Below are 45,991 nucleotides of genomic sequence, written 5' to 3' on the forward strand. Positions count from 1 at the left end.
GCGACAGCTTGACCAGGCCGCAGGCCAACACCGCGGCCAGCGCCAACCCTGCCAGCGCGGCAGACGCGGCATTCATCCAGCGGATGTCTTGCGGCATCTCGCTGGCATGGGGGTTGAGGGCGGCGTTGGCCAACATGGTCAAGTCCTGGTCCTTACTTGGCGGAGTCCAGCGTGGCCGAGGCCAGCAGGGTAAGGCAGAGTTGCTCGTAGCTCAGGCCAGCGGCCTTGGCGGACATCGGGACCAGGGAATGGCTGGTCATGCCGGGCGAGGTGTTGATCTCGAGCAAGAATGGCTGGCGGTCGGTGTGGCGGATCATCACGTCGGCACGCGCCCAGCCCCGGCAACCCAGGGTCTTGAAAGCACGCAGCACTTGATGGCGAATCTCGACCTCTTCGTCCGCGCCAAGCTGGCTGGGGCAGAGGTATTTGACCTCGTCGGTGAAGTACTTGTTCTGGTAGTCGTAGTTTCCACCGGGCGCGACGATGCGGATCACCGGCAGGGCTTGCGCCTCGCCCTGCACCAGCAACACCGGGCAGGTGGTTTCCTCGCCTTCGATGAACTGTTCGCACAGCACTTCAGGGTCGTGCTGGGCGGCAGCGGCGTAGGCGGCGGCGCACTGCGAGGGGTCGGTCACCTTGGTCAGGCCGATGGACGAGCCTTCGCGCGAGGGCTTGACGATCATGGGCGCGCCCAGCACGGCCAGGGCCTGCGAGCATTCTTCGGCGCTGGAGACCATGCGCCAGTCGGGCGTGGGCAAGCCTTCGAAGCGCCAGATGCGCTTGGTCATGATCTTGTCCATGGCGATGCTGGAGGCCATCACGCCGGAGCCGGTGTAGGGGATGCCCAGCAGTTCCAGTACGCCTTGCACCGTGCCGTCTTCACCGCCGCGTCCGTGCAGGGCGATGAAGCAGCGGTCGAAGCCCTCGGCCTTCAGGTCTTGCAAGGGGCGTTCGGCCGGGTCGAACGCGTGCGCGTCCACACCCTGCGATTGCAAGGCCTTGAGCACGCCCGAGCCCGACATGATCGAGATGTCGCGCTCGGCCGAGGTGCCGCCGAACAGCACGGCAACCTTGCCCAGCGACTTGACATCGATGGTGGGCGCAGGCAGTTGTGAGGTACTCATGTCTTCATCAATCCTTCAACAGTTCGACGACCTTGGGCGGCACGCCACCCATGGAGCCGGCGCCCATGCAGATCACCACGTCGCCACCGCGCGTGTTGTGCGCGATGGCGCCTGGCAGGTCGGCCATGTCATCCACAAACAGGGGCTCGACCTTGCCGGCCACGCGCACGGCGCGGGTCAGCGCGCGGCCATCGGCAGCCACGATGGGTTGCTCGCCCGCGGAATAGACCTCGGTCAGCAAGACGGCATCGGCCGTGCCCAGTACCTTGACGAAGTCCTCGAAGCAATCGCGCGTGCGGGTGTAGCGGTGCGGCTGGAAGGCCAGCACCAGGCGTTGGCCCGGGAAAGCACCGCGCGCGGCGCTGATCACGGCGGCCATCTCGACCGGGTGGTGGCCATAGTCGTCAATCAGGGTGAACTGGCCGCCATCGGCCGCGCGCAACTCGCCATAGCGCTGGAAGCGCCGACCCACGCCGGTGAACTCGGACAAGGCCTTGGCAATGGGCGCATCAAGCAGCTCAATTTCGGTGGCCACGGCGATCGCGGCCAAGGCGTTGAGCACGTTGTGCACGCCGGGCAAGTTCAGGGTGACCGGCAAATCAGGCATCACCACACCATTGCGGCGCTGAACCACAAAGCGCATCTGGCCGCCGGGCAAGGCTTCGACATTGACCGCGCGCACCTGGGCGTCTTCACCAAAGCCATAGCTGATGACGGGCCGCGAGATCAGCGGGATGATCGAACGCACGCCCGGGTCATCGGCACACAAGATGGCCGCACCGTAGAAAGGCATCCGGTGCAGGAAATCGACGAAGGCCTGCTTCAGCTTGGCGAAGTCATGGCCGTAGGTGTCCATGTGGTCGGCGTCGATGTTGGTGACGACCGACAGGATGGGCAGCAGGTTCAAGAAGGAGGCGTCCGACTCATCGGCCTCGACCACGATGTAGTCGCCCTTGCCCAAGGCCGAGTTGGCCCCTGCGCTGTTGAGCTTGCCGCCGATCACGAAGGTGGGATCGACCCCGGCCTCGGCCAGGATGCAGGTGACCAGCGAGGTGGTGGTGGTCTTGCCGTGCGTGCCGGCGATGGCGATGCCGCGCTTGAGGCGCATCAGCTCAGCCAGCATGACGGCGCGCGGCACCACGGGGATGCGCTTGGTGCGCGCGGCGATCACCTCGGGGTTGTCGCCCCGCACGGCGGTAGACGTGACCACGGCTTCGGCGCCCACCACATGGTCGGCATCGTGGCCGATGAACACCTTGATGCCCAGCGAGGCCAGGCGGCGCGAGGTGGCGCTGTCGCTCTGGTCCGAGCCGGACACGGTGTAGCCCAGGTTGTGCAGGATCTCGGCGATGCCGCTCATGCCGGCCCCGCCGACACCGACAAAGTGGATGTGTTTGACGGCGTGCTTCATGCTGACGCCCTTTTCTTCGAACTGGTGGTCACTAGTTTCTCGATCTCGTTGGCGACGGCCGCCGCCGCTTTCGGGCGGGCCAGCGCGCGGGCTTGGGTCGCCATGGCCTGCAGTCCATCACGCGTCAGGGCCTGCAGGCGCTGGGCCAGCGAGTCGGCGGTCAATGACGTTTGCGGCAGGTGCACGGCGGCACCATGCTCGGCCATGTAAGCAGCGTTGTCGCGTTGGTGCGAGGTGGTGGACACCACCAGCGGCACCAGGATGCTGGCCACGCCAGCGGCGCACAGCTCGCTGACCGTGATGGCGCCGGCCCGGCACACCAGCACATCGCAGTCGGCCAGGCGCTGCGCCATGTTGTTGATGAAGGGGACGACCTCGACATCGCGCACGGTGTCGAGGCCCAAAGCGGCGTAGTCGGCCTTGACGTCGTCGAAGTTGGCCATGCCGGTCTGGTGGGTGACCTTGGGGCGCTGGTCAGCAGGGATCTTCGCCAGCGCTTGCGGCAAGACCTTGTTGAGCGTGACCGCACCCAGGCTGCCCCCGACCATCAGCACGCGCAGTGGACCGGTGCGGCCCTGAAAGCGATCAGCTGGCACGGCGATGGCCTCAATCTCGGCACGCACCGGGTTGCCGGTGACGCGGGCCAGCTTGGTGCTGTTGGCCGCTGGGCCGTCGAAGCCGAAGGCCACCACATCGGCCACCGGCAGCAAAGCGCGGTTACTCATCAGCATGGCGGCATCGGCATTGACCAGCACCAGGGGCAGGCCACGTGCCGCCGCCATCATGCCGCCCGGGAAGCACACGTAGCCGCCCATGCCCAGCACGGCCGAGGCCTTGCGCTTGCCCAGGATGTTGAAGCATTCGGTGAAGGCTTTGAGCAGGCGCATGCCACCGGTCATGCTGTGCACCAGGCCCTTGCCACGCAGGCCGTTGAAAGCGATGGTGTCCAGCGGGATGCCGGTGGGCGGGACCAGGCGGTTTTCCATGCCAGTGTCGGTGCCCAGCCAGCTGATGGTCCAGCCACGCGCTTGCAACTCCTTGGCCACGGCCAGGCCGGGCATGATGTGCCCGCCCGTGCCTGCCGCCATGATCACGAGGTGACGGCTCATGCCCGACCTCCGCGCATCAACTGCCTGTTTTCAATGTCGACCCGCAGCACGATGGCCAGCGCGATGCAGTTCATCATCACGCCCGAGCCGCCGTAACTCATCAGGGGCAGAGTCAGGCCTTTGGTGGGTAACACGCCCAGGTTCACGCCCATGTTGATGAAGGCCTGGCCACCCATCCACACGCCCACGCCTTGCGCCACCAGGCCCGAGAAAACCCGGTCCAGCGCGATGGCCTGGCGGCCGATGTGGAACAGGCGGCGCACCAGCCAGAAGAAGGCGCCGATGACGATGGCTACGCCCACGAAGCCCAGTTCCTCGCCGATCACGGCCAGCAGGAAATCGGTGTGGGCTTCTGGCAGGTAGTGCAGCTTTTCAAGGCTGGAGCCCAGGCCTTCGCCAAAGACCTCGCCACGGCCGAAGGCGATCAGGGAGTGGGTCAGCTGGTAGGCCTTGCCCAAGGCGTGTTTCTCATCCCACGGATCAAGGTAGGCAAAGATTCGCTCACGCCGCCAGGGGCTGAGCGACACCATCAACGCGAAGGCGCCCACCAGCACGGCCGTGATCAGGAAGAACATGCGCCCGTTGACGCCGCCCAGGAACAGGATGCTCATGGCGATCACGGCGATCACCATGAAGGCACCCATGTCGGGCTCGGCCAGCAACAGCAGGCCCACCACGGCGACGGCCACGGCCATCGGGGCCACGGCGCGGAAGAAGCGCTCCTTCACCTCCATCTTGCGCACCATGTAGTCGGCCGCATACAAGGTGATGGCCAGCTTGGCCAGCTCGGAAGGCTGAAAATTCATCACGCCCAATGGCAGCCAACGGCGCGCGCCATTGACGCCCTTGCCCACGTGCGGGATCAGCACCAGCATCAACAGCAGCAAGGACAGCACGAACAACCAGGGCGCCACGCGCTCCCAGGTGGACAGCGGGATCTGCGTGACCAGGGCCGCCACCATCAGCGACAAAATCAGGAAGAACAAATGGCGATTGAAGAAATAGGTGGGCGTGTACTTGGCAAACTTGGGGCTGTCGGGCAAAGCGATCGAGGCTGAATAGACCATGATCAGGCCCAGGGCCAACAGCGACAGCACCACCCACACCAGCGACTGGTCAAAGCCCATCACCTTGGAGGGCTGGACCAGGATGTTGATGCGGTCGCGCACGGGTAAGGCCCCTTGGCCCTCGCCAGATTGGCCGCGCCAGTTTGACCAGCGGTCGCGCAAGCCACCCAGCCACGACATGGGATTGAGGACGCTGGCGTTCATGCGACCTCTCCCCGCTCGATGGCCAGCTCACGCACGGTGTCGATGAACACCTGGGCTCGGTGACCGTAGTTGCGGAACATGTCCAGGCTGGCGCAAGCGGGGCTGAGCAGCACCGCGTCGCCAGGGTGGGCTTGTTCGAAAGCCCAGCGCGTGGCGGCCTCCAGGCTGTCGTGCCTTTGCAAGATCAAGGCCGCGCCGTTGGCATGCCTCACGCCTGACAGAATCTCTTGCAAGGCCGGGCCATCGCGGCCGATCAAGGCCACAGCGCGTGCATGGCGGCCCACGGGATCGAGCAAAGGCGCGAAGTCCTGGCCCTTGCCATCGCCGCCCAGGATGAGGACGAGCTTGCCCGGCGACAGGTCAGCGCCCAGGCCCAGCAGCGCGGCCACGGTGGCGCCCACATTGGTACCCTTGCTGTCGTCGATGGCGTCAATGCCCGCCACGCTGGCCACGTGCTCCACCCGGTGCGACTCGCCACGGTACTCGCGCAAGCCATGCAGCATGGGCGCCAGCGGGCACCCCACCGCCGTGGCCAGGGCCAGGGCCGCCAATGCATTCGAGGCGTTGTGGCGACCACGGATGCGCAAGGCGTCGGCCGGCATCAGGCGCTGCAGGATGAGCTCATCCACATCGCCCTTCTTGCGCTTGATGGTGGGATCGGCCTCCAGGGCGCGCATCAACCAGGCCATGCCGCTCTCAGTGACCAAGCCGAAGTCGCCAGGGCGCTGGGGCGCATCCAGGCCAAACTTGACCAGGTGGCGGTGCACGACTTTGGCCGCACGCCCCTTGCCCCCCGACTTGATGACTTCGGGCTCGGGCACCATGGCCAGCACGGCCGGGTCATCACGGTTGATGACCATGATGGCGTGCTTGCCGTAGATGCGGGCCTTGGCGGCGGCGTAGGCTTTCATCGTGCCGTGCCAGTCCAGGTGGTCCTGCGTGACGTTCAGCACCACGGCCGCGCTGGGCTCGAAGTTGCTCACGCCATCGAGCTGGAAGCTGGACAACTCCAGCACCCAGACTTCAGGCAGGACTTCAAACACCGGTGCAGACGGAGGGGGCGGGGTCAGGACGATCAGGGGCTCGTCGGCATCGTCGGAGATGGCAGCGGGCGTGGGTTCCGACGCGGCATCAGGCGCCGCATCAACAGGCTGCACCGCAACGTCATCAGAGTCTTCAAACAGCGTCTCGGCGACCAGCGGTTCGTCGATGGCAGTGACCGGCGCGGCTTCGTCAATCAGCTCTTCATCGGCCACGACCACCACTTCAGGCTCCAGGTCCAGCGCAGTACCCAAGGTGTCCAGCAAGGTGGGCCCGATGTTGCCCGCCAAGCCCACGCGTTTGCCGGCCCGTTCGATCAACTGCGCAGTCAAGGACGTGGTGGTGGTCTTGCCATTGGTGCCGGTGATGGCGATCACCTTGGGCGCGTAGCCCCGGTCGGCCTTCAGGTCGTCCAGGGCCGAAGCGAACAACGACAACTCGCCGCGCACCGGGATGCCCAGCTCAGCGGCTTTTTCAAGCAAGGCGGCCACATCGGCCGAGGTCGGTGCCAGGCCTGGGCTCTTGAGCACGAGGTTGACGCCGTCCAGCAACTCCAGGCCCAGCCCCACGTGCAAGATCGCGCCGGGCACATGATGCGCCAACGTGGCAGCCTGCGGTGGCGCCTCGCGCGTGTCGGCCACGCGCACGGTGGCCCCGCAGCGCGCACTCCAGCGCGCCATGGCCAAGCCGGAGTCGCCCAGACCCAGGATCAGCACAGTGAGGTTGCGGAGGTAGTGCATGTGTTCGGCGCTGGGCGGCTCAGCGCAGCTTCAAGGAGGACAAACCCAGCAGGCACAAGAGCATGGTGATGATCCAGAAGCGGACCACGACCTGCGTTTCTTTCCAACCAGATTTTTCAAAGTGGTGGTGCAGGGGCGCCATCAGCAGGATGCGGCGACCCTCGCCAAATTTCTTCTTGGTGTATTTGAAGTAGCCCACCTGCACCATGACCGACAGCGCCTCGAGCACGAAAACGCCGCCCATCAAGGCCAGCACGATTTCCTGGCGCACGATCACGGCGATGGTGCCCAAAGCGCCGCCCAGGGCCAGCGCCCCGACGTCGCCCATGAAGACCTCGGCCGGGTAGGCGTTGAACCACAAAAAGGCCAGCCCCGCCCCCGCCATCGCGGCGCAAAAAATCATCAACTCGCCCGCCCCCGGGATGTGCGGCAGCAGCAGGTACTTGGAGAAAACAGCGTTGCCGGTGACGTAGCAGAAGATGCCCATCACGGACCCCACCATCACCACCGGCATGATGGCCAGGCCATCCAGGCCGTCGGTCAGGTTGACGGCGTTGCTGGTGCCCACGATCACGATGTAGCTCAGCACGATGAAGCCCCACACGCCCAGCGGGTAGCTCACCGTTTTGAAGAAGGGCACGATCAAATCGGCCTTGGGCGGCAGATCGTTTGAAAAGCCAGAACCGATCCAGCGGAAGAACAGCTCCAGCACGCGCAGGTTGTTGGTCTCGGACACGCTGAAGGCCAGGTACAGCGCGGCAATCAAGCCAATGACGGATTGCCAGAAATACTTCTCGCGCGAGGGCATGCCCTCCGGGTCTTTGTGCACCACTTTGCGCCAGTCGTCGGCCCAACCAATGGCACCGAAGCCCGTGGTCACGATCATCACGATCCACACGAATCGGTTGGACCAGTCGAACCACAGCAGGGTTGACACGCCAATGGCCAGCAGGATCAGCGCGCCACCCATGGTGGGCGTGCCGCGTTTGGTCAGGTGGCTTTGCATCGCGTAGTCGCGGATGGGCTGGCCAATCTTCAACTCGGTGAGCTTGCGGATCAGGGTGGGGCCCAGCGCCAAGCCGATCAGCAAGGCGGTCATGGCCGCCATCACTGCGCGGAAGGTCAGGTACTGGAACACGCGCAAGAAGCCCCACTCGGGGTGCAGCACCTGCAGCCATTCGGTCAGGCTAAGCAGCATGGGCACCTCCCAACAGCACGGCAACGACTTGTTCCATTTTCATGAAGCGAGACCCTTTGACCAGGACCGACGCGGCTTCAGGTGCGCCGGTCTTGGCGTTGAGCGCAGCCACGATGTCGGCAGCACTGTCGAAATGTTGGGCGCTGGGGCCAAAGGCTTGGGCCGCATGCGCACACAAGGTGCCAGCGGTCCAGAACTGCTCGATGCCACGCTCGCGGGCGTAACGCCCCGCTTCTTCGTGGAAAGACGGGCCTTGGTTGCCGACCTCACCCATGTCGCCCAGCACCAGCCATTGCGGGCCCGGCAAGCCGGCCAGCATGTCAATGGCGGCAAGCACCGAATCCGGGTTGGCGTTGTAGCTGTCGTCGATCAGGGTGACATCGCGGCCTTGGCGCTGGATGCCATGCAATTGTGAACGGCCCTTGACCGGCTCGAAAGCTTGCAAGCCAGTCACCACCGCCGTCAGCGACGCGCCTGCCGCCAGGGCAGAAGCGGTGGCGGCCAGCGCATTGCGCACATTGTGGGCACCGGCCATGGGCAGCTTGACACTGGCCTGACCCGCTGGCGTGCGCAGCGCGATCACCCAATGTGGCGAAGGCTGGGCTTGCCAGGTGGCCTGGCCGGTGACGGCCGCTGGGCCCTCAGCGGCGAAGTCAATCACGTGGCAACCGTTGGCCAATTCGCGCCAGATCGGCGCATGCTCGTCGTCGGCCGGGAAGACCGCCACGCCACCACGCGACAAGGCCTGCAGCACCGCCCCGTTCTCACGCGCCACGGCCTCGACCGTGTGCATGAACTCCTGGTGTTCGCGCTGGGCGTTGTTGACCAGCGCCACGGTGGGGGCCGCGATGGCCGACAACTGGGCTATCTCGCCGGGGTGGTTCATGCCCAACTCGACCACGGCGCAGCGGTGCTGGCCTTGGCGCAGGCGCAACAAGGTGAGCGGCACGCCGATCTCGTTGTTGTAGTTGCCTTGCGTGGACAAGGCCGCATCGGGCAGGCCTTGCTCGGCCACCCAGGCCTGCAGGATCGAGGCGATCATCTGCGTGACGGTGGTCTTGCCATTGCTGCCGGTGACCGCGATCAGCGGGATGTCAAACCGCGAACGCCAGCCCGAAGCCAACCAGCCCAGGGCCGCCCTCGTGTCACTGACCGTCAGGCCTGGCAGGCCCGAGCTGTCCAGACCACGCTGCACCAGGGCCGCCACCGCACCCGCTTCGCGCGCTTGCGGCAGAAAATCGTGCGCATCGAAACGCTCACCACGCAGTGCCACGAACAGGTCGCCCTGTTGCAGGGTGCGGGTGTCAGTGTGGGCACGCAGCAAAGGAGTGGCCGGGTCGCCCGACAAGGTCGAACCCGGCAAAAGCTGTTGGGCCAAGCCAAGTGTCATCATGGGTGCGCTGCCTTGAACAGGTGCGCCAAAGCGGCGCACCAGGGCCTGGGTGGCCTGGTCGGTGTCGGAAAACGGTGTCTTCACACCGGCCACTTCCTGCATGGTTTCATGGCCCTTGCCCGCGATGAGCACCACGTCTTTCGGGTCGCAGCGCGAGATCGCATCGGCGATCGCTTCGGCGCGGTCGTCCAGCACGTCGACGTCATCGTGGCGCGCGATGCCCGCCAGGATCTGCGAGAGGATGAAGCAAGGCTTTTCATCGCGCGGGTTGTCGCTGGTCAGCACCAGGTGGTCGGCGAACTGCTCGGCAATCGCGCCCATCAGCGGGCGCTTGATCGGGTCGCGGTTGCCGCCACAGCCGAACACACACCACAACTGGCCACCACGGGCCTTGGCCATCGGCGACAAGGCACACAGCGCTTTCTTCAAGGCATCGGGTGTGTGCGCATAGTCCACCACCACCACCGGCTGGCCTTCTGGCGCCACGTGGGGCAAAGCCACCCGTTGCATGCGCCCGGGCACCGGCGTGAGGTTCTCGCAAGCGGCCACGGCCTGGCTCAAGGACACGCCCAGGGCGCGCAAGGCACCGATCACCGCCAACAGGTTCGACGCATTGAACTCGCCCACCAGGTGGGTGTTGACCTCGACGTGGTCCACCGTGGCGTCCAGGTCGGCATCGCGCTCGACCAGGGTGAAGCCCATGCCATCGGCGTGGTGGGTCAGGCCGGTGGCTTGCAGGCGTGCTGTGTGCACCAGGCCATAAGTCCACAAATCCAGGCCACGCGCGCTCACACCATCGGCCAATGAACCGCCCGCCGGGTCGTCCAGATTGACCACGGCCGCGCGCAGGCCAGGCCAATCGAACAAGGCCCGCTTGGCTTCCCAGTAGGCGGCCATGCTGCCGTGGTAATCCAGGTGGTCTTGTGTGAAGTTGGTGAACTGGGCCACGCTGATGCGGGTGGCGCCCAGGCGCTGTTCTTCGATGCCGATGGACGAGGCCTCGATGGCGACGGCCTGCCAACCTTGATCCACGAATTGGCGGAAGGTGGCGTGCAAGGTGATGGGGTCGGGCGTGGTCAGGCCGGTGGGCATCAAGTCGCCGCCACCCGGCTGACCGACACCCAAGGTGCCAATGACACCACAGCGGCGGCCCACGGCGCTCAGCGCTTGCGCGGTCCACCACGAGGTCGACGTCTTGCCATTGGTGCCCGTCACGGCCACCACGTCCAGCTGCGCGCTGGGTTCGTTGTAGAAACCATGCGCGATCTCGGCGCTGGCGGCTTTCAAGCCCTTGAACGCCGCCACGCGGGCATCGCCAAAAACAAAGGCCTGGGCACCATCGGCTTCGACCAGGCAGGCGCGGGCGCCATCCTGCAAGGCTTGCGCCACGAAAGCGCGGCCATCGCGCGCCGCGCCCGGCCAGGCGATGAAGCCCACACCCTGCCGCGCCTGGTCGGCCACGGCGCGGCTGTTCACCGTGAGCGACTTGACGCCCTGCTGGCGCAGCCACGCCATGGCGTCATCGACGCACGTGAGGATCAGCAGCGAGGCACCCATCAGAAACTTTCCTCCACGCTTTGCATGGCCGTGATGTCGGGCCGCACGTCCAGATCGGGCATCACGCCAAGGCGGTTCAAGGTTTGCTCGACCACCTGGCTGAACACCGGCGCGGCCACATCACCACCAAAGTACACGCCATTGCCCGGCTCGTCCACCATCACCGCGACGACGATGCGGGGATGGCTGATGGGCGCGATGCCCACGAACCACGAGCGGTACTTGTTGCCGGAGTAGCCCTTGCCTTCTTGCTTGTGCGCGGTGCCGGTTTTGCCACCCACGCTGTAACCCATGGCCTGGGCCTTGGGCGCCGTGCCGCCATTGGCGGTGACCATGGCCAACATCTTGCGGACCTCGCGCGCGGTCTCGGGCGAGAACACGCGCGCGCCACGCACGGGCACCACCTCATCCAGGGGCGTGCTCAAGCCCGGCTTGTAGTCGGTGCGCAAGGCCAGCTTCTTGGGCATGGCGGTTTCATCGGCATCATCGCGCTTGAGCAGGCTGATCGGGATCAGCTCGCCATCGCGCGCAAACACCGTGTAGGCCTGCGCCAGTTGCAGCAAGCTGGCCGACAGGCCATAGCCATAGCTCATGGTGACCTGCTCGATGCGGCGCCAGCTTTTATAAGGGCGCAAGCGGCCAGTGACCACGCCGGGGAAACCAATCTGCGGCTTTTGCCCCAGCCCCACCGCCGTGAACAACTCCCACATCTCTTTGGGCTGGAACTGCAGCGCCATCTTGGCCGTGCCGATGTTGCTGGACTTCTGGATGACCTGCTCGACCGTGAGGTCGCCATGCGGGTGCGAATCGGTGATGGTGGCGCCATCGATGGTCATGCGCCCATTGCCGGTGGCAATGATGGTGTCGGGCTTGACGCGATTGGTCTCGAGCGCCCACGAGATGATGAAAGGCTTCATCGTGGAGCCGGGCTCGAAGGTGTCGGTCAAGGCCCGGTTGCGCAGTTGCGCGCCGGTCAGGTTGCGGCGGTCGGAGGGCGTGTAACTGGGCACATTGGCCAGGGCCAGCACTTCGCCGGTCTGGGCATCGAGCACCACCACGCTGCCAGCCTTGGCCTTGTGCAGCGCCACGGCATCGCGGATGCGCTGGTAGGCGTAGAACTGGATCTTCGCGTCGATCGAAAGGCGGATTTCGCGGCCATCGTCGGCGGGGATCAAATCACCCACGGACTCGACCACGCGGCCCAGGCGGTCCTTGATCACGTGGCGCACGCCATCGCGGCCCACCAGTTGCTTCTGGTAGGCCAGCTCGATGCCTTCCTGGCCTTCGTCCTCGATGTTGGTGAAGCCCACGATGTGCGCGGCGGCCTCGCCTTCGGGATACTGGCGCTTGGTTTCCTTGATCTCGTGCACGCCCTTGATGTCGAGCGCGGCCACTTGCTGGGCCACGCTGTCGTCCACCTGCCGGCGCAGCCAGGCGAAGTTCTGGTTGCCATCCAGGCGCTTCTTCAGCTCGGCGGGTTTCATGTTCAGCAGCTTGGCCAAGGCCTTGAACTGCTCGGGCGTGGCCTCAAAATCTTTGGGGATGACCCACAAGGAAGGCGACGGCACGCTGGACGCCAGCAACTCGCCATTGCGGTCCAGGATGCGGCCTCGGTTGGCGGGCAACTCGATGCGGCGCTCGTAGCGGCTGGCACCTTGCTGCAGGTAGAAATCGTTGTGGATGATCTGGATCCAGGCGGCGCGCCCGATCAGCACAGCAAAGCCCAGGCCGATGGCACCGATCAAAAACTTCACGCGCCAGGGTGGCGTGCGTGAGGCCAGCAAAGGGCTGGTGGCATAGCGCACCGTGGGCATGGCCGAAGCGTTCTGCCGACGCGGCAAGCGGCGCAGTTTTCGGACCAGATCGCCCAGGCGGCTCACGGCGTGACCCCTGACGCGGCTTCATTCACATAGTGCGTGACGGCGGGCGTGGCGCTGAACATGCGCAGCTTTTCGCGCGCGAGCTTTTCAACGCGCAAGGGCGTGGCCTGCGCACGCTTGTCCAGCTGCAGGCGCTCGCGGTCGCTTTGCAACTCGTGCTCGCGGTTCTGGGCTTTTTCAAGCTCAACGAACAGGTGCCGCGACTCGTAGCTGGAGCGGATCAGCCAGACGCAGCTGATGAGCAGCATTGCCACGAGCAGCAGGTTGAGCCGCGCCATCACTTGCGCCCGCCCTTGTCGTGCTTGCCACGGCCCTTGCCGCTACCTGCGCCTTCAGGCTGCGCCAGCTCGTGCGACCAGGGCACCTCACTGCGCTCAGCCACGCGCAGCACGGCAGAGCGCGAGCGCGGGTTGCCATCCACCTCGTTGTAAGACGGCTTGATGCGGCCCAGCGAATGCAGCAACTTGGCCTTGGGGGGCGCGAAGGGCGCGCGGCGATCAACCTCGTCGCGGCTGTGCTTGGCGATGAAGGTCTTGACGATGCGGTCTTCGAGCGAATGGAAGCTGATGACCGCGAGGCGACCGCCCGGCGCCAGCATCTTCAGGGCCGCCTCCAGCGCGTCTTGCAACTCTCCAAGTTCGCGGTTGACGTGAATCCGTAGAGCTTGAAAGGTGCGCGTGGCGGGGTTCTGACCGGCTTCACGCGTTTTGACCGCACCAGCCACGACGTTGGACAACTCGGCCGTGGTTCGCACGGGCTGTCCTGCCTCGCGGCGAGCCACAAGCGCCTTTGCAATCGGGCGAGCAAACCGTTCTTCTCCATAGGTCTTTATCACCTCTGCCAGCTCATCGACCGAGGCGTGGGCCAGGTAATCGGCCACGCTCTCGCCCTGGGTGGTGTCCATGCGCATGTCCAGCGGCGCATCGAAACGGAAGCTGAACCCACGCTCGGGGTTGTCGATCTGCGGCGACGACACGCCGATGTCCATCAGCAAGCCATGCACAGGGCCCAGCCCCAGGTCGCTGACCACCTCGCCCCAATTGGAGAAGGCAGCATGCTCGATGCGAAAGCGTGGATCGGTGATGGCCTCGGCGCCCGTGGTCGCGTGGGCGATGGCATCCGGGTCGCGGTCCAGGGCCAGCAGTTGGGCTTGGGCCCCCAGGTGCGACAAGAGCAGGCGCGAGTGGCCGCCGCGCCCGAAGGTGGCGTCCACGTACAAGCCTTGCGGATGCGGGCCCACCTGCGAATCCCACAAGGCATCGACCGCCTCGGTCAGCAGGACGGTGGTGTGCTGCCAAGGTGTTAGCGCCTGTTGCATCGTGGTCAAAAGGTGAAGTCTTGCAGGACATCGGGCATGGCCTGGGCCATGACTTCGGCCTCGTGCGCGGCGTAGCGCTGGGCATCCCACAGTTCAAAATGGCTGCCCATGCCCAGCAACATCACTTCCTTGTTCAAACCGGCGGCAGCGCGCAATTCGGGCGAGACCAGGAAGCGCGAGGCGCCGTCGATCTCGACGTCCATGGCATTGCCCAGGAAGATGCGCTTCCAGCCGGAGGCGGACATGGGCAAGGCGGCGACCTTATCGCGGAAGGCTTCCCAGGCGGAGCGAGGGAAGACCATCAGGCAACCCTCGGGGTGCTTGGTCAGGGTGAGCTGCCCTTCGCACAGAGCCTGCAGGACGTCACGATGCCGCGCAGGCACGGCCAACCGTCCCTTCGCATCCAACGCCAACGCCGAAGCACCCTGAAAGACCAGATTCACACAAAACTCCACAAAAATGCACGAAATCCCACTTTAACCGATCACCTCCCCCGAAACAAGGGGGAAGTGAAAAAATCTTCAATGAAATCAAAGACTTAGGAAGTTTTTGCAAGAAGATTCCCAGAAAAAAAGTCCTTATGAAATAAGGACTTGCAGAGGGGTGTGGAAGTGATGAATGAAGAATTTCCCCAGAATGGGTGGGGATTCCAGGCCGGATCGGGCGGATGTGCGGACGGGTGCGACGGGTGGCGTTACCAACCTGGCGGGCGTTCATCCTTTGCCATGGTGTTTTCCAACCCCATGTTCAAGGGGGACCTCCAGCCGCGCGTGATTTCCTGGCGGAAACCCTTTGCAAAACTGCTTTTCCTCTTTGTCAAAATACACACATGCGATTAATCGATCGCTGATAACCGGACTACGTTTTATGGGCCGGCTTCCTAGTGACTCTGGAGAGAACATGAACTGCACCTTTTTGAGCCCCCGGGCATTAACCCTGCCGCTGGCCGCTTTGACTTTGGCGATGACGAGCGCCTACGCCGCCCCTTCCGTAGGCCCTGCCGGCATCGCTTTCTACAGCGCCCCTGCGTCTGCCACAAGCGGCGTCCATGGTGACCTGATTTCTTACCGCAGCACCACGGTCAACCTGGGCGCCACCGCGCCGACCACCAAGGCCTGGACCGTGATGTACAAGTCGACCGACTCGCTCGGCGCCGCCAATGTCGTCACCGGCACCGTGCTGGTGCCCGTGGCCGCCTGGACTGGCGGGGGCACACGCCCTACCATTTCCTACGCGGTCGGCACGCATGGCCTGGCCCAAAATTGCGCACCTTCACTGCAAATGGTGGGGGGCACTGACTACGAAGCCGCCAACATCGCCGCCGCCCTGAAGGCCGGCTACGCCGTGCTGGTGTCCGACTACCAGGGTTACACCACGGGCAACACCCCGACCTACTTGGCCGGTGCATCACAAGGCAATGCCGTGCTCGACATCGTGCGCGCCGCCACCCAGATCCCGTTTGGCGGCATCAGCGACAGCACCAAGACCGCCGTTTGGGGTTACTCGCAAGGTGGCCAAAGCGCCGCCTGGGCCGCCCAACGTCATGCCGCCTACGCCCCCACTGTGAACCTGGTGGGCGTGGCCGCTGGCGGCGTCCCTGCTGACTTCCTGCGCACGGCCGACTACCTGAACGGCAGCGCAGGCGCGTCCTTCCTGTTCGGCGGCGTGATCGGCCTGGCCCAACAGTACCCCACCGCCATCCCACTGGACACCTTGACCAACGCTGCTGGCCAAGCCGCCATCGCCAAGGGCAAGACACAGTGCGTGTTCGAGTCCCTGTTCGAGTTGATGAACGACAACTTGTCCGAGTACACCTTGGGCAACAAGACGTTGGACGAGTTGACGGCCATCCCCGCCATCAACGCGACCTTGAAGGCCCAAGACCTGGGCGGCGACAAGGTCTCCGTGCCCTTGTACCAATACCATGGCAAGGCCGACGAGTTCATCCCGATCGACCAGGCTGTCAACCTCAAGAAGGCTTACTGCAGCAAGTTCTCCAACGTCAGCTTCGATGTGTTCCCCAGCGAACACATCGTGACCCAGTTCCAGGCCGCACCCAACGTGCTGACCTGGTTGGGTGCGCGCTTCGCGGGCACCGTTGCAACGAGCACCTGCGCCACCACGGCAGCCGACCCTCTGTCCACCGCCAATCCAAGTGGCGGCAACTTCGTGGTCACGCTGGACAAATGGCCACTGACCGCCACCGTGGGCCTGAAGACCCTGGCGCAAACGGTGACCTTGCCGGCCACGTCAACCTTCTCGGCTCAAAGCGACATCACCGCCAAGCGCCTGACGGGCGACCTGGTCGTGCCTGACTTCAAGCAATCGCTGAAGATCCTGGGCATCGGCTCGGCCGTCGGTCTGCGGATCACACCCGTGGGCCAGGCCACGGGCACCGTGGCCCTGGACAACCAAGGCCAGCTGAACATTGACGGTGTCGTTTACGCCAACATCACCATCACGTCACTGTCGGGCATCTCGTTCGGCGAGTGCAAGACCGTCACGCCAGTGGCCTTCCCCATCAAGTTCACGGGACCAATCTCCTCGCTGGGCAATGGTGGCTTGAGCTTCTCTGGCACGACGTCCTTCCCGCAAATCAAGGGTTGCAGCGTGTCCGCCATCCTGTCGGCCTTCATGTCCGGCCCTGGCCAGACTTACTCGTTCGCCGTGGCACCTCCTGCCCCTGTGAAGTACTGATGAGTTTTTGCTGACCTCGTTGTCGGCCCTGGGCCCCTCCGTGATGGAGGGGCTTTTTTCATGGCGGCTTACGTTATTCCGGCCATGCGAAAGGCTTCCAATGGCCGACTAGGCAAAGGCCCTCCCCGCGAACGGGGGAGTGGGACCGGTGCGCCGTGCGATAGTTGGCACGGCTGAAGCCAGCCCACCAGGCAGCGCAGATTTTTTGGCCGGCGATTCGCGGATGATGGACTGGCACCCCCACCTGCTCTTGACGAGTCGCATCGCATGCTGCCTCCTTCGCCCTGGTCCACCGACGAGCCCGCCCTGCTCAAACAGGTCGATGAGGCCTTGCGCGCACCGCGCCGGCTGCTCGGCTTCGAGCCAGGCATCGAACGGCGTTTTCGCAACGCTTCACACCGCGAACGGCTCAAGGCCACGCAACTGGCCAGCGTGCTGATGAGCGCTTTCATGTGCCTCTTTCTGCTCGCGGACCACGCCATGACGCCTGACGTCTTCACCCTGGCGCTGCGGCTGCGGTTGGGCTTCCTGGCCTTGGTCGCCTTGCTGACCGCCGTCACGTTCAAATGGGCTGTGGGCCGCCGGGTGCCTGAATGGTGGGCCGTGGGCATCGGACTGGCCATCGTCGGCCTGAACCTGTACCTGCTGTCGCGCAGCGAAAGCCCGCTGCGGCAACTGCAACTGCTGGGCAGCGCCATGGTGATCCTCTACCTGAACGTGCTGTTGCGCCCCCGGTTCCAACTGGCCGCCATGGCCACCGGTTTGATGGTGGTGGCCTTGGCCTGGACAGGCTTGACTCTGACCGAAGCCGCGCGCGACTTGCGGCTGTTGCTGCCAGTGCTGACGGCCATCATGGCCACCGCCAGCTGCAGCCTTTACTGCCTGTACCAGTTGGAAGCCGAGGAGCGCCACAACTACCTCATGAGCCTGCGCCACCAACTGCTGAGGTCGCGCCTGGCCGGCGTCAACGCCGAGCTGGACCAACTGGCGCGCCTGGACCCCTTGACGATGCTGGCCAACCGTCGGCACGCCGACGAACACCTGGCCCAACTGTGGCAACGCACACAACACGACCAAGGGCATCTGGCCGTGCTGATGATCGACATCGACCACTTCAAGGCCTACAACGACCGCCACGGGCACCCGGCGGGCGATGCCTGCCTGCGCGCCGTGGCACAAGCGCTGAAGCATGACCTGCGCCGAGCCGGCGACTTGCTGGCCCGCTATGGCGGCGAAGAGTTCATCGCGGTCCTGCACGGCGTGCCACCCGAAGAGGCCCTGAGGACCGCCGAGCGCATCGCCCAGGCCGTGCGCGACTTGAACATCCCCCACCAAGACTCGCCCAGCCAGCGCATGACCATCAGTGTCGGCCTGTGCAGCGGCCAGATCAATGGACATGCCGTCTCGGCCCACGATTGGGTGGCTGCCGCCGACCAGGCTTTGTACGACGCCAAGCGCAGCGGGCGGGACCGGGCCCACCAAGCCGCTGCGCTGCAAGGCAAGGCCGCCGCATGAACAATGCTTTGAAGGCCGAGTTGGCCCAAGCCTTGTCGACCAAACGCGTGGGGCTGCGCTTCGCACCCGCGCTGGAAAACCAGTTCAAACAGCACATCGCACCGCAACGCACGCGGGCGGCCCTGGCCAGCGGCGGCTTCGGGCTGGTGCTGTACGTGGCCTTCCTTCTGGTCGACTGGCTGGTGGTGCCTGATGTGTTTCGGCTGGCCCTGACCTTGCGCCTGGCCGTGATCACGCCATTGGGTCTTTTGGCCATCTACCTGGCCAACCAGCACATGGCACGGTTGGTAGCCGTGCTAGGCCCGTCGTTTGCAGACTGGTTCGCAGCCATCAGCGGGTGGGCGGCAGCAGGCACTTTGTTGGCCCTGCTCTTGTCCAGCCACAGCCCTAACGCTTATTTTTACCATGCAGGCCTGATGGTGGTGCTGCTGTACGCCACGCTGGTCCAGTCGACACGCTTTTTCGTGGCGATGGTCACGGCCGTCGGCATCCTGGCCATGCATGGGTTGGCGGGCCTGTATGGCTCCGCCATGCCGAGCGCGGTCCTGGTGCCCATGATCGACATGGTGCTGTTCGCCGTGGCCATCAGCCTGATGGCCAACTACCTGGCGGAAAAACGCCACCGGCACCGCTACCTGCTGGGGCTGCAAGACCAACTGATCCTGGCGGAACTGCAAACGGCCCAGGAAGAACTGCAACGGCTGTCACGCAGCGATGCGCTGACCCAGGTGGCCAACCGCCGCCACTTTGACGAGTACCTTCAGCAGGCCTGGTCGCGTGCCAGCCTGGATGGTTCACCCCTGTCCATGCTGATGATCGACGTGGACCACTTCAAGGCCTACAACGATTGCTATGGACACCAAGCCGGCGATGCCTGCCTGAAGGCGATCGCCCAGGCCCTGACCAGTTGCACGCGGCGTCCGAACGATCTGGTGGCGCGACTGGGTGGTGAAGAATTCGGCGTGCTGTTGCAACAGGCCAGCGCACCTACCGCGCGCCTCACGGCGGAGCGTGTTTGTGAAGCCGTGGCTGCGCTGCGCCTGCCGCACGAACACTCACCGACGGCCGACTGGGTGACCATCAGCGTGGGGCTGATCACCGTGCGCGCCGAAGCACCCTCGGCGGGGCCGCAAGCGATGATCTCCGGGGCCGACCAGGCCTTGTACGACGCCAAGCGCGAGGGCCGCAATCGCGTCAAGGCCGTGGTAGCGTGACCAGCTTGGCGGCCAACAGGCGGCGAACGGTTTGCAGCAGTTGTGGTGTTTGCACCGGCTTGACCAGGCGTTCCTGAAAGCCCGACTGCAAGGCACGCAACAGGTCTGATTCAGTGCCATAGCCCGTCACCGCGATCAAGGGGACGTACCGCGTGCGGGCGTCCGCCTGCAAGCGGCTGGCCAGTTCGTACCCATCCATCGAGGGCAAGCCAATGTCCAGCATGGCCAACTCGGGCACGAAATCGTCCAGCACCGCCAAAGCGGCCAAACCATCGTGCGCGGTGCGAACGTCGTAGCCCATGTCGCGCAAAACCAGCGCGACGGTTTCGGCCGCGTCCTCGTTGTCATCGACCACCAGGATGCGCTCCTGGCCTTGCAAGGCCGGGTCACGCACATCGGGGGCCTCGGCCCAGGCAACGATGGCATCCATGGGCAACAAGGTGATCGTGAACGTGCTGCCCAGGCCGGGGCCTTGGCTTGTCGCCCTCACGCGCCCGCCGTGCAACTGCACCATGGTCTTGACGATGGCCAAGCCCAGCCCCAGGCCGCCGGATCCTCGGTGGATGGCCTGTTTGCCTTGTGTGAACAGATCAAACACCTGCGGCAGCAGCTCGGGGGCGATGCCATTGCCCTCGTCACGAACCGACAACGTCACGGCATCAAGGCCCTGCTTCAAGGTCACCTCGATCAAACCATCGGGTGACGTGAACTTGGCCGCGTTGCTGAGCAGGTTGCCCACCACCTGCACCAGCCGGACCCAGTCGCCCCAGACCATGACCGGCTGATCGGGCAAGTCAAAGCGGACGGGCCGGGCGCGCGAATCCAGCAAGGGCTTGGTCAACTCCACGGCCTGGTCCACCACGGCCTTCATGTCCACCGGTTCGCGCTGCAACTCGATCTTGCCCTGCGTGATGCGTGACACGTCCAGCAGGTCGTCCACCAGGCGGACCATGTGCTTGACCTGCCGCTCGATGATGCTCCGCTCGAACTCGTGGGCATGCGCGTCGCGGCGCGACATGAGGTGCAGCGCCGTGACGATGGGCGACAAGGGGTTGCGCAGTTCGTGGCCCAGCATGGCCAGGAACTCGTCTTTGGCCTGGTTGGCCGTCTGCGCCTGCAGCATGGCGGACTGCACCTCGGCATGGGCCACCCGCTCGGCGGCCAGCAGCCGCTCACGCTCGGCCTCGCTGCGGGCGCGCTGGTGGGCCGCGTCGAACAGGGCATCACCCACCTCCTGGATCTCGCTGATGTCGCCTTGGGGCAGCTGCACGGCTTGGCCCAGGCCCAAGGCCTGCGCGGCATCGCGCAACTGGCCCATCGGCCCATTGATGCGCCGGGCCATCGTCAAGGCAGCCAGCAGGCCGATGACGACGGACAGGAGCACCCCGCCGCCATAAGCCAACAGGGATTGGGTGGCGCCGATGGCCATCTCGGTGGCGGGCACGGCCACCGACACCGTCCAGCCAAAATCCTGCTGGTGCGTGAACGCGGTGTAGACGTCCTCGTTTTCCAGCGTGTGGGTGGGCCCGATGCCTTCGTCCCCCCCTTTGGCAAACAGCACTTGCAAGGTGGCCGACGGCGCGGAGCCCAGGAACTTGTCGTGCGCGCGGGAGCGGGCCACTCGCTTGGTCTGGGCATCCCACACCGACACCAACCAGTCCTGAGGCACCTGCTGACGCTCGATCAAGGCCCTCAAAGCCTCAGGCTGCAACACGGCCGTGAGCACGAAGAGCAATTGACCATCGCGGATGACGGGCACGCGCACCGGCACGCCCCAGGCACCGTCATAGCCCTTCCTGAGGTAGCCGACGACGGGCTGGCGGTGTTGGATCAACCATTGAAAACTGTGCGGCTCGGCCGTGCGCAGGCTGGACAGCGCCTGGCTGTTCGGCAGCGGTTTGCCCAAGGCCATCACCACACCGTCCGGGCGGGCCAGTGTGATCTGCAACCATTCAGGCCGTGTCTTGAGGACCTCTCGAGCCACGGCTTCGAAGGCGGGAGCATCCAGATGCGGACCCAGTCCAGGCGTCGTGGCCAGGGTTTCAAGGGCAGAAATGCTTGATCGCAACTCGCCGCCCACTGCGATGCTCAGGGCCCGCGCCAGGCCAATGCTGGCGCGCTCGGCTTGCAGGCGTTGCTGGGTTACCAGCGCCTGCAAACCGATGCCCGACGCCAGGGCCAGGGGCAGGATGGCGCCCAAAGCCAACAGGAACAGGCGCCGCTGAAGCGGAACGCGGCGTGCCGAATCGGCCGGGGGCATGGAGGGTGAATTCAAAGTAGTGGCAACGGTTGCTCACATGATAGTCAACTTTGTCAGACCCAAGCTGAACCACAATGCAGCAATGGCACTCCAATTGCTGACCAATGCGTTCACCCCTGCGACATCAAAGCTGACATGAATTCAAAACTGCGCCAGGCCTTGATCTGGTTGACGCTGGCGATGGCCGCCCTGGCCATCGCGGCAGCCCTCTTTGTGGGCTACCAGGTCACGCAGGCGCCCGCGATCACCGAGCTGAAAACCACCCAGGTGCCGCAGCCCAGCGTGATCCTGTCGGCCGATGGCAAGACCATTGGGCGGGTTCAAGAGCAAAGGCTGCAGCCGGTCACGCTGGCCCAGGTCTCACCGTTCGTGACCCAGGCCCTGATCGCCACCGAAGACCACCGCTTCCGAGAACACAAGGGCGTGGACTGGTTGCGCAGCATCAAGGCCATCCTGCGCACCGCCACTGGCCGCATGGAAGGCGGCTCCACGCTCACGCAGCAGCTGGTGCGCAACCTGTTTCCGGAAGACATCGGGCGCTCGCGCAACCTGGGCCGCAAAGTCAAGGAGATCGTCACGGCCCTGCGCATCGAGCGCATCTACACCAAGGACCAGATCCTGGAGGCTTACCTCAACACGGTGCCTTTTCTGTACAACGCCGTGGGCATCGAGGCCGCCGCCCACACCTATTTTGACAAGCCCGCCCTTGAGCTGGACGCGGCCGAAAGCGCCACCCTGGTCGGCATGTTGAAAGGCACCAACTACTACAACCCGGTGCTGCACCCCACGCGTGCCAAAGCCCGGCGCAACCTGGTGCTGGCGCAGATGCTCAAACGCGGCGTGCTGTCCCAAGCCGACCACGACAGCGCACGCGCCGAAGACCTGCAGGTCACCCTCACCCACCAGCCGGTGGACCTGGACCTGGCCCCGCACTTCGCCGCCCAAGTGCGCCGCTGGCTGGACGACTGGGCCGACCAGAACGACCGCGACCTGTCGCGCGAAGGGTTGGTCATCCACACCACCCTCGATTCGCGCTTGCAGGAAGCGGCCGTGAAGGCGGTGGAGCGCCAGACTGAATCCCTGCAGCACGTGGCCGATGTGGAGTGGAGCGCGGCCGCGATGCCGGTCAATTCACGCTCGCTGGACAGCTACGCTCAAGCCGCGCCAGGGGCCAAGGCCTTTGACTACTTCTGGCGCCAACACCCCAAGCTGCTGGCCGATGCCGCGCGCAAAACGCCTCACTACCGCCAGCTGATCAAGTCAGGCCAGCCCCCCGCAGACGCCCTGAAGGCCGTGATGGGCGATGCCGAGGTGATGGCCAAAGTGCGTTCCGGCAAGACGCGCCTGGAAGCCGGCTTCGTCGCCCTGGACCCACGCAGTGGTGCGGTCAAGGCCTGGGTGGGCAGCCGCGACTTTGTCGATGAGCAGTTCGACCACGTGGGCCAGGCCGCGCGCCAGCCCGGCTCCACCTTCAAGCCCATCGTGTACGCCGCCGCTTTGGAGTCCGGCATCTTGCCGACGCGCACTTACGCGGACACGCCCATTGAAGTCAGGCTGGGCAATGGCAAGGTTTGGCGGCCCACCGACATGTCGGGCAGCACGGGCGAGTCCATGACCATGTGGCAAGGCCTGGTCTTGTCCAAGAACACCATCACCACCCAGGTCATGCAGGACGCCGGCCTGCCACGCATCACCGCGCTGGCCAAGGCCATGGGCATCACCGACAGCAAGCTCGACCCGGTGCCCTCCATGGCCCTGGGTACCAGCCCCGTCACACTGCTGGAGATGGCCACGGTGTACGCCACCATTGCCAGCGGCGGTGAGCACAAGCAGCCCTATTTCGTTGAACGAATCACCGACAAGCAGGGCAAAGACGTGGCGGTCTTCGGCCCCAACAAAGTCGACAAGGCCCTGTCGGCCGACACGGTCAACAACCTGATCGACATGATGCGCGGCGTGCTCACCTACGGTACCGGCACCATGCTGCGCACGCGCTTCGTGCCTGAAGGCGACCTGGCCGGCAAGACCGGCACCACGCAGAACAACACCGACGGCTGGTTCATGGTCATGCACCCGCAACTGGTGACCGGCGCCTGGGTGGGCTTCAACGACCAGCACGTGACCATGCGCGGCAGCTATTGGGGCCAGGGCGGCCACAGCGCGCTGCTGCTGGTCGGCGATTTTTTGCGCACCGCTTTCAAGCAAAAGCTGGTGGATGCGCAGGCGGCGTTCGCCAGCCCACGGCGCCCACCGGTGACGGGCAGCGGCGAATGGAACCCCAGCAGCGACGAGGTCGATGAAAGCGTGCCTGTGCTGGATTCAGAGGGCAACCCGATCACGGCCGACCCGGCTGGCGAACAACCGAGCAACCCCGCCATGGAAGAGGATGGCGAGGCGCCGCCCAAGACATCGGACGAGCTGGACCAGTTGGTGAACCGGCTGGGGCGCTCGTCAGACAATCGCCCGGCCATCACGCCACCACCCGCGCCAGACCGCCCGGCTGAAGCTGCCAGGCCCTGACTGAATTCCCAAGCTTGTGAATGCGGGAAGATGACTGCCTATTCATACAGTCGACATCCAGCGGCAGCAGCCAGCGTGGCTCGGTGGCGGTGGATTTCGGCATCACGCAGGTGGTCGATAACCTGGGCATCCACGCGGTCATCCACCAAGCCATTTTTCCGGACCACGACCTGGCGCTGTAGGTCTCAACCTACGCCTGTACTTCTGATTGACCGATGGACGGCCGTGCTCTCCCACGCAATACTGGGGCTCTACCTGCAGTCATGATCGGATTCAGCCATGCTGAAGAATTGGTTCAAGCTTGCCGCTGTGCTGGGCATGCTGGCAACCCTGGTGGGGTGTTCAGCCACGCGAGCAATCAATGCGCTGGTGCCCAGCGACACCTACCGACTCACCCCCGACGTGGCCTATGGCCCGCAAGCACGCCAGTTGCTGGACGTGTACCAACCCAAAGGCGAGCCGCCCGATGGGGGCTTTCCGGTCGTGGTGTTCTTCTACGGGGGCACTTGGCACATGGGCGAACGCGCGCAGTACCGCTTCATGGGCGAAGCCCTGGCGGCGCACGGCATGGTCGCCATGGTGGCCGATTACCGCCTCTACCCCGAAGCGACCTACCCGGGCTTCCTGCCCGACTGCGCCAAAGCCGTCGTTTACGCCCTGAACGAATCAGCGCGCTTCAGCGGCAACCCGCGCCGCGTGGTCGTCATGGGCCACAGCGCGGGCGCCTACAACGCCGCGATGATCGCGCTCGACCCACGCTGGCTGTCACAGCAAGGCCACCGCGTGTCAGAGCTCGCCGGTTGGATCGGCTTGGCCGGCCCCTACGATTTCATCCCCATCGTTGATCCGCAAACACGCGAAACCTTCCACCACCCCGATGTGCCGCTGGAATCCCAGCCCATCCGCCATGTCAGCGCGGCAGCACCGCGCACCTTCCTGGCCGTGGCCAAGGAAGACAAGGAGGTCAACCCGGAACGCAACAGCGCGCAGTTGGCCGAGAAGCTGAAAACGGCGGGCGTGCCGGTGGATCTGAAACGCTATGACCACGTGGGCCACATCTCCTTGGTCGGCTCCTTCGCGCAACCCCTGCGCTGGTTGTCACCGGCACTCAAGGACGTGAGCGCTTTTGTCAAAGGCCTGCCTGCGGTGGCCGGTCGGGATCACGTCAAGCCCAGCGATGTGCCGTGAAACCCGATGTCATTGCGGTCGGCGCGGCACCACCAGTTTGGCCGTCAGCACCTGCACGGTGTCGCCATGGTGATTGCGCGTCTCGCTGCGCAGGGTGACCATGCCTTGGTGAGGTTTGGACCGCGAGGGCGTCACCGCCAGCACCTCACTCTCCACGTGCAGGACATCGCCCGGGCGCGTCGGCTTGGGCCAGCCGATCTCGCCACCCGCGCCGATCAGCCCGCCCTCGACGGGCACGCCACCCTGCACCATCAGTCGCATGGTCAGGGCTGCCGTGTGCCAGCCGCTGGCGGCCAAACCGCCGAACAAGGTGCGCTTGGCCGCGTCACCATCCAGGTGAAAGGGCTGCGGATCGAACTGCACCGCGAAGGCCTTGATCTGCGCCTCGTCGATCAGGTGGGCGTCGCTGACGAAGCGCTGACCCACGGTGAAATCGTCCAGGAATAAGTTTTCGCTCATCGTCGTCTTTCTTCAGTCAAACGCGTTCCAGGATGGTGGCGATGCCTTGGCCGCCGCCAATGCACTGAGTGGACAAAGCATAGCGCCCATGGCGCCCAGCGGGGAACTCATGATGCCGGCGACGTCTTAGGGTTTTCTTAAGCCATGGCTAAGATGCGCCCATGAACTTCAATGACCTTGCCGACGATTCCGAAGACGACCAGCACACCCCGGCTGAGCGCGCCACCGCCGCCTCGCGCAGCACTTGGGTCAGCGTGGCCGTCAACCTGGTCCTCACCGTGGCCCAGATCACGGTCGGCATCCTGGCCAAATCCCAGGGCCTGATCGCCGATGGCATCCACTCCCTGTCCGACCTGGTGGCCGACTTTGTGGTGCTGTTCGCCAATCACCACAGCCAGAAAGACGCCGATGAACACCACCCCTACGGCCACCAGCGTTTCGAGACCGCCGCCTCGCTGATCCTCGGCGCCTTGCTGCTCGCGGTGGGCGTGGGCATGCTGTGGTCGGCCGCCCTGAAGCTGCAGTCGCCCGAGACCGTGCAAACGGTGCACGTGGTCGCGCTGTGGGCGGCGGGCGCGGCCCTCGTCGCCAAGGAGCTGCTGTTCCGCTACATGCTGGCGGTGGCCAAACGCGTCAAGTCCAGCATGCTGGTGGCCAACGCCTGGCATGCCCGCGCGGACGCGGCCTCGTCGCTGGTCGTGGGGCTGGGCATCGCGGGCAACCTGGCCGGCTACCCCATCCTGGACCCGGTCGCCGCCCTCATCGTCGGCTTCATGGTCGCGCGCATGGGTTGGGGTTTCGGCTGGGATGCCTTGCACGACCTGGTCGACCGCTCGGTCGACGAAGCCGAAGTGCAGGCCATCCGCCAAACCCTGATGGACACGCCCGGCGTGAGCAACGTGCACGATGTGCGCACGCGCAAGATGGGCGACATGATCATCGTGGACGCGCACATCGAAGTCGATGCCCTGATCACCGTCGAAGCTGGCCACGACATCGCCGTCGAGGCCCGCCAGCGGGTGCTGCAACGCCACCGTGTGCTCAACCTGATGACCCACGTCGACCCCTGGCACCGCCCCGACCTGGACCACCCCGCGCTTGAAACCCCGCCAGGCACCCCCACCTTCTGAGCCAGGCCAGCACGGCACAAGGAGGCCCCATTGCCCATGCTCATCGTCACCACCCTGGGCCTCTTGCTGGTCGCGTGGTTCATCGGCCAACCTTGGCTGATCGAGCGGCGCCGACGCCGATGGCGCAGCCAGCCCTTCCCGCCCGCCTGGCGCGCCATCCTTAAAAAACGCGTGCCCTACCTGCGCGCCTTGCCCGCCGATCTGCAGCTTCAGCTCAAACAACACATCCAGGTCTTCGTGGCCGAGAAGGCCTTCATCGGTTGCGCTGGCCTGGTGATCACCGACGAGGTCCGCGTCACGATCGCCGCCCAAGCGTGCCTGCTCATCCTCAACCGCCGCAGAACCGACTACTACCCCGAGTTGCGCCAGATCCTGGTCTACCCCGGCGCCTTCATCGTCGACAAGGTGCACACCGACGAGACCGGCTTGCTGCAAGACCACCAACGCCAAGTGTTGTCCGGCGAATCCTGGTCGCAAGGCCAGGTGATCCTGTCCTGGCAGGACACGGTCGAAGGCGCGGCCATCCCGGACGATGCGAACAACGTGGTCATCCACGAATTTGCGCACCAGCTTGATCAGGAAACGGGCGCGGCCAATGGCGCCCCCAACCTGCCCGGCCCGGAACGCTATCGGCGCTGGTCACGGGTCATGCACGACGCCTTTGACGAGTTGCAAGACCAGGCCGATCATGGCGAAGCCTCGCTGTTCGACCACTATGGCGCCACCAACCCGGCCGAGTTCTTCGCCGTGGCCTCCGAGACCTTCTTCGAGCGCCCGGGGCCCTTGGCCGAACTGCACCCCACCCTCTACCGTGAGCTGTGCGATTTCTACCGCGTCAACCCCTTGAGCTGGTGATGGACTGGCCCCTCGAACTCCACGGCTCTGAAGTGCAGTTGACCGACACGGCCGATGGCGTGCAGTGCCAAGCCCCGGACGATCCCTGCTTCTCGGCGTCTTACGCCTGCTAGCGCGAATGATCAATACGGCCGCTTGGCCGGCAGGTCAATGCGCTCCTGGTCATCGCCCGGCACGCTCTTGAACAGCCCGTTCTCCCAATCCTGGGCGGCCTGCGCGATGCGCTCTTTCTGGCTGGACACGAAGTTCCACCACATCAAGCGGTGCCCATCCAAAGCCGCCCCGCCGATGATCACCAGGCGCGCCTCGGTGCTGGCGCCATTGGTCAAGACGCCTCCGTCGTCTAGCACCACCATGGTGTGCGCCGCCACGGCCTCGCCATCCAGGGTCAAGGCCTGGTCCACGGCGTACAGGGCCGCTTCGTCCGCCAGCTTGGGCAAGGTCAGGCTTTGCCCGGCCGCCAGCTTGATGTCCAGGTACAAGGTGGGCGACAAGGGCTGCACCGGCGAGGTCACGCCCCAGGCCGAACCCACCAGCACCCGGATGGTGGCGCCTGGCTCATTCACTTCGGGGATCTGGTCCGCCGGCGTGTGCGCAAACGTGGGCGCCGACTCCTCATGCGCTGGCGGCAGCGCCACCCACAACTGCAGGCCATGCGTGTGGCGGTCCGCGTGCTTCAAGTCATCGGGCGTGCGCTCCGAATGCACGATGCCGCGCCCCGCGCTCATCCAGTTGATGGCGCCCGGCTCGATGCGCTGCACCGTGCCCAGGTTGTCGCGGTGCATCATCGCGCCCTCGTACAGGTAGGTCACCGTGGCCAGCCCAATGTGCGGGTGCGGCCGCACATCGCTGCTCATGCTGGGCGCTTGCACCACGGGCCCGAAGTGGTCAAAGAAAATGAACGGCCCGACCGACTGACGCGCCGCCGCCGGCAACAGGCGGCGCACCACAAAACCACCGCCAAAATCGGATTGGTGGCCTGTCAATGTCAATGTGATTCCCATGGTGCTTACTCCTCGTCCGATGCTGCATTGTGACTTGGCACCAGCAAAAAAACCCGACCAGGTTGCCCCGGCCGGGTCATGTCTCAAACCTCAAACAGCGATGCCGATCAGCGGGGCGAACCCACGGCTTCGATGATCACGCGGCGATCCGGTGCGAGGCACTCAACCAGCTTCTTGTTCTTGCCGTTGTCCTTGCCCTGGCAATCGGTGCCCGTCACAGGCTGGCTTTTGCCACGGCCTTCGATGTAGACGCGGTCAGCCGGCACGCCCTGGCCCACCAGGAAGTCCTTGACGGACTGTGCACGGCGCTCGGACAGCTTCTGGTTGTAGGCCTCGGAGCCAATGCGGTCGGTGTGACCCACGGCCACCACGGCTTCCAAGTTCAGCGTCTTAACCTTGCCGGCAAAGTCGGTGAGCTTGTCCTTGCCCGACGTCGACAAAGACGACTTGTCGAACTGGAACAGCGCATCAGCCGGGATCGTCACCTTTTGCGACGTGGCCATGGGGGCTGGGGGCGGGGCCATGGGCTCAGGCGGCGGGGTCACGACCGCGACAGGCTTAGGCTCACAAACCGCCTTGGGCATCAGGTCCTTGTCGCAAATGCAACCGGCAGGGAAGTCGCTGCCCACCACCGGGGTGTTCTGGGCCAACTCGGCCGTCCAGTAGCCCGTGCGCCAGCACTGGCCCGTCGAATTGCGCACGATCATGCGTTGCGAATCGAGCAGGTAAGGCGTGTTGGTGGAGGCGGGCGGCACCGTGATCGACGGCAAACTTTGCGCACGCGCACTGTTTGAGATACCAAACGCGGCACACACCACCAGTGCAGCCACCATCAATTTGCGATTCATGATCATTCCTTTCAACACTAAAAACTCGGGGGACATATGAAACATTTGAAGTGATTGTGTCGAAAGGGGCAGGCCCGATCTGTCGGGCATGCCCTAGAACCCTGTAGGACGATGCCGATATCCGTGTCAGCGGACGCCGACTTTGCTCAGGCGGCATCCGCAGGCATCGTCATCACTGCATGAACCAACCATGGCTGACCACCAATGACTGACCGGTCAGCGCATTGGTCGGGAAGGACGCGAACATCAGTGCCACCTGGGCCACGTCCTGGGTGGTGGTGAACTCGCCATCCACGGTCTCTTTCAGCATGACGTTCTTGATGACTTCGTCCTCGCTGATGCCCAAGGTCTTGGCCTGCTCAGGGATCTGCTTGTCCACCAAAGGCGTGCGCACAAAGCCGGGGCAGATCACGTTGGCGCGCACCTGGTGCTTGGCACCCTCCTTGGCCACCACCTTGGCCAGGCCGATCAGGCCGTGCTTGGCCGTCACGTAGGGCGCCTTCAACAGCGAGGCCTCTTTGGAGTGCACCGAGCCCATGTAGATGACCGAGCCACCCCGACCGGCGGCATACATGTGCTTCAAGCAAGCCTTGGTGGTCAGGAAGGCACCATCCAGGTGAATGGCCAGCATCTTCTTCCAATCGGCAAATTCAAACTCCTCGAGCGGGTGCACGATCTGCACGCCGGCATTGCTCACCAGGATGTCGACCGAGCCAAAACGGTCCACCGTGGCTTGCACGGCCTGGTTGACCTGGTCTTCTTGCGTCACATCCACGGCCACGCCGATGGCCTGTGCGCCGCTGGCCACCAGCTCGGCGGCCACCGCATCGGCCGCCGCCTTGTTCATGTCCGCGATCACGATACTGGCGCCTTCCTTGGCAAACAGAATGGCGATCTCCTTGCCGATGCCGCTGGCCGATCCGGTGATGAAGGCAGTCTTGTCTTTGAGCAACATGTGGGAGTCCCGAGAAGGTGAAGTAAGGAAGGTGCCCGACAGGTTATTCCCGTTTGAATACCCGGCCTGTCGGCGTTGTCTGACAACACACCGTGGCGTTGACTGATGCCGACTCAACGAGCTCCCGCCTATTCTGAGGTCACCGGTTGACACCTTGAGTCGTCAAACCCTTTGTCCCATTGAACTCGGAAGGACCACACCATGAACCACCGCCTTTTTCTGATGGCACCGCTGACCGCCGCCCTGTTGGCCCTGGCCGCCTGCGACAGCAAGACCCCCACAACAGAGACGGCAGGCCAGAAGCTTGACAGCGTCATTGCCAGCACCGAACATCAAACCGAGCAGCTCAGTGCCGAAGCCAAAGTGAATGCGGCACAAGCCAAGCAGGACACCTCCGACGCACTGCGCGACGCCTCCATCACCACCCGCGTGAATGCGCAGTTGGCGACCGACCCCGCGCTCAGCGCCATCAAGATTGATGTGGACACCAGCAATGGCCATGTCCGCCTGAGCGGCACCGCACCCAATGACTTGGCTCGCGCCCGCGCCACCACCATGGCCTCCGCCGTCACCGGCGTCATCGCTGTGGACAACCAATTGAAGATCGACAAGAAGTCCTGATCTCTTTTTGAATGCAGCCCTGCAACGCTGCACAACCAGGAGCACCTCATGCTGCACTACGCCGTTGTCTTTTTCGTGATCGCGATCATCGCGGCCCTGTTTGGTTTTGGGGGCATTGCCGCCAGCGCCGCAGGGATCGCCAAATTGCTGTTTGTGGTTTTTGCCGTGCTGGCCGTGGCCAGTTTTCTCGTCAGCCTGATCAAGAAAACCTGACCCCCGTCGGTTTCACTTGCATTGCTGTTAATCACCCTCGAAAGGAAATTCCATGAATACCCCCATCAAGTCCTTCCAACAAACCGCCTCGGAAGCGGCCGATAACGCCACCCAAACCGCTGACGGAGCCATCAAGTCCACGCAGCGCGCGGCCAACAATGCGCTCGACAACCTGGCGGACAGGGTGCATGAAGCCAGCGACCAAGCCGCCCCGCTCATCGGCCGCTTGAGTGCCCAAGCCGAAGCCCTTGGCCGCAAGACAGTTGACGCCGTGCGCGAAGGCTCCAAGCGCGCGCGCCTGCAAGCCACCAACGCGGCCAACTCCACCGTCAGCTACATCAAGGAAGAGCCCGTCAAGTCGGTGCTGATCGCCGCAGCCGCTGGTGCCGCGCTGTTCGCCATCGCCAAGCTGGTGAGCCGCAACCGCGACCGCACCTAACACCGAAGAACCTTGCCCCAGGGAGCTGCCACATGATGCGTCCACTGCTTCAACTGATGGCCACCGAGCCCGAGCTGCTGAGCGAGCACTTGCAGTCGTACGCAGAGTTGTTGGGTGAAGAAATGGGCAGCTTCCAGGGGCAGTTCAAACGCCATTGGGTCACGTTCGCGGTGCTGGCTTTGCTGGCCACCGTGACCTTGATCCTGGTTGGCGTTGGGCTCATGCTTTGGCTCATCACGCCCAGCGCCCAATTGCAGCAGTTGCAGTTGCCCTGGGCTCTGTGGCTGGTGCCCTTGGGCATGGCCGCACTGTGCGCCGCCATCGCCGTGATCATGAAACAAGAAGAGCGCACGCCCGGCTTCCAGGCCTTGCGCCAGCAAATCGCCGCCGACGTGGCCATGCTCAAGCAAGCGACCTCGTCATGAGCAAGCCAACACGTTCACCCCTTCCCGCCGAAATTCGCCTGCAACAGTCCCGCGAACGCATCCGTCTTTGGCTGACGCCCCCCGATGAGGCCCCCGACGAAGAAGGCGAATCGTCAGGCCCCGCGCTGCCTGAGCAACTGCAGGCCTGGATGCGAGAACTGCGCGAACACCCCATCCTGTCCTCAACCTTCAACGCCCTGCAGGGCTGGTGGGAAAGCCACCCCTGGCGTCCCGCCACCCACCTGGCCAGCGGTCTGGTTCGAGAGGCCCTTCAGCCCCTGGCCAAAAAACATCCGCTCGGCCTGGTGCTGGTGGCCGCCGCCATCGGTGGCTCACTGGTCTGGTTCCGGCCCGGCCGTGGCTTGGTCAAATCCTTGCTGATCAAAGGCGTGGTCTCGCAATCGGTGTTGGGCCTGGCCAAACAGCCCTTTGTGGGCACGCTGGCCAACAGCGTCATCACCTGGATGCACCAACTGTCCACCCCCCGTCAACAACCCTGACGTTTCAAGCGCACCGACCCAAGCAAAGAGCCTGCATCTTTTAACGGATGCAAGCTCTTTGCTTTGCCAGACCACAGGCCCCCGAAGGAGCCGCTTGCCTTACTTCTTGTAGTGCATCTTGGCGCTGTCCATGCAGCTTGACTTGGCATCGCCCGACAGGGCATCGCACTTTTCCTTGGCCACCTTGTAGTCGGCGCCCATCTTGTCTTCAACGGCTTCCTTAGAAGCATCGCCCACTTCCTTGTTCAGCTTGGCTTCGGCCTTGGCCTTGGTTTCCATGGCCTTGGCTTCTTTCACGCAGACGTCCTTGTCGTTGCCGGTCTTGTCATCGCACTTTTCCTTGGCGACGTCATAAGCCGTTTCGGCCTTCACATCGGCCAGGTGCTTGCGGTCGCCAGCCTTGCCCGTGTAGTGGTATTCCAGCTCGGCCTTGGTGACCTTTTCTTTGCCCTTGGCTTCGGCCACGCAGATATCCTTGGCGTTGGCGGTCATCTTGTCACAGGCTTCCTTGTCGGCCTTGTAGGTGGCGGTGGCGGCGTCCTTGCCGACACGGTAGTCGGCCTTGGTGATCGTGCCGGCTGCATTCGCATACGACACGGCGCTCAGGCAAAGGGCCAGGACAGCGGCTTGGATGGTGGTGGTTTTAGACATGGTGAGTTCCTTGCGAGTAGTTAAGTTATCGACCCATCGTTGCCGACAGGCTGAACTCCAGTGTCCAAAAACCGCCGCCTTCCCCCAACCAGACGGTGCCGCAAGCGCTCGTAGTTTTTGTCCTACGCAAGAAACTGTAGGTGAGTTCCTACAAACAGCTAGGAGATCTTCCAATGGCGCCGCCCACAGGCTGCGGCGATAATTCATTGAGACATTCACACACCGCCACACAGACTGAGCAGTCAATGACACCCCTGAAAGCCTTCATCGTTGAGGACAGCCCGGTGATTCGCGAGAACCTCATCGCGACGCTGGAAGAGATGGTGTCCTTGCAGGTGGTGGGCACGGCCGAAGACGAAGCCAATGCGGTGGCCTGGCTGAATGACGGCAACAACGTTTGCGACCTGGTCATCGTCGACATCTTCATCAAACGGGGATCAGGGCTGGGCGTGCTGCAAAAAACCCACCCGGCGCCTTCAGCGCGAAAGCACGTTGTGCTCAGCAACTACGCCACGCCCGACATGCGCCGACGCTGCCTGGAGTTGGGCGCCGACCAGGTCTTCGACAAATCAAACGAGATCGACAGCCTGATCGATTACTGCGTGGCGCTGGTCAACCATGACCACAGCGCCAGCAGCCCCGACGCTCACTGAATCAAGCCGTTCTTGAGCGCGTAATAGGTCAGGTCGCTGTTCGAAGCCAGGTTCATTTTTTCCATCACACGCGAGCGGTAGGTGCTCACGGTCTTGACGCTCAGGGACATGCTGTCGGCCATGTGGCCAATGGTCTCGCCCTTGGCCAGCCGCAGAAACACCTGGAACTCGCGCTCGGACAGTTGCTCGTGCAAGGACTTGTCAGGATCACCGCCCAGGCCATCGGCCAGCATTTCAGCCACGCCGGCGGTGATGTATTTACGGCCACGGAACACGGTGCGGATGGCCTTGACGATTTCTTCAGGGTCGCACTCTTTGTTGAGGTAACCGCTGGCGCCCTGGCGCAGCAAGGTCAAGGCGTAATGTTCTTCAGGGAAACCGCTCAGGATCAACACCGGCAAGTCAGGGGCACGGGCCCGGATGGCCGCCAGCGCATCGACGCCGCTTTGATCGGGCATGGACAGGTCCATCACCAGCACGTCCACGTCACCAGCCCGCACCAGCTCCAGGGCCTCTCGGCCGTTGGAGGCTTCACCCGTGACCTTCAGGTCCACCTGGTCGGAGAAAAACTGACGCAGTCCGGCGCGCACGATGGCGTGGTCGTCAATGATGGCAATTCGAATCATGGTCGACGTTCGATCAGTTGGAAGTAGGATGATGACGATGATAAGCCTGACACAGATCAAACGCAGTGCCTACGCCTTTCCGTTGGCGGCATTGGCGGCGCTGGCCATGCTCTTCATCAGCGAGACCTCGTACTGGCAGGCCACGGACTCCATGGATGACATGGGCATGATGGCCCAGGCGCGCTCACAGATCAACACCTTGCTGCGCCGCCTGGTCGATGCCGAAACCAGCCAGCGCGGCTATTTGCTGACCAACCGCAAAGAGTACCTGGCGCCTTTGAACGGTGCCATCGACGACAGCAATGACGCCCTCAAATGGCTCGTCCAGTACTACGCCAAAGACACGGCCCATCAAAAAAGCGCCCAGGAGTTGCAGATCCTGACGCAGCGCAAGCTGGGCGAGGTGGCCATCACCATCCGCCTGCACGACGAGGGCAAAGATGAAGCCTGGCGCGCCATGGTCCTGTCCAACATCGGCCAGCAGGACATGGAGTCGGTGCGTGCCGTGGCCACGGAGTTGCTGAAGGGTGAAACCAGCAAGGTCACGACCGCCCACGCGGACGTGCACAACACCCTGATGCTCAACCGCATCGGCGTGGCCGCCATGACCGCCATCAGCTTCCTGGCCCTGACCATGTTCCTGGCGCAGACCAACGCGCTCAACGCTCAACGCCTGGCCCAAAGCCAGGCCGTCCAGGCCGAGCGCGACCAGCTGGAGTTCGAGGTCAAGCGGCGCACCACACACCTCACCGACCTGACCCGCTACCTGCAAACTATCCGCGAAGACGAGCGTGGCCGCCTGGCCCGCGAACTGCACGATGAACTGGGCGCTTTGCTCACCGCCGCCAAGCTGGATGCCGCCCGCATCAAGTCGCGCCTGGGCACACTCACGCCCGAGTTGGCTGAGCGCCTGGCCCACCTCAACGACAACCTCAACGAGGTGATCGCGCTCAAGCGCCGCATTGTTGAAGACCTGTGCCCTTCTTCATTGAGCACACTGGGCCTGGTGGCTGCGCTGGAGATTCAGTCGCGCGAGTTCGCCACGCGCTCGGGCCTGCTGGTTGACTGCCACCTTAATGCCGTCAGCCTGAGCCCCTCGGCCGCGCTGACCGTGTACCGCCTGGTGCAAGAGGCCTTCACCAACATCGCCAAATACGCCAAGGCCAAAACCGTCACGGTGGACCTGAACGCCCTTGATGGCCAGGCCTGCATTGCCGTGAAAGACGACGGTGTGGGCTTTGATCCTTCGCAACAACCCAGCTCGGCGCACGGCCTGCTCGGCATGCGTTACCGCGTCGAGGCCGAAGGCGGTGAGCTGGTCCTGGAGTCATCGCCCGGACAGGGCACGCGCATCGGTGCCACCGTGCCTTTGGTTGCCTGAGCAACTCATTCGACGACAGTGTCACGGGGCGCCGTCCTACAGGGGAATGCGCGGAACGCTGATGGCTGCATCGACCGTGGAAACCTAAAGTTTCTACATCGACAGACCTCAATTTCCTGGAGATGTTCATGCTGAAGTGGGCACTGATTTTTGCGGTGATTGCTCTGGTGGCCGGCCTGTTCGGCTTCACCGGCATCGCCGCCGGTGCAGCAGGCATTGCCAAGTTTTTGTTCGTGCTGTTCCTTGTGCTGTTCATCGTCGTGGTTGGCCTGGCTTTGCTGGGCATCGGCGCGATCAAGAAATAAGCCAAGCCGATTTCACCCTTGTTTCCCGCCCCTAAAAGGAGAATTTCCATGTTTTTCAACAAACGCACCGCCGCTGTTCTGGCCCTGGCCGCCTCGTCAATGATCATCATTTCCGGCTGCGCCGTGACGCGCGATCAATCCACCGTGGGTGAATACGTCGATGACGCTGCCGTCACCACCAAGATCAAGGCCAAGTTCGTGGACGCCAAGTCGGTAGACGCAGCCGCCATCCATGTCGAAACCTTGAACGGCACCGTGATGCTGTCGGGCTTTGCCAAGAGCCAGAACGAGAAGGACTCGGCCGCCGCCATCGCCCGCGATGTCAAGGGCGTGAAGTCGGTCAAGAACGAAATCGCTGTTCGCCCTTGATTTAGAAATGTGGCGCCATTCTGAAAAAGTCTTTGAACGGTTTCAGGGTGGCGCTGCCATCACAGGGAGGACCCCATGAACTCGAATCCCCATGACCTGGACGGCGTCGATTTGTGGTTTTTCGGTGGCACACCGTGCCCTGATGATCTGGGCGAGGCCTGCACGTTAACTTCACACCGCGCCCCGCCGATCGACCAAGATGACACCAAGAGCCCCGCTTTTGCGCACCGATGCCACTGCGGCGAACCCCGTGCGCGGCCAGGGCGCCCATCCGAAATCGATCACGTGGTGCCGCGCGAAGACCAAGCGTCGCTGATGTCATGCCATGTTTGACCTGCCTCAAGCCGTGTGACAGAAACAAGTTGCGAATCGTTCGCATTTGAATTTAGAATGGGTGGATGAAATCTGCTCACGCCACCGCTTCTTCGTCCATCACCCTGGACACGCTGCCTGTGCGTGTGGTGGCCACCATCCGAAGCATCCGCACCGCCACCAAAGACGGCGCGGCCCTTAAACGCCGCCTCATGGAGTTGGGCTTCGTCCCCGGAGAGCGGGTTGAGGTGCTGCGCCGCATGTTCGCTGGCAGCGGCCCACTGGCCGTGCGCGTGGGCACCAGCACCTTCGCCATGCGCACCCTCGAATCCTCCATGATCGAAGTGGTCCACGCCTGACCCTTGCGAACCGGCAGTTCCCGTCATGTCTGATGCGGCCTTAGCGCCTGTCCCCACTTCCCCCTTGACCGCCCCGCTGATTGCCCTGGTGGGCAACCCCAATTGCGGCAAAACCGCGTTGTTCAACCGCCTAACGGGGGCCCGCCAAAAGGTCGGTAACTACGCCGGCGTGACGGTGGAGCGCAAGGAAGGCCAGTTCGTGTCGCCCGCCGGCCAGGCCTGGCGCGTGCTTGACCTGCCCGGCGCCTACAGCCTGCTGCCCACCACGCCCGACGAGACCATCACCCGCGACGTGATCGCAGGCACGCGCCCCGGCGAAGCCAGCCCCGTGGGCCTGGTCTGCGTGGTGGATGCCACCAATCTGCGCTTAAACCTGCGCATGGTGCTGGAGCTGCAATCTCTTGATGCGCCCATGGTGCTGGTCGTCAACATGATGGACCTGGCCCGCAAACGCGGCATCCACATTGATGTGACCCGACTGCAAGACGAGTTGGGCGTGCCCGTGATCGAAGCCGTGGCCGTGAAGGCCGGTGGCGAGCAAGCCTTGCTGGCGCAGCTGGACCGCCTGGACTGGACCAAACTTTCCAGCCAACCCGCCATTCGCCGCGTCGACCGCATTGCCGCCATCCCGGTAGAAGCCACCCACCAGCGCGTGAGCGAGTTGCTGACGCGGTGCGTGGTGATGCCCGCCTCTGGCCCCAGCCTCACCGCCCGAATCGATCAATACGCCTTGCACCCCGTGCTGGGCCCCGCGATCCTGGCCGTGCTGATGTTCCTGGTCTTCCAGGCCGTGTTCAGCTGGGCGGCCGCGCCCATGGAATTCATCGACACCGGCATGGGCGCGTTTGGTCAATGGGTGGGCGCCCACATGGGCGAAGGCATGCTGCGCGGCCTGCTGGTGGACGGCATCATCAGCGGCACGGGCAGCGTGCTGGTCTTCCTGCCGCAGATCCTGATCCTGTTCTTCTTCATCCTGGCCCTGGAAGATTCCGGCTACCTGCCCCGCGCTGCCTTTTTGCTGGACCGGGTCATGGGCAGCGTCGGCCTGTCGGGCCGCGCCTTCATCCCGCTGCTGTCCAGCTTTGCCTGCGCCATCCCCGGCATCATGGCCACGCGCACCATCGCCAATCCGCGCGACCGCCTGGTGACCATCCTGATCGCGCCGCTGATGACCTGCTCGGCCCGCCTGCCGGTGTACGCGCTGCTGATCGCCGCCTTCATCCCCAGCCAAACGGTGGGCGGCATCTTCAACCTGCAGGGCCTGGTGCTGTTCGCCTTGTACGCGGCCGGCATCCTGGCGGGCCTGATCGTGGCGCTGGTGCTCAAGCTGTTCATGCGCCAGTCGCACGCGCAGCCCTTGCTGATGGAGCTGCCCGACTACCACTGGCCGCACCTGCGCAACCTGGCGCTGGGCTTGTGGGAGCGCGCGCAGATTTTCGTCACGCGCGTGGGCACCATCATCCTGGCCTTGATGGTCATCCTGTGGTTTTTGTCGACCTACCCGGCCCCGCCGCTGGATGCCACCGGCCCGGCCATCGAGTACAGCCTGGCGGGCATGGCCGGTCGCGCGCTGCAGGTGATTTTTGAGCCGATTGGTTTCAACTGGCAGATCTGCATTGCGCTGGTGCCCGGCCTGGCTGCGCGCGAAGTGGCGGTCAGTGCCTTGGGCACCGTGTACGCCATGTCACAGACCGGAGATGCCCTGACCGGCGCCTTGACCACCGTGATCGGGCAAGCGTGGTCCCTGCCCACCGCCTTGTCGCTGATGACCTGGTACGTGTTCGCCCCGCAATGCCTGTCCACCATGATCGTGGTCAAGCGTGAAACCAATGGCTGGGCCGTGCCCCTGGCCATGACGGCCTACCTGTTCATCTTGGCCTATGCGGCCTGCTGGGTGGTCTACCGCCTGGCCCTGGCCTGGGGGGCGTGAGCATGCATGGCAGCGCGATTTGGCAAGACTTGGTGGCCCTCGGCATCGTGCTCACGGCGGCGGCCTACCTGGGCCGGCGCTGGTGGCCCACCTTGGCCAGCTTGTTGGGCCTGAAAACCACCCCCGCTGCGGCCAAAGCAGCCTGCGGCCAAGCCAATGGTGCCTGCCAGCAATGTGGCTCGTCGGGCGCCGCGCCCCAGCGAGACCACCGCATCAAGATCGTGCGGCCACGCCAATAACCACGGTGGCCCCATGACACCCCCCCGCCTTAGGGGTGCGCACCCCTTGCAATGGGGGTGACAGGATGACAAATTGAGACCTACACTTGGCCTCAATAACTTCATATCAGGTTTTCTACCAATCTATGCGTCCCTTGTTTGCCATCGCACCACTGGCTCTGGCGTTTGTCCTCCTGGGACCGACCACGACAGAAGCCTCGTCCGCCGCCAGCCCCTCGCTGGTCGCGAAGGTGTGGCACCTGGTGTTTGACCGCGAAGGCAGCCCTGCCCAAGTTAAACCCGCCGGCAACCTGACCACCGCCACCACCGCGACCCTGGCCCAGTAGCCCCCAACAGGCCAACTTGGCATTACACTGGCCACTGCTCCGGGGTGTGCCTCGCGATGAATCCTTGTTCATCGTGTTGCGCTGAGATGGTCAACGACCGAACCCGCTGAACTTGATCCGGCTCATACCGGCGAAAGAAGAGCTGTACCTGATGGGGACCTCCTCCTGCCAATGGCACGGTCCCGGCTGACGACATCATTCCGTCTCGCCCAGGCACCCCTCGGAGCATGTGATTCACCACTGCCACCCGAGGAAACCGCCCATGAACGCACCCGATCCTGCTGTCGCCCTGGCCACCCTGAGCGAACTCGCTCGCCTGACGCGCGAACCCCTGCCCGCGTCCCGCAAGATCTACGTGGAAGGCAGCCAGCCCGGCGTGCGCGTGCCCATGCGAGAGGTCTCGCTGACCAACGGCGAAGCGGTCACTTTGTACGACTGCTCCGGCCCTTACTCCGACCCCACGGTGGAGATCGACGTGACGCGCGGCCTGCCGCCCGTGCGCGAGGCCGCCATCCTGGCCCGTGGCGACACCGAATCCTACCCAGGCCGCAGCATCCAGGCCGTGGACGACGGCCTCAAGCCCGACGAGCGCCATGATGAACGCATGGCCGCCCTGCGTGCCGCCGCCAGCGCGCTGCAACGCACGCCGCGCCGCGCCAAGTCAGGCCTCAACGTCACGCAAATGCACTATGCGCGTCGGGGCATCATCACGCCCGAGATGGAATACGTGGCCATCCGCGAGAACCAGCGCCGGCTGGAGATGGCCGATGGCGTGGGTGATTGGCGCACCGCTTACCAGCAAGACGCCGAACGCGAAACGCGCCTGCGCGGCAACCCGATGGGCGCCCTGATCCCGCGCGAGATCACGCCCGAGTTCGTGCGCTCCGAGGTGGCGCGTGGTCGGGCCATCATCCCCGCCAACATCAACCACACCGAGCTGGAGCCGATGGCCATTGGCCGCAACTTCCTGGTCAAGATCAACGCCAACATCGGCAACTCGGCGGTCACGTCGTCGATTGAAGAAGAGGTTGAAAAGCTGGTGTGGGCGATCCGCTGGGGCGCCGACAACGTGATGGATTTGTCCACCGGCAAGCACATCCACACCACGCGCGACTGGATCGTGCGCAACAGCCCCGTGCCGATTGGCACCGTGCCGATTTACCAGGCGCTGGAGAAGGTGGGCGGCGTGGCCGAAGACCTGAGCTGGGCCATCTACCGCGACACACTGATCGAGCAGGCCGAACAGGGCGTGGACTACTTCACCATCCATGCGGGCGTGAGGCTGGCGTTCATCCATCTGACGGCCGGACGACGCACCGGCATCGTCTCGCGTGGCGGCTCGATCCTGGCCAAGTGGTGCATCTCGCATCACAAAGAGAACTTTTTGCACACGCACTTCGAAGAGATCTGCGAGATCATGAAAGCGTATGACGTGAGCTTCTCGCTGGGCGATGGCCTGCGCCCGGGATCGCTGAGCGATGCCAATGACGAAGCGCAATTCGCCGAGTTGCGCACGCTGGGCGAGTTGACGCAGATCGCCTGGAAGCACGATGTGCAGACCATGATCGAAGGCCCCGGCCACGTGCCCATGCACCTGATCCAGGCCAACATGGACGAGCAGCTCAAAACCTGCCACGAGGCGCCCTTCTATACCCTGGGCCCACTGACCATTGACATCGCGCCGGGCTATGACCACATCGCCTCGGCCATCGGCGCCGCGATGATCGGCTGGATGGGCACGGCCATGCTCTGCTACGTCACGCCCAAAGAGCACCTGGGCTTGCCCAACCGCGACGACGTCAAGCAAGGCCTGATCGCCTACAAGATCGCGGCGCACGCGGCCGACGTGGCCAAGGGGCATCCGGGCTCGCGGGCGCGTGACGATGCGCTGTCGCAAGCGCGCTTTGACTTTCGCTGGCAAGACCAGTTCAACCTGGGCCTGGACCCGGAGACCGCGCGTGATTTCCATGACGAGACGCTGCCCAAGGATGCCTCCAAGGTGGCGCACTTCTGCTCAATGTGCGGCCCCAAGTTTTGCTCGATGAAGATCACGCAAGAGGTGCGCGAGTTCGCGGCGCAGCAGGGCCTGGGCGCCGGTGGTGCCATCGCCCGAGGCATGGCCGAGAAGTCCGCCGAGTTCAAGCAGGTGGGCGGTGAGCTGTACATCCCGATCAAATCGGAAGCCCCGCGGGCCTGAGCGAGCGCGAGCGCCATGCAAAGCATGAACATCGGCATCGCGGGCGCGGGCTTGCTGGGCCGCCTGGTGGCTTGGACGCTGGCGCACGCGGGCCACCGCGTCAGCGTCTTCGACCCGGCTGCTGGCCCCGAACCCCGCTTTGACGGGCGGGGCGCGGCAGGCTTCACGGCGGCGGGCATGCTCAGCCCGATGGCCGAACGCGAAACCGCCGAGGCCGATGTGGCCCACCGCGGCTGGCAGTCGATTGAACGCTGGCAAGAGATCACCGACCGACTGAGCCAGGCCAGCCCCGGCGTCCCCAAGCTTTTTGTACGGCAAGGCAGCTTGTTGGTGGCCCATGGCAGCGACCAGGGCGCGGCACGCAGGGTGCTGGCCCGCCTGGTGGATGGCTCTGAACCGAGCGCTGAGGCGCAACCCCAGGCGCTGGATGCGGCGGCCCTCGCCCAGCTTGAGCCCTCGCTGCACGGCACCTTGGGCCGATTGCACGCCTGGCTGCTGGCGGGCGAGGCCCACATCGACACCGTGCGCACCTTGCTGCGCCTGCACGACGACGCGCCCGCTGTGCAGTGGCACTGGGCGCAAGCCGTGCAACACATTCAGCCTGGCCAATTGGATGGCCGCCCCTACGACTGGGTGTTTGACCTGCGTGGCGTGGGCGCCAAGGCCAGTTGCGCGGTGCGCGGTGTGCGCGGCGAGATGGTCTGGCTGCACGCGCCCGGCCTGGGCCTGAATCGCCCGGTGCGCTTGCTGCACCCGCGTCACCGCGTCTACGTGGTGCCCCGCCCAGACGATGTGGTGCTGGTGGGCGCCAGCGAGATCGAGACCGAAGACCGCTCGCCCATGTCGCTGCGCAGCGCGGTCGAGTTGATGGCCGCCGCCCACAGCGTGCTGCCCGCCCTGGCCGAAAGCCGCATCCTGCGCATGGACACCAACCTGCGCCCCGCCCTGCCCGACCACCGGCCGCAATGCCATGTCGAGCCCGGCCTGGTGCGCATCAACGGCCTGTACCGCCACGGCTGGCTGCTGGCGCCATCGCTGGTGGACGAGGCCCTGGGCCAGATTGGACTGCTGACATGAGCTTCATCACCGTTCACACCGACCAGGGCGCCCAACAGTTGCCCCTGGGCAGCACCGTGGCCGATCTGCTGGCCCACCTGCACCAGGCCAGAGGCCTGGACGACACCGCCGTGGCCACCGCCGTCAATGGCGAGTTCGTGGCGCGCAGCCAACGCGCTCAACACACCTTGCACAATGGCGACGCCGTGCTGTGCTTCAGTGCCATCACAGGAGGTTAAAGATGCAAACCCCACGCTTTGGCCATGAGGCATGGCACATCGGCGACACACTGCTGACCAGCCGCTTCCTGCTCGGCACCGCCGGCTACCCCTCACCCCAAGTCTTGCGCGAGGCCATCATCGCCAGCGGCAGCCAGGTGCTGACCCTGGGCCTCAAGCGCACGCTGGCCGTGCCCGGTGGCGGCGACAACGGCTTCGTCGACATCATCCGCACCACCGCCCGCGAGCAAGGCGCCCACCTGCTGCCCAACACCGCCGGTTGCCGCAGCGCCCGCGAGGCCATCACCCTGGCCCACATGGCCCGCGAACTGCTCGGCACCCATTGGATCAAGCTTGAAGTGGTGGGCGACGAACAGACCTTGCAGCCCGACCCGTTTGAGCTGGTCGATGCCGCCCGCCAACTGGTCAGCGATGGCTTCGAGGTGCTGCCCTATTGCACCGACGATTTGGTCACCTGCCAGCGCCTGGTCGATGCCGGCTGCAAGGTGCTGATGCCCTGGGGCGCCCCCATCGGCTCGGGCCTGGGCCTGCTCAATCCCTGGGCCTTGCGGACCTTGCGCGCGCGCCTGCCCCACACCACCTTGATCGTTGATGCGGGCTTGGGGGCCCCCTCACACGCCACGGCCGCCATGGAGCTGGGCATGGACGCCGTTCTGCTGAACTCGGCCGTGTCGCAGTCGGGCCACCCGGTGCGCATGGCCACGGCGTTTGGCCACGCGGTGCAGGCCGGGCGCATCGGTTTTGAGGCCGGACTGATGCCCTACAGCGACGTGGCCGTGGCCACCACGCCCGTGGGCGGCCAACCCTTCGTGCTCTTGTGATGACAGCAACGAGCCGCCTTCCCATCCTCTGGAGCATCGCCGGCCACGACAGCGGCGGCGGCGCCGGCCTGAGTGCCGACCAGCGCGCGGCCGATGCCATGGGCGTGCACCTGTGCCCGGTGGTCGCGGCCGTGACGGCGCAGAACTCACAAGGCGTGCAGGCCGTGGTCCCCATCGATGCGAGCACCCTGGAGGCCCAACTCGCCGCGCTGGCGCTGGACCTGCCGCCACGCGCCATCAAGACAGGCCTGCTGGGCAGCGTGGCCGCCATCAAAGCCGTGGCACGCTGGGTCGATCATTTTCGGGCGGCCACACCAACTGGCGAAGACCCGCATCGGCAACTGGCCTTGGTCATCGATCCGGTGCTGGGTGCCTCGGCGGGCGGTGCCGCCTTTGCCGATCCGGCCGTGCTGGGCGCCTACCGCAAGCTGTTGATCCCCCGGGCCACGGTGATCACACCCAATCGCCTGGAAGCGGCGCGTTTGCTGGCCTGGCCTCAAGCCAGCCATGCCCTGGACCAGGGCTTGTTGCCCGAGATGGCCCGCCAGCTTCAACAGATGGGCGCACGTGGTGTCGTCATCACGGGTGGCGATGGCGCCTCGGCCTGGTGCACATCAACGACAGCCCATGCGCTCGATTGGCTGCTGACCCCGCACGCCAGCGGCTGGTTGACGGCGCCCCGGGTCGACACCTTCCACACGCATGGCACGGGCTGCACGTTCGCCAGCGGTGTGGCGGCCGCACTGGCCCTGGGCCATGTCGAAGCCGATGCGGTGGTGCTGGCCAAGATGCTGACGCACCACGCCTTGAGCCACAGCCACGCGGCGGGACCAGGCCCCGGACCAGTCATGGCCGGGTCGGGCTTCGCCACCGGCCCCGCCCACGGCGGAGCACCCCTGCCCTGCCTGGGCCTGGGCGAGGACTTGCCATGGCGACTCACGCAGCCCGCTGGCGATGGCCTGTTCCAGCGGTTCACCCCGCCTGCTGACGGGCTGTACGGGATCGTGCCCACCGCTGCCAGAATTCACGACGCGCTGCAAGCCGGCTGGCGTTGCCTGCAATTGCGGCACAAACCCGCAGAAGGATTGCACAAGCACCTGAACGACAGCGTTCAAGCATGCTCACGCTTCAATGCCCAGTTGTTCGTCAACGACCACTGGCGCGAGGCACTCGCGCTGAGCACCGCCAGCCAGCCCCCGCTGGGCCTGCACCTGGGGCAGGAAGACCTGCTCCGAATGAGCGCCGATGACCATGCGTTGCTGCTCTCGGCTCGCCACCGCATCATGTTGGGCCTGAGCTCACACAGCCTGTGGGAGCTGGCGCGCGCGGCGGGCTGCGCGCCCAGCTACATCGCCTGCGGACCGGTTCAGGCCACCACCACCAAAGACATGCCCTGGCGGCCGCAAGGCACCGATAACCTGCAATGGTGGATAACTCACAGCCCTGCCCCCGTGGTCGCCATTGGTGGGCTATTAACCCCTGCGGACGTCCAGCGCTTTGCCGCCAACCAGCCCGCCGCGCTGTGCGTGGTCAGGGGCATGGGCGAGCACCATGACGACATGGCGCAGACCCTTGAGGCCCTGCGCCATGCCGTGACGGCGGGGCAGCTTGAGGCCCAGGAGCGCATCCCTGCGCCCCTGCC

The 45,991-nt window shown here is 64.6% G+C and carries 44 protein-coding genes and 1 riboswitch; of the genes, 26 read left to right on the forward strand and 18 right to left on the reverse strand.

Annotation, left to right across the window (positions count from 1 at the left end; all coding sequences use genetic code 11):
• Window positions 1-152: 152 nt before the first annotated feature.
• The 11 genes from H7225_RS15105 to mraZ form a co-directional block, all read right to left on the reverse strand.
• Complete coding sequence (locus tag H7225_RS15105; RefSeq protein WP_290663254.1) at window positions 153-1,124, reverse strand: D-alanine--D-alanine ligase; 972 nt, start codon at window positions 1,122-1,124, stop codon at window positions 153-155.
• A 7-nt stretch (window positions 1,125-1,131) separates the two neighbouring features.
• Window positions 1,132-2,535 carry a UDP-N-acetylmuramate--L-alanine ligase gene (gene murC, locus H7225_RS15110; protein WP_290663256.1) on the reverse strand — a complete coding sequence of 468 codons (1,404 nt, stop codon included), beginning with the start codon at window positions 2,533-2,535 and terminating at the stop codon, window positions 1,132-1,134.
• Window positions 2,532-3,644, reverse strand: coding sequence for an undecaprenyldiphospho-muramoylpentapeptide beta-N-acetylglucosaminyltransferase (murG, locus tag H7225_RS15115; protein ID WP_290663258.1), 1,113 nt, complete (start codon window positions 3,642-3,644; stop codon window positions 2,532-2,534). Before murG ends, murC begins: the two co-directional genes overlap by 4 nt.
• Window positions 3,641-4,915, reverse strand: coding sequence for a putative lipid II flippase FtsW (ftsW, locus tag H7225_RS15120; protein WP_290663260.1), 1,275 nt, complete (start codon window positions 4,913-4,915; stop codon window positions 3,641-3,643). The genes murG and ftsW overlap by 4 nt, the downstream gene beginning before the upstream one ends.
• Window positions 4,912-6,696, reverse strand: a complete 1,785-nt coding sequence (gene murD, locus H7225_RS15125; protein ID WP_290663262.1) for a UDP-N-acetylmuramoyl-L-alanine--D-glutamate ligase — start codon at window positions 6,694-6,696, stop codon at window positions 4,912-4,914. Before murD ends, ftsW begins: the two co-directional genes overlap by 4 nt.
• Before the next feature lie 19 nt (window positions 6,697-6,715).
• Window positions 6,716-7,894 carry a phospho-N-acetylmuramoyl-pentapeptide-transferase gene (gene mraY, locus H7225_RS15130; protein ID WP_290663264.1) on the reverse strand — a complete coding sequence of 393 codons (1,179 nt, stop codon included), beginning with the start codon at window positions 7,892-7,894 and terminating at the stop codon, window positions 6,716-6,718.
• On the reverse strand, window positions 7,884-10,844 hold the full coding sequence (gene murF, locus H7225_RS15135; protein ID WP_290663266.1) for a bifunctional UDP-N-acetylmuramoyl-L-alanyl-D-glutamate--2,6-diaminopimelate ligase MurE/UDP-N-acetylmuramoyl-tripeptide--D-alanyl-D-alanine ligase MurF: 2,961 nt from the start codon (window positions 10,842-10,844) through the stop codon (window positions 7,884-7,886). The genes mraY and murF overlap by 11 nt, the downstream gene beginning before the upstream one ends.
• Complete coding sequence (locus H7225_RS15140) at window positions 10,844-12,658, reverse strand: penicillin-binding protein 2 (RefSeq protein ID WP_290663354.1); 1,815 nt, start codon at window positions 12,656-12,658, stop codon at window positions 10,844-10,846. The genes murF and H7225_RS15140 overlap by 1 nt, the downstream gene beginning before the upstream one ends.
• A gap of 62 nt (window positions 12,659-12,720) precedes the next feature.
• Complete coding sequence (gene ftsL / locus H7225_RS15145) at window positions 12,721-13,002, reverse strand: cell division protein FtsL (protein WP_290663268.1); 282 nt, start codon at window positions 13,000-13,002, stop codon at window positions 12,721-12,723.
• Window positions 13,002-14,042 carry a 16S rRNA (cytosine(1402)-N(4))-methyltransferase RsmH gene (gene rsmH / locus H7225_RS15150; protein WP_290663270.1) on the reverse strand — a complete coding sequence of 347 codons (1,041 nt, stop codon included), beginning with the start codon at window positions 14,040-14,042 and terminating at the stop codon, window positions 13,002-13,004. The genes ftsL and rsmH overlap by 1 nt, the downstream gene beginning before the upstream one ends.
• A 5-nt stretch (window positions 14,043-14,047) precedes the next feature.
• Window positions 14,048-14,479: a division/cell wall cluster transcriptional repressor MraZ gene (gene mraZ, locus H7225_RS15155; RefSeq protein WP_290663356.1), complete on the reverse strand. Its 432-nt coding sequence runs from the start codon at window positions 14,477-14,479 to the stop codon at window positions 14,048-14,050.
• A gap of 463 nt (window positions 14,480-14,942) precedes the next feature.
• Between mraZ and H7225_RS15160 the strand changes: the two genes are divergently transcribed.
• From H7225_RS15160 to H7225_RS15170, 3 genes are all read left to right on the forward strand, one after another.
• A complete protein-coding gene (locus H7225_RS15160; protein WP_290663272.1) occupies window positions 14,943-16,739 on the forward strand; it encodes a lipase family protein in 1,797 nt (598 codons plus the stop codon).
• A 267-nt stretch (window positions 16,740-17,006) separates the two neighbouring features.
• Complete coding sequence (locus tag H7225_RS15165; RefSeq protein ID WP_290663274.1) at window positions 17,007-18,254, forward strand: GGDEF domain-containing protein; 1,248 nt, start codon at window positions 17,007-17,009, stop codon at window positions 18,252-18,254.
• Window positions 18,251-19,468: a diguanylate cyclase gene (locus H7225_RS15170; RefSeq protein WP_290663276.1), complete on the forward strand. Its 1,218-nt coding sequence runs from the start codon at window positions 18,251-18,253 to the stop codon at window positions 19,466-19,468. The genes H7225_RS15165 and H7225_RS15170 overlap by 4 nt, the downstream gene beginning before the upstream one ends.
• On the opposite strand, the gene H7225_RS15175 is transcribed toward H7225_RS15170, so the two are convergent.
• A complete protein-coding gene (locus tag H7225_RS15175; RefSeq protein WP_290663278.1) occupies window positions 19,449-21,728 on the reverse strand; it encodes an ATP-binding protein in 2,280 nt (759 codons plus the stop codon). The two genes, H7225_RS15170 and H7225_RS15175, sit on opposite strands and share 20 nt — an antisense overlap.
• Before the next feature lie 135 nt (window positions 21,729-21,863).
• On the opposite strand from H7225_RS15175, the gene H7225_RS15180 reads away from it, so the two are divergent.
• From H7225_RS15180 to H7225_RS15190, 3 genes are all read left to right on the forward strand, one after another.
• A complete protein-coding gene (locus H7225_RS15180) occupies window positions 21,864-24,248 on the forward strand; it encodes a transglycosylase domain-containing protein (RefSeq protein ID WP_290663280.1) in 2,385 nt (794 codons plus the stop codon).
• A 20-nt stretch (window positions 24,249-24,268) separates the two neighbouring features.
• Window positions 24,269-24,430, forward strand: a complete 162-nt coding sequence (locus H7225_RS15185) for a hypothetical protein (RefSeq protein WP_290663282.1) — start codon at window positions 24,269-24,271, stop codon at window positions 24,428-24,430.
• A 97-nt stretch (window positions 24,431-24,527) separates the two neighbouring features.
• The gene (locus tag H7225_RS15190) at window positions 24,528-25,436 is read left to right on the forward strand and encodes an alpha/beta hydrolase (RefSeq protein ID WP_290663300.1); all 909 of its coding nucleotides are present in this window, start codon (window positions 24,528-24,530) and stop codon (window positions 25,434-25,436) included.
• Window positions 25,437-25,445: 9 nt separating this feature from the next.
• Here H7225_RS15190 and H7225_RS15195 read toward each other — a convergent pair whose 3' ends face one another.
• Window positions 25,446-25,895, reverse strand: a complete 450-nt coding sequence (locus H7225_RS15195) for a MaoC family dehydratase (protein WP_290663302.1) — start codon at window positions 25,893-25,895, stop codon at window positions 25,446-25,448.
• Window positions 25,896-26,056: 161 nt separating this feature from the next.
• Here H7225_RS15195 and H7225_RS15200 point away from each other — a divergent pair, with 161 nt between their 5' ends.
• Complete coding sequence (locus H7225_RS15200; protein ID WP_290663304.1) at window positions 26,057-27,025, forward strand: cation diffusion facilitator family transporter; 969 nt, start codon at window positions 26,057-26,059, stop codon at window positions 27,023-27,025.
• A gap of 36 nt (window positions 27,026-27,061) precedes the next feature.
• Window positions 27,062-27,880: a M90 family metallopeptidase gene (locus H7225_RS15205; RefSeq protein ID WP_290663306.1), complete on the forward strand. Its 819-nt coding sequence runs from the start codon at window positions 27,062-27,064 to the stop codon at window positions 27,878-27,880.
• Between the two features lie 122 nt (window positions 27,881-28,002).
• On the opposite strand, the gene H7225_RS15210 is transcribed toward H7225_RS15205, so the two are convergent.
• From H7225_RS15210 to H7225_RS15220, 3 genes are all read right to left on the reverse strand, one after another.
• Window positions 28,003-28,884, reverse strand: coding sequence for a pirin family protein (locus tag H7225_RS15210; RefSeq protein ID WP_290663308.1), 882 nt, complete (start codon window positions 28,882-28,884; stop codon window positions 28,003-28,005).
• Between the two features lie 107 nt (window positions 28,885-28,991).
• Entirely contained in the window at window positions 28,992-29,732 is a 741-nt protein-coding gene (locus H7225_RS15215; protein WP_290663310.1) for an OmpA family protein, read from the reverse strand.
• Between the two features lie 172 nt (window positions 29,733-29,904).
• Complete coding sequence (locus H7225_RS15220) at window positions 29,905-30,687, reverse strand: 3-hydroxybutyrate dehydrogenase (protein WP_290663312.1); 783 nt, start codon at window positions 30,685-30,687, stop codon at window positions 29,905-29,907.
• A 201-nt stretch (window positions 30,688-30,888) separates the two neighbouring features.
• Here H7225_RS15220 and H7225_RS15225 point away from each other — a divergent pair, with 201 nt between their 5' ends.
• The 5 genes from H7225_RS15225 to H7225_RS15245 are packed head-to-tail and all read left to right on the forward strand — an operon-like array spanning window position 30,889 to window position 32,885.
• Window positions 30,889-31,308, forward strand: coding sequence for a BON domain-containing protein (locus H7225_RS15225; RefSeq protein WP_290663314.1), 420 nt, complete (start codon window positions 30,889-30,891; stop codon window positions 31,306-31,308).
• Window positions 31,309-31,356: 48 nt separating this feature from the next.
• On the forward strand, window positions 31,357-31,521 hold the full coding sequence (locus H7225_RS15230; protein WP_230180303.1) for a DUF1328 family protein: 165 nt from the start codon (window positions 31,357-31,359) through the stop codon (window positions 31,519-31,521).
• A 52-nt stretch (window positions 31,522-31,573) separates the two neighbouring features.
• Entirely contained in the window at window positions 31,574-31,960 is a 387-nt protein-coding gene (locus H7225_RS15235) for a hypothetical protein (RefSeq protein ID WP_290663318.1), read from the forward strand.
• Window positions 31,961-31,992: 32 nt separating this feature from the next.
• Window positions 31,993-32,385 (forward strand): hypothetical protein, encoded by a 393-nt coding sequence (locus tag H7225_RS15240; RefSeq protein ID WP_290663320.1) that lies wholly within the window; start codon window positions 31,993-31,995, stop codon window positions 32,383-32,385.
• Window positions 32,382-32,885 carry a hypothetical protein gene (locus H7225_RS15245; RefSeq protein ID WP_290663322.1) on the forward strand — a complete coding sequence of 168 codons (504 nt, stop codon included), beginning with the start codon at window positions 32,382-32,384 and terminating at the stop codon, window positions 32,883-32,885. Before H7225_RS15240 ends, H7225_RS15245 begins: the two co-directional genes overlap by 4 nt.
• A 99-nt stretch (window positions 32,886-32,984) precedes the next feature.
• Here H7225_RS15245 and H7225_RS15250 read toward each other — a convergent pair whose 3' ends face one another.
• A complete protein-coding gene (locus H7225_RS15250; protein WP_290663324.1) occupies window positions 32,985-33,536 on the reverse strand; it encodes a hypothetical protein in 552 nt (183 codons plus the stop codon).
• Between the two features lie 245 nt (window positions 33,537-33,781).
• On the opposite strand from H7225_RS15250, the gene H7225_RS15255 reads away from it, so the two are divergent.
• A complete protein-coding gene (locus H7225_RS15255; protein ID WP_290663326.1) occupies window positions 33,782-34,189 on the forward strand; it encodes a response regulator in 408 nt (135 codons plus the stop codon).
• Here H7225_RS15255 and H7225_RS15260 read toward each other — a convergent pair.
• Window positions 34,183-34,815, reverse strand: coding sequence for a response regulator transcription factor (locus H7225_RS15260; RefSeq protein WP_290663328.1), 633 nt, complete (start codon window positions 34,813-34,815; stop codon window positions 34,183-34,185). The two genes, H7225_RS15255 and H7225_RS15260, sit on opposite strands and share 7 nt — an antisense overlap.
• Window positions 34,816-34,852: 37 nt before the next feature.
• On the opposite strand from H7225_RS15260, the gene H7225_RS15265 reads away from it, so the two are divergent.
• From H7225_RS15265 to H7225_RS15320, 12 genes are all read left to right on the forward strand, one after another.
• Window positions 34,853-36,196, forward strand: a complete 1,344-nt coding sequence (locus tag H7225_RS15265; protein WP_290663330.1) for a CHASE3 domain-containing protein — start codon at window positions 34,853-34,855, stop codon at window positions 36,194-36,196.
• A 128-nt stretch (window positions 36,197-36,324) separates the two neighbouring features.
• Window positions 36,325-36,501 (forward strand): DUF1328 family protein, encoded by a 177-nt coding sequence (locus H7225_RS15270; protein WP_290663332.1) that lies wholly within the window; start codon window positions 36,325-36,327, stop codon window positions 36,499-36,501.
• A 48-nt stretch (window positions 36,502-36,549) separates the two neighbouring features.
• Complete coding sequence (locus tag H7225_RS15275) at window positions 36,550-36,870, forward strand: BON domain-containing protein (RefSeq protein WP_290663334.1); 321 nt, start codon at window positions 36,550-36,552, stop codon at window positions 36,868-36,870.
• A gap of 398 nt (window positions 36,871-37,268) precedes the next feature.
• Complete coding sequence (locus H7225_RS15280) at window positions 37,269-37,541, forward strand: FeoA family protein (protein ID WP_290663336.1); 273 nt, start codon at window positions 37,269-37,271, stop codon at window positions 37,539-37,541.
• Between the two features lie 25 nt (window positions 37,542-37,566).
• A complete protein-coding gene (locus H7225_RS15285) occupies window positions 37,567-39,471 on the forward strand; it encodes a ferrous iron transporter B (protein WP_290663338.1) in 1,905 nt (634 codons plus the stop codon).
• Window positions 39,468-39,710 (forward strand): hypothetical protein, encoded by a 243-nt coding sequence (locus H7225_RS15290; protein WP_290663340.1) that lies wholly within the window; start codon window positions 39,468-39,470, stop codon window positions 39,708-39,710. Before H7225_RS15285 ends, H7225_RS15290 begins: the two co-directional genes overlap by 4 nt.
• Before the next feature lie 125 nt (window positions 39,711-39,835).
• Window positions 39,836-40,036 (forward strand): hypothetical protein, encoded by a 201-nt coding sequence (locus H7225_RS15295; protein WP_290663342.1) that lies wholly within the window; start codon window positions 39,836-39,838, stop codon window positions 40,034-40,036.
• A gap of 30 nt (window positions 40,037-40,066) precedes the next feature.
• Window positions 40,067-40,192: riboswitch (TPP riboswitch) on the forward strand.
• 106 nt (window positions 40,193-40,298) lie between these two features.
• Window positions 40,299-42,233 carry a phosphomethylpyrimidine synthase ThiC gene (gene thiC / locus H7225_RS15300; RefSeq protein WP_290663344.1) on the forward strand — a complete coding sequence of 645 codons (1,935 nt, stop codon included), beginning with the start codon at window positions 40,299-40,301 and terminating at the stop codon, window positions 42,231-42,233.
• A gap of 15 nt (window positions 42,234-42,248) precedes the next feature.
• A complete protein-coding gene (locus H7225_RS15305) occupies window positions 42,249-43,310 on the forward strand; it encodes an FAD-dependent oxidoreductase (RefSeq protein ID WP_290663346.1) in 1,062 nt (353 codons plus the stop codon).
• Complete coding sequence (gene thiS, locus H7225_RS15310; protein WP_290663348.1) at window positions 43,307-43,528, forward strand: sulfur carrier protein ThiS; 222 nt, start codon at window positions 43,307-43,309, stop codon at window positions 43,526-43,528. The genes H7225_RS15305 and thiS overlap by 4 nt, the downstream gene beginning before the upstream one ends.
• A gap of 2 nt (window positions 43,529-43,530) precedes the next feature.
• Window positions 43,531-44,349 (forward strand): thiazole synthase, encoded by an 819-nt coding sequence (locus H7225_RS15315; protein ID WP_290663350.1) that lies wholly within the window; start codon window positions 43,531-43,533, stop codon window positions 44,347-44,349.
• The coding region (locus H7225_RS15320; RefSeq protein ID WP_290663352.1) for a PfkB family carbohydrate kinase at window positions 44,349-45,991 on the forward strand (1,643 nt) is incomplete at its 3' end. The genes H7225_RS15315 and H7225_RS15320, both read left to right, overlap by 1 nt.

The organism is Aquabacterium sp. (assembly GCF_014378415.1).
Taxonomy (GTDB): domain Bacteria; phylum Pseudomonadota; class Gammaproteobacteria; order Burkholderiales; family Burkholderiaceae_C; genus Aquabacterium.

Coding starts and splice junctions, on each gene's coding strand:
- thiC (WP_290663344.1), top strand. CDS start 40,299: ATGAACGCACCCGATCCTGCTGTCGCCCTGGCCACCCTGAGCGAACTC.
- H7225_RS15165 (WP_290663274.1), top strand. CDS start 17,007: ATGCTGCCTCCTTCGCCCTGGTCCACCGACGAGCCCGCCCTGCTCAAA.
- H7225_RS15200 (WP_290663304.1), top strand. CDS start 26,057: ATGAACTTCAATGACCTTGCCGACGATTCCGAAGACGACCAGCACACC.
- H7225_RS15280 (WP_290663336.1), top strand. CDS start 37,269: ATGAAATCTGCTCACGCCACCGCTTCTTCGTCCATCACCCTGGACACG.
- H7225_RS15285 (WP_290663338.1), top strand. CDS start 37,567: ATGTCTGATGCGGCCTTAGCGCCTGTCCCCACTTCCCCCTTGACCGCC.
- H7225_RS15255 (WP_290663326.1), top strand. CDS start 33,782: ATGACACCCCTGAAAGCCTTCATCGTTGAGGACAGCCCGGTGATTCGC.
- thiS (WP_290663348.1), top strand. CDS start 43,307: ATGAGCTTCATCACCGTTCACACCGACCAGGGCGCCCAACAGTTGCCC.
- H7225_RS15195 (WP_290663302.1), bottom strand. CDS start 25,895: ATGAGCGAAAACTTATTCCTGGACGATTTCACCGTGGGTCAGCGCTTC.
- H7225_RS15160 (WP_290663272.1), top strand. CDS start 14,943: ATGAACTGCACCTTTTTGAGCCCCCGGGCATTAACCCTGCCGCTGGCC.
- murC (WP_290663256.1), bottom strand. CDS start 2,535: ATGAAGCACGCCGTCAAACACATCCACTTTGTCGGTGTCGGCGGGGCC.
- H7225_RS15260 (WP_290663328.1), bottom strand. CDS start 34,815: ATGATTCGAATTGCCATCATTGACGACCACGCCATCGTGCGCGCCGGA.
- H7225_RS15295 (WP_290663342.1), top strand. CDS start 39,836: ATGCGTCCCTTGTTTGCCATCGCACCACTGGCTCTGGCGTTTGTCCTC.
- H7225_RS15175 (WP_290663278.1), bottom strand. CDS start 21,728: ATGCCCCCGGCCGATTCGGCACGCCGCGTTCCGCTTCAGCGGCGCCTG.
- H7225_RS15245 (WP_290663322.1), top strand. CDS start 32,382: ATGAGCAAGCCAACACGTTCACCCCTTCCCGCCGAAATTCGCCTGCAA.
- H7225_RS15240 (WP_290663320.1), top strand. CDS start 31,993: ATGATGCGTCCACTGCTTCAACTGATGGCCACCGAGCCCGAGCTGCTG.
- H7225_RS15315 (WP_290663350.1), top strand. CDS start 43,531: ATGCAAACCCCACGCTTTGGCCATGAGGCATGGCACATCGGCGACACA.
- murD (WP_290663262.1), bottom strand. CDS start 6,696: ATGCACTACCTCCGCAACCTCACTGTGCTGATCCTGGGTCTGGGCGAC.
- H7225_RS15265 (WP_290663330.1), top strand. CDS start 34,853: ATGATAAGCCTGACACAGATCAAACGCAGTGCCTACGCCTTTCCGTTG.
- H7225_RS15210 (WP_290663308.1), bottom strand. CDS start 28,884: ATGGGAATCACATTGACATTGACAGGCCACCAATCCGATTTTGGCGGT.
- H7225_RS15275 (WP_290663334.1), top strand. CDS start 36,550: ATGTTTTTCAACAAACGCACCGCCGCTGTTCTGGCCCTGGCCGCCTCG.
- H7225_RS15170 (WP_290663276.1), top strand. CDS start 18,251: ATGAACAATGCTTTGAAGGCCGAGTTGGCCCAAGCCTTGTCGACCAAA.
- H7225_RS15180 (WP_290663280.1), top strand. CDS start 21,864: ATGAATTCAAAACTGCGCCAGGCCTTGATCTGGTTGACGCTGGCGATG.
- H7225_RS15190 (WP_290663300.1), top strand. CDS start 24,528: ATGCTGAAGAATTGGTTCAAGCTTGCCGCTGTGCTGGGCATGCTGGCA.
- H7225_RS15250 (WP_290663324.1), bottom strand. CDS start 33,536: ATGTCTAAAACCACCACCATCCAAGCCGCTGTCCTGGCCCTTTGCCTG.
- H7225_RS15140 (WP_290663354.1), bottom strand. CDS start 12,658: ATGCCCACGGTGCGCTATGCCACCAGCCCTTTGCTGGCCTCACGCACG.
- H7225_RS15230 (WP_230180303.1), top strand. CDS start 31,357: ATGCTGCACTACGCCGTTGTCTTTTTCGTGATCGCGATCATCGCGGCC.
- H7225_RS15185 (WP_290663282.1), top strand. CDS start 24,269: ATGCGGGAAGATGACTGCCTATTCATACAGTCGACATCCAGCGGCAGC.
- H7225_RS15105 (WP_290663254.1), bottom strand. CDS start 1,124: ATGAGTACCTCACAACTGCCTGCGCCCACCATCGATGTCAAGTCGCTG.
- ftsL (WP_290663268.1), bottom strand. CDS start 13,002: ATGGCGCGGCTCAACCTGCTGCTCGTGGCAATGCTGCTCATCAGCTGC.
- H7225_RS15205 (WP_290663306.1), top strand. CDS start 27,062: ATGCTCATCGTCACCACCCTGGGCCTCTTGCTGGTCGCGTGGTTCATC.
- ftsW (WP_290663260.1), bottom strand. CDS start 4,915: ATGAACGCCAGCGTCCTCAATCCCATGTCGTGGCTGGGTGGCTTGCGC.
- murG (WP_290663258.1), bottom strand. CDS start 3,644: ATGAGCCGTCACCTCGTGATCATGGCGGCAGGCACGGGCGGGCACATC.
- H7225_RS15225 (WP_290663314.1), top strand. CDS start 30,889: ATGAACCACCGCCTTTTTCTGATGGCACCGCTGACCGCCGCCCTGTTG.
- H7225_RS15215 (WP_290663310.1), bottom strand. CDS start 29,732: ATGAATCGCAAATTGATGGTGGCTGCACTGGTGGTGTGTGCCGCGTTT.
- H7225_RS15235 (WP_290663318.1), top strand. CDS start 31,574: ATGAATACCCCCATCAAGTCCTTCCAACAAACCGCCTCGGAAGCGGCC.
- H7225_RS15305 (WP_290663346.1), top strand. CDS start 42,249: ATGCAAAGCATGAACATCGGCATCGCGGGCGCGGGCTTGCTGGGCCGC.
- H7225_RS15220 (WP_290663312.1), bottom strand. CDS start 30,687: ATGTTGCTCAAAGACAAGACTGCCTTCATCACCGGATCGGCCAGCGGC.
- murF (WP_290663266.1), bottom strand. CDS start 10,844: ATGGGTGCCTCGCTGCTGATCCTCACGTGCGTCGATGACGCCATGGCG.
- rsmH (WP_290663270.1), bottom strand. CDS start 14,042: ATGCAACAGGCGCTAACACCTTGGCAGCACACCACCGTCCTGCTGACC.
- H7225_RS15270 (WP_290663332.1), top strand. CDS start 36,325: ATGCTGAAGTGGGCACTGATTTTTGCGGTGATTGCTCTGGTGGCCGGC.
- mraY (WP_290663264.1), bottom strand. CDS start 7,894: ATGCTGCTTAGCCTGACCGAATGGCTGCAGGTGCTGCACCCCGAGTGG.